The organism is Nocardioides sp. SYSU D00038 (assembly GCF_016924665.1).
Lineage (GTDB): Bacteria > Actinomycetota > Actinomycetes > Propionibacteriales > Nocardioidaceae > Nocardioides.
On the sequence record NZ_JAFFJT010000008.1, the window covers coordinates 1 to 57,671 of the forward strand.

Genomic DNA, 57,671 nt, shown 5'->3' on the forward strand with positions numbered 1-57,671 from the left:
CTCCCCCCCCGGTCCGCGCCCGATCCGCACGCCGGGATGCCGCGCCGCCCGGCACGGAGGCGGCGGAGCGACGGGCGGCGTTCGGCACGTAGACGGCGGCGTGGCGCCGAAGCGAGCGCTGGGGCACCGCAGGGCAGAGTCCGGCGACACGGCAACGTGTGCCGAACGACGTCCGGCGCGCAGCAGCCGCAGTGCCCACCACGCGCGGCACCCCGCACCCACCCCCACCCACAGTCACCACCCGGCCGGATCACGCAAGCCGCAGTCAGCCCCCGCCCGAGCCCCGTCCGCGGAGTCACCCGGTACAGGGAGGGCGGCCGGCTCACCGGGTCTCGAGACACGACTCCGGCGTTCCTCAACCAGCGGACGGCGGTCAGGAGCGGGTGCGCTCCAGACCCTCGATCTCGACCAGCTCCGCGTCGGGGTCGCCCCGGAGGTAGTGGCGCTCGAGGTTCTCACCCTCGACGTCGACCACGGGCAGCAGCCGGTCGAGCCAGCCCGGCAGCCACCAGGCGCGGTCGCCGAGCAGGAACAGGAGCGCCGGCACCAACGCCATCCGCACCACGAAGGCGTCGAAGACCACGGCGATCGCCAGGGCGAACCCCATCGACTTGATGATCGGCTCGTCGAGCAGCATGAATGCCGCGAACACCGCGGTCATGATCGCCGCCGCGGCGGCCACCACGCGGGCGCTGTTGCGGAAGCCGTCGACCACCGCGTCGCGCATCGACATGCCGTGCACGTGCGCCTCGCGCACCCGGGTCACCAGGAACACCTGGTAGTCCATGGCCAGCCCGAACACCACGCCGATGAGGAAGATCGGCATGAAGCTGACGATCGGCTGGCCCTCAAACAGGCCGAACGCCCCCTGCTGGAAGACCGCGACCGTGGCGCCGAGCGTGGCGAGCACCGAGAGCAGGAAGCCCAGGGTGGCGGTCAGCGGCACCAGCACCGAGCGGAACACGATCATCAGCAGCAGGAAGGCCAGCCCGATGACGATCGCCAGGTAGATCGGCAGCGCGTCGCTGAGCCGCTCCGACACGTCGACGGTGATCGCGGTGAGGCCGGTGACGCCGGTGACGGTGCCGGTCTCGGCCTCGATCCGCGACTGGCCGTCGCGCAGGCCGGCGAGGAGGTCCTCGGTGGCGGTCTCGTCCGGGCCCGAGGCGGGGGTGACGAGCACCTGTGCGCCGGTGCCGGCCTCGTTGGTGGCCACCACGAGGGCGCTCTGCACGTCGTCCATGCCGCCGGCCCAGGATGCGACCCGATCGAACGCCGCGGAGCGCTCCTCGGCCGAGCCCAGGTCACGGGCGTCGACGACGACCACCAGCGGGCCCTCGCGGCCCGGTCCGAACGCCTCGGCCATCAGGTCCGAGGCCTGGCGCTGGGTCGTCTCGACCGACGCGGTGGAGTCGGTGGGGAAGGCGAGGTGCAGGTTCTTCAGCGGTACTGCGAGCGCCCCGAGCGCCAGCACCCCCAGCACCAGCACGGCGACCGGGCGGCGGCCGACGAGGCGGGCCCAGCGGACGCCGTTGTTGAGCACCCGGCCGTCGGCCTCGCGGGCCGGGGCGTAGCGGCGCACCCGGCCGCCGAAGGCGCGGTGCTTGAGCAGGCCCAGGATCGCGGGCAGCAGGGTGAGCGCGACGAGCACGGCGACGAGCACGGTGCCGGCGGCGGCCAGCCCCATCGCGGTGAGGAACGGGATGCCGACCACGGCCAGCGCCGCGAGCGCGATGATCACGGTGAGCCCGGCGAAGACCACGGCGGTGCCGGCGGTGCCGACCGCGACGCCCACCGCCTCCTGCTGGTCGTCGGTGTGCTCCTGCTCGGTGCGGTAGCGGGCCAGGATGAACAGCGTGTAGTCGATGCCGACCGCGAGCCCGATCATCGTCGCCAGGATCGGGGTGGTGGAGCCGATGTCGGTGAAGGCCGTCATCACCGTGACGCCCATGATGCCGAGCCCCACGCCCACCAGCGCGGTGATGATCGGCAGCCCGGCGGCGACCAGCGACCCGAAGGTCAGCAGCAGCACCAGCAGGGCGACCGCGATGCCGATCAGCTCGGAGGTGGCGCCGATCTCGCTCATCGCCTGGCTGCCGGCGCCGTTGGCCTCGACCCGCAGGCCGTCGGCCTCGTGCTCCTCCATCACCTCCACCAGCGCGTCGATCGTCGCGAGCTCCACGTCGGCGACGGTCTCGACGTCGAACGCGAACGACACGATGCCGACCCGGCCGTCCCCCGACAGCGGCGACAGCGGCCCGCCCTGGCCCTCGCCCTGCGCGTCGACCGGGTTGACCAGCGGCACGCCCTCGGCCATCTGCGGCAGGCGCTGGAGGTCGGCGACCAGGTCGGCCACGACGTCGGCGTACGGCGCCTCGGTCAGGGTGCGTCCCTCCGGCGCGGCCACGACGACGTTGACCGAGGCCTGGTCGAAGGCGTCGACCGACTCGGGGAAGAGCTCCGCCTGGAGGTCGGCGGCCCGCTCGGAGGGGATGCCCGGGATCGAGAAGGAGTCGCTCATCGGCTTGGCCACGGTCGCGGCGAGCGCACCGACCGCGATCAGGGCGACCAGCCAGCCGGCGAGGAAGACCGGCCAGCGGCGGTAGGCGGTGGTGCCGAGTCGGTGGAGCAGGGTGGCCATGGATGGGTCTCCTGGGTGGTGGGGCGGGCCGGCGGCGTGGGTGGCCGCCGGGCTGGGCGTGCGAGCAGGGTCAGGCGGGCAGGGGGTCAGGCGAGCAGCCGGCGGGCCTCGGCGAGGGCGGCGTCGAAGAGCTCGACGACGGGTCGGTCCTCGGTCGGGGTCTCGCTGAGGTGGACCAGGCAGCCGTCGAAGAGCGCGACGAGCAGGCGGACGAGGAGCCGGGCGCGGTGGACGCCGAACTCTGCGCCCTCCCGGGCCAGGATGTGGTCGACCAGGTCGCCGGTGACCTGCTCGAACCGCTCGTGGACGGTCACCAGCAGCCGGGGGTTGCCGAGGAACACCTCGCGGCGCACCTCCACGACCCGGCGGTCGAGGTCGTCGTCCTCGAGGATCGACTTGGCCAGCTCGCGCAGGTCGTCGACGAGCACGCCGGTCGGCCCGCCGGCGAGGAACGTCGCCAGCGCGGTCTCGGGGAACACCGGCACCGGCCCGAGCACGGCGTCGACCTTGGCCTCGAAGTAGTTGAACAGGGTGCGGCGGGAGACGCCGACGGCGGCCGCGAGGTCGTCCATCGTCCAGCCCTCGAAGCCGCGCTCGCGGGTGAGCTCGGCGGCCGACCACCGGATCCGGCGCCGGGTCTCGGCCTGACGGGCCACCAGGCCGGTCGCTGCACTCTCGCTCACGAAGTGCAGTCTTGCACTTTACGGCGAGAAGTGCAAAAGAGTGACGGCGGTCACGTCTGGGCGCCGGAAGCAGCAGCACACCTGCACAGGACCTTCACACCGTCCGCCCCGATCCCGACGCCGCGCGCTCCTAGAGTCGCGGCATGACCAGCAACCGGATCCTCGTGGTCGAGGACGACCCGTTGATCGGCGACATGGTCGCCGAGCGGCTGGTCGCCGACGGCCACGACGTCGTCCGGGCCTACGACGGACCGGGTGCGGTGGCCGCGCACGCCGAGCACCGGCCAGACCTCGTCGTCCTCGACCTGATGCTGCCCGGCTTCGACGGGCTCGAGGTGTGCCGCCGGATCCAGCGCGAGCGGCCGGTGCCGGTGCTGATGCTCACCGCTCGCGACGACGAGGCCGACGTGCTGACCGGCCTGGGCGTGGGGGCCGACGACTACCTCACCAAGCCGTTCCGGATGCGCGAGCTGGTGGCCCGGGTCGCGGCACTGCTGCGCCGGGTCGAGCGCGCGGCCGAGCTGGTCGCCGCCGACCGCGAGGCCGAGCCGCTGCTGCGGCTGGGGGCGCTCTCGGTGCACACCGGCACCCGCCGGGTGCACCTCGGGGGCGCCGAGGTCCACCTGACGCCCACCGAGTTCGACCTGCTGGTCTGCCTGGTCCGCGCCGGCGGCCACGTGCTCACCCGCGAGCACCTGCTCGCCGAGGTCTGGGGCTGGCCGGACGGGTCGGGCACCCGCACCGTCGACAGCCACGTCAAGGCGCTGCGCGCCAAGATCGGCGGCGGCTGGGTGCGCACCGTGCACGGTGTCGGGTACGCCGTGGAGGAGCCCGCGTGAGCGGCGGCCCGGCGCCGCTCGACCCGCTGCGCTCGATCAAGACCAAGCTCGGCGTGCTCGTCGTCGTCAGCGTGCTGGTCGCCGCCACCGTCGCGATGGTCGGCCGCGACGCCGGCGTCGCGCCGTGGCTGGCGCTGCCGATCACGGTGGCGCTGGCCCTCGCGGTCACCCAGCTGCTCGCCACCGGCATGACCTCGCCGCTGCGCGAGATGACCCGCGCCGCCAGCCGGATGGCCGGCGGCGACCACTCGGTGCGGGTGCGCACCGACTCCGCCGACGAGGTCGGCGAGCTGGCCCGGGCGTTCAACGCGATGGCCGCCGAGCTCGGCGAGGTCGACCAGCGCCGCCGCGACCTGGTCGCCACCGTCTCCCACGAGCTGCGTACGCCGCTGACCGGGCTGATCGCCGTGCTCGAGAACCTCGAGGACGGCGTCGTGCCGCCCGACGGCGCCGGATTGCGCACCGCCCTCACCCAGGCCGAGCGGCTCTCGGCCCTGGTCAGCGACCTGCTCGACCTGTCGCGGCTCGAGGCCGCCGAGACGCTGACCGGCGAGTCGGTCGAGGTGGCCGGGCTGCTGGCCACCGCCGTCGACGAGGCGCGCAGCCTGGCCCGGCCGGTCGACTACGACGTCGTGGTCACCCCGCCCGGACTGACCGTCGTGGCCGAGCCCGCCCGCCTGCACCAGCTGGTGGCCAACCTGCTCGACAACGCCTCGCGCCACAGCCCCGCCGGCGGCCGGGTGAGCGTCCGCGCGTCCGGCGACGACGACACCTGGGTGCTCGAGGTGGCCGACCGCGGTGAGGGCATCGCTCCCGAGGACCGGGAGCGGATCTTCGCGCGGTTCGGCTCGCTCGGCGACGAGCGCACCGGTGGCGCCGGTAGCGGGACCGCCGGCGGCACCGGCGGTGGCACCGGGCTGGGGTTGGCCATCGCGCGCTGGGTCGCCGACCTCCACGGCGGCACGATCGCCGCCGTCGACCCCCGACCCGGCGAGCCGGGGGCCCGGCTGCGCGCCGTGCTGCCGGTCCGACCGTCCACCCCCCGAGCCGAGGAGGCCGCCGTGCCCGCACCGACCGCACCCCCGCCGAGCCCGCCGACCCCGCCGACCCCGCCGACGACGCCGGCGCCCGTCGGGGCGCCGTACCCGTCGCTGCTGTCGACCACCGGCCGGCTGGCCTGGCGCACCGACCTGGCGGGGCGTCCGTGGCTGCTCGCCGCCGCCGCCCTGGTCGGCCTGCTGGCCGCGCTGGTCGTGGTCGACAACGCCCCGGGCCTCGGCGCGACGCTGGTGCTGCTGGCCGGCGGCGGGGTGTGGTACGCCGCGCACGGCGCCCGCCGCGACCCCTACGTCGTGACCTGCACCGTGCTCGCCGCCACCCTGGTCGCCGTGCTCACCCTCCGCGACGCGGAGTGGATCTCGGTGCTGTGCGCGCTCGCCGCGACGGTGCTGGTGGTGGCGGCCTCCACCCGGGCCCGCTCGGTGCTGGGGTTGCTGCTCTCCGGACTGGCCTGGCCGTTCTCGGCACTGGTGGCGCTGCCCTGGCTCGGGCGCACGCTGCGGCTGGTCGCCGGCAGCGGCCGCACCCTGTCGGTGGTGCGCACGTTGCTGTTCTCGCTGGCCGGGCTGGTGGCCTTCACGCTGCTGTTCGCCTCGGCCGACGCGCTGCTGGCCGAGTGGCTCGACGAGGTCACGCCATCGTGGAGCGTCGACGTCGCCGTCGCCCGGGTGTTCGTCGGGTGCTTCGTGGGCGGGGTGGTGCTGGCGACGGCGTTCTTCGCCCTCAACCCGCCGCAGGTCGAGGCCGGCGACCCCGCGCCGGTGCGGCCGGTGCGGCACCGCTACGAGTGGTTGGCGCCGGTGCTGTGCGTAATCGGCGTCTTCGCGCTGTTCCTGGTCGCGCAGGCCGCGGCCGTGATCGGTGGCGACGACTACCTCCAGCGCACCACCGGCCTCACCTACGCCGAGTACACCCACCAGGGCTTCGGCCAGCTCACGTTCGCCACGCTGCTGACGGTGCTGGTGGTCTCGGTCGCCGCGCGGAAGGCGTCGCGCGAGACCGCCGCCGACCGGCTCTGGCTGCGCGGCTCGCTCGGCGTCCTGTGCCTGCTGACGCTGGTGGTGGTCGCCTCGGCGCTGCGCCGGCTGGAGCTCTACACCGACGCCTACGGCCTGACCCGGCTGCGGCTGCTCGCCGGCACCTTCGAGCTGTGGCTCGCGGTCGTGGTGATCGGGCTGCTGGTCGCCGGCATCCGGCTCAGCGGTCCGTGGCTGCTGCGGGCGGCGCTGCTCAGCGGCACCTCGATGCTGCTGCTGCTCGCCCTGGTCAACCCCGACGCCCGGATCGCCGAGGTCAACGTCGCCCGCCTCGACGACACCGGCCGGATCGACCTGGTCTACCTCGCCGGCCTCTCCGCCGACGCGGTCGGCCCGCTGCGCGACCTCCCGCCGGCCGACCGCGCCTGCGTGCTCGCCGGGGTGCTGCCGGACGAGGAGCGCGACGGGTTCTGGGAGTGGAACCTCGGGCGTTGGCGCCAGCGCGACGTCCGCGCCGACCTCGACCTGCCCGGGGACGGGTGCCTGCTGGCGTCGTACGACTGAGGGAGCGGTGGGTCAGCCTCGGTTCGGCGCCGTGGAACCGGGGCTGGCTCACCGCTGCCCGGCCCCCCACCACGACCACCCGACCCCTTCTGATCGTTCTGACCACTCCTGACTTGCTGGTAACCCGCACGGAGGACGAGGCTGGGGACGTGGCCGCCACCCCCTCGTCGTACTCGATCACCATGCGCCTGCACACCGCGCCCGACCACGGGGTGGTCGGTGCGGTCGCGACCGCGATCTCGGCGGCCGGGGGGATCGTCACCGCCATCGACGTGCGCGAGTCGGGGCACGAGCGGCTGGTGGTCGACGTGACCTGCAGCGCCAGCGACGCCGACCACGCGCTGGTGCTCGAGGAGGCCGTCGACCGGGTCGACGGCGTCGAGGTCTACAAGGTCTCCGACCGCACCTTCCTGCTCCACATCGGCGGCAAGATCGAGGTCGCCTCCAAGGTGCCGCTCAAGAACCGCGACGACCTCTCGATGGCCTACACGCCGGGAGTGGGCCGGGTCAGCCAGGCGCTGGCCGAGAACCCCGAGGACGTGCGCCGCCTCACCGTCAAGGGCAACTCGGTGGCCGTGGTGACCGACGGCTCTGCGGTGCTTGGCCTAGGCAACATCGGCCCCGGGGCGGCGCTGCCGGTGATGGAGGGCAAGGCCGCGCTGTTCAAGCGGTTCGCCGACATCGACGCCTGGCCGATCTGCCTGGCGACCCAGGACACCGACGAGATCGTCAAGGCCGTCGAGATGATCGCGCCCGGCTTCGGCGGCATCAACCTCGAGGACATCGCGGCCCCGCGGTGCTTCGAGATCGAGCGGCGGCTGCGCGAGAGCCTCGACATCCCGGTCTTCCACGACGACCAGCACGGTACGGCGATCGTGGTGCTGGCCGCGCTCACCAACGCGCTGAGGGTGGTGCGCAAGGAGCCGGCCGACGTGCGGGTCGTGGTCTCCGGCGGCGGTGCCGCCGGCACCGCGATCGTGACCCTGCTCCTCGCGGCCGGGGTCACCGACGTGGTGGTCGTCGACCGCGAGGGCGCGATCTGCGCCGGCGACGAGGCACTCTCACCCGCCCACGCCGAGCTCGCCGAGGTGACCAACCCGCGCGGCGTGCGCGGCGACCTGCGCGCCTCGCTGACCGGGGCCGACGTGTTCATCGGTGTCAGCGCGCCGCGGATCCTCCAGCCGGAGTGGATCGCCGAGATGGCGCCGCAGTCGGTGGTCTTCGCGCTCGCCAACCCCGACCCGGAGGTCGACCCCGCCGAGGCCGAGAAGTACGCCGCGGTGGTGGCCTCGGGCCGCTCCGACTACCCCAACCAGATCAACAACGTCCTGGCGTTCCCGGGTGTCTTCCGCGGCCTGCTCGACGCCCGCGCCGAGGACGTCACCCTCGACATGATGCTGCGGGCCGCCGACGCGATCGCCCACGTCGTCAAGGACGAGGAGCTCAACTCCAGCTTCATCATCCCGACGGTCTTCCACCCCGACGTCCCCCGCGCGGTGGCCGAGGCGATCAGCGGGCACTGACCTCCGCGGCCCCGCGGCCGCCCGGCTCGGGACCGACCCGCCGCGGCCACCAGAACCGGTCGCCGAGCAGCAGCGCCAGCGCCGGCACCAGCAGCGTGCGCACGACCAGGGTGTCGAGCAGCACGCCGAGGCAGATGATCGTGCCGAGCTGGGCGAGCACCACGAGCGGCAGCACACCGAGCACCGCGAAGACCGCGGCGAGCAGCACGCCGGCGCTGGTGATGACGCCGCCGGTCGCGGTGAGCGAGCGCAGCATCCCCGCCCGCGGGCCGTGCTCGGCGGCCTCCTCGCGGGCCCGGGTGACGAGGAAGATGTTGTAGTCGACGCCGAGGGCGACCAGGAACAGGAACGCCAGCAGCGGCACCCCGCTGTCCATCGCCCCGAACCCGAGCGGCCCGGTGAACAGCCACCACGCCGCACCCATGCTCGCGACGTAGGTGCCGACCACGGTGCCGACCAGCAGCAGCGGCGCCACCGCCGAGCGCAGCAGCACGGCCAGGCCGACCAGCACCAGGCCGAGGATCAGCGGCAGGATCAGCCTGCGGTCGCGGTCGGCGCCCTCGGTCTCGTCGAGGGCCTCGGCCTCGGCGCCGGTCACGTGCGCGTCGTACGACGCGAGCCGGTCGCGCAGCCGCTCGATGGTCGCGTCGTTGGTGCCGGAGCGGCCGTCGAGCACGGTGTCGACCACCGTCACGCCGTTGCCGCTGTCGGACACCGCTGCCGAGGCGACCCCCTTGACGTCCTCGACCAGCTCGCGCACCTCCTCGCCGTCGTCGGTGGTGACGACCTGGGTGGGGTCGGCGAAGCCGGCCGGGAACGACTCGGCCAGTCGGTCGGCCGCGCTGATCGCCTCGGGCTCGTCGAGGAACTGCTCGGACTGGTCGAGGCCGAGGTCGATGCGGAACAGCCCGACGGTCATCAGGGCGAGCAGCAGCAGCGTGCCACCGACGACCGCCGCGGGCCGGCGCGCTACCCGGTCGCCGATCCGGTGCCAGAGGCTGCCGGCCTCGGCGGTGACCTGCTCGCCGACCCGCGGCACCCGGGGCCAGAACACCCAGCGTCCGAAGCAGACCAGCGCCGCCGGCAGCACCACCAGCACGAACGCCGCCGCGACCACCACTCCCACCGCGCAGGCCAGTCCGAGGCCGCGGGTGGTCGGCGTGAGCGACAGCAGCAAGGTGAGGAGGCCGAGCACCACGGTGGTCGCGCTGGCGAGCACCGGCTCGGCGGTGCGGCGCAACGCGCGCGCCATCGCGACGTGGCGCGACGCCTCGCGGCGCAGCTCGTCGCGGTAGCGCGAGATCAGCAGCAGCGCGTAGTTCGTGCCGGCGCCGAAGACCAGCACCGAGAGGATGCCGATGGTCGACTCGTCCCACGCCACGTCGAGCGCCGCCAGCACCTGGGTGGCCAGCACCGCCGCCGTCCGGTCGGCGACGCCGACCACGGTGAGCGGGATCAGCCAGAGCACCGGGCTGCGGTAGGTCACCACCAGCAGCACCGCCACCACGAGCGCCGTCACCAGCAGCAGCCGGGTGTTGGCCCCGTCGAAGACCGCCGCCAGGTCGGCCTGCACGCCGGCTGGTCCGGTGACCTGGCCCCGGACGCCGTCGGGCAGCGCCTCGTCGACGGAGTCCCGGAGCTCGTCGACGGCGCCGGCGACCTCGGTGGCCGACCCGCTAGCCAGCGGCACGACCAGCAGCGCCGCCGTACCGTCCTCGGCCGGCACCAGCCCCGACCCGCCCTGCTGCCCGCCCTGCTGCCCGCCCTGCTGCCCGTCTTGCTGCGCGCCCTGCCCCCCACCGGACGCCCCGCCGACCAGCTCGGCGGCGGCCGATCCGAGCCCGTCGAGCTGCTCGGGGGTGAGCCGGTCGGACTCGGCGGTGAAGAGCACGATCGCGACCGACGAGCCCTGGTCGGGCAGACGGTCGAGCAGCGCGGTGCCCTCGGTGCTGTCGAGCCCGGAGGGCAGCTGGTCGGTGCCGAGGCGCTCGCGGTCTCCCTCGCCCAGCCCGAGCAGCACGGCTAGGGCCAGCAACAATGGCACCAGCGCGATGACGGGGGCGACCCGGCGAGCGGTGAGGGTCCTCGTGACGGACATGGTGGCCTCTCGGGTCTGCGGCTAGGTCGCTAACTAGGTTAGACACCAAGTGGGTGAGACGAATATGCCGGCAGACAGATCGGTGCCCCGCGGGGCGTGGCACGAGACGCCGAGCCTCCGGGCGCTGCGCGACGTGGTCGACGCGGGCGCGCGGATGCGGCACGTCGTGGCCCGGCGAGCGGGACTCGGCGACTCCGAGCTGGTCGCGCTGCAGCACCTCGTGCGAGCCCCGCTCGGCCCGGCCGAGCTGGCCCGGCTGCTCGAGGTGAGCACGGCGGCCTCGACCGGCGTGGTCGACCGGCTGGCGGCCCGCGGCCACGTCGAGCGGCACCCCCGGGCCGACGACCGGCGGCGCACCGAGGTACGGGTGACCCCGTCCGGGCGCGAGGAGGTGCGGGCCCACCTGGTGCCGATGTTCGAGGCTCTCGCCGCGTGGGACGCCGGCTTCGACGACGCCGAGCGGGCCCTGGTCGAGCGCTACCTCCGCGGTGTGGTCGCGGCGTTCGAGCAGGTCTCCGGCCCGCGCCCTCAGCCCTCGGCCACGCCCTCCGAGGCGTAGAGGGCGGCGCCCACCACGCCGGCCTTGTTGCGCAGCGCGGCCGGCACGATCTCGGTCTCGAGGTCGAGCAGAGGGAGGAACTCCTCGCTCTGCTTGCTGATCCCGCCACCGACCACGAAGAGGTCGGGGGAGAACAGCCGCTCGACGTGGCGGTAGAAGACCTGGAGCCGCTCGGCCCACTGCGGCATGGTCAGGCCCTCGCGCTCGCGGGCGCTGTTGGCGGCCCGGTGCTCGGCCTCGTGGCCGTCGATCTCGAGGTGGCCGAGCTCCGAGCTCGGCACCAGCACCCCGTCGTGCACGAACGCCGAGCCGATGCCGGTGCCCAGCGTCGTGACGATCACCAGGCCGCGGCGTCCGCGTGCGGCGCCGTAGCGCACCTCGGCCAGGCCGGCGGCGTCGGCGTCGTTGACGACGTGGACGTCGCGCCCGGTGGCCTCGGTGAACAGGGCGTCGGCGTCGGTGCCGATCCACGCGGGATCGATGTTGGCCGCGGAGTGCACCACGCCGTGGCGCACCACGCCCGGCACCGTGACGCCCACCGGCGCCGTCGAGGCGGGGAACGACGCGACCAGCTCGGCGAACACCGCCGCGACCGCGGCCGGGGTGGCCGGGCGCGGGGTCGGGATCCGCACCCGCTCCTGGGCGAACTCGCCGGCCGCGAGGTCGACCGGCGCGCCCTTGATGCCGGTCCCTCCGAAGTCGATCCCGAACGGGTGGTCCATGCCCCCGACACTAGACTCCGGGCGTGCAGACGCAGGCCACCCGGATGCTCCTCCTGGGGGCCGTCGCGCTCTTCGAGCCGGTCAACGGCTACCAGATCCGGCGCGAGCTGGTGTCGTGGCAGGTGGACCGCTGGGCCCACACCAACCCCGGCTCGATCTACCACGGCCTGGGTCAGCTGGCCCGGCAGGGACACCTGGTCCGCCACGACCTCGTCGACGGCGGCCGGGAGGTGGCGGTCTACGAGCTGACCGGGGCCGGGCGCGAGGAGCTGCGCCGCCTGATGGTGGCGGCGCTCGAGACCGTCGACGTCTACGACCGCGCCGACTTCAACGCGGCGTTCTCGATGCTCCCGCTGCTCGAGCGCGAGCAGGTCGAGCGCAGCCTGGTGGCCCGCCGGGTCGCGCTGGAGCGCACGGTGCGCGAGCTCGGCGAGACCGGCACCGGCGACATGCCCCCGCACGCCGCCCGCAGCGTGCTGCTCTGGCTCGACGTGGCGATCGCCGAGCTGGCCTGGCTGCGCGAGACCGTCGAGGCCGTGCGCCGGGGCGAGCTGGGCGACTCCCGCGATCCCCTCGGTGGCTGGCAGCCCCCCGCCGAGGACCCGGGCTGGCAGATGGCGGCGGACCGCGAGAAGTACCGCGTGCTCCTCGGCCGCTCCTGACCTCGGCCCGCGCCGATGAGTTTGGGTCGGCGGCGCGGTCTGTGCTGGGCGGGTCCGGCGTCGCGGGATCCGTCGCCGGCCGGTTCGGTCGACGACGCCGGGTACTTGTTCAAGGTTGAACACGACGCTAGTGTTCAACCTTGACCAAAGGAGAGACATGACCACCATCACGGCCCGGGGTCTGGTGCAGACCTTCCACACCGGGCAGGGCAAGAAGAAGGTGCCGGTGCGAGCCGTCGACGGCATCGACCTCGACGTCGCCGAGGGGGAGGTGGTCGGGTTCCTCGGTCCCAACGGCGCCGGCAAGACCACCACGCTGCGGATGCTGACCACCCTGCTCAAGCCCACCGCCGGCACCGCCACCGTCGCCGGCTACGACGTCGCCACCCAGCCGGTGCAGGTGCGACGGTCGATCGGCTACTGCTCGCAGGTGGGGTCGACGTTCTCCGGCGCCTACGCCGGCGACGAGGTCGTCGACCACGGCCGCCTCTACGGGATGTCCAAGGCCGACGCCGTCGCCAAGGGCCACGACCTCTTCGACCGGCTCCAGCTCGACGGCCTGTGGCGCCGGATGCCGAAGAACATGTCCGGCGGCCAGAAGCGCCGACTCGACATCGCGATGGCGCTGATCCACTCGCCGTCCCTGGTGTTCCTCGACGAGCCCACCACCGGCCTGGACCCGCAGGCCCGGGCCAACCTGTGGCAGCACATCGCCGACCTGCGCTCCGAGCAGGGGGCGACGGTCTTCCTCACCACCCACTACCTCGACGAGGCCGACGCGCTCGCCGACCGGATCGTCATCATCGACAAGGGCCGGATCGTCGCCAGCGACACCAGCGACAACCTCAAGGCGCAGGTCGCCGGCGACCTGGTGAGCGTCGAGGTCGCCACCGACGAGCAGGTCGCAGTGGCCCGCGACAAGCTCGCGAGCATCGCCGAGACCGTCGAGGTGGCCGGCCGGGTCGTCAGCGGCCGGGTCTCCCGCGCCGCCAAGGTGGTGCCCGGGCTGCTGCGCGACCTGGAGTCGTCGGGAGCCACGCTCGAGGCGATCGAGGTCGCCCGACCCACCCTCGACGACGTCTTCCTCACCCTCACCGGCCGCTCGCTGCGCGACGCCGAGGCCGCTGCCGAAGCCGCCGACGAGGGTGCCGCCCAGGACCACACCGACGAGGGAGTGCCCGCATGACGACGTTCCTCCACGACAGCTTCATCGTCTTCAACCGCCAGCTGCGGATGAACCTGCGCAACCCCGCCTGGGTGATCATCGGCATGCTCCAGCCGGTGCTCTACCTGCTGCTCTTCGGGCCGCTGCTCGAGCCGGTGATCGCCCAGCTGGGCGGCAACAAGTACACGTGGTTCGTGCCCGGCATGCTGGTGCAGCTCGGCATCTTCGGCGCCTTCTTCGCCGGTTTCAGCCTGATCGGCGAGTGGCGTGAGGGCGTGATCGAGGCCGAGCGGGTCACCCCGGCCTCCCGGGCGGCGCTGCTGTTCGGTCGTCTCTACCGCGACCTGCTCCAGCTCCTCGTGCAAGCGCTGATCCTGGTCGGGCTGGGGCTGGTGCTCGGCATGGACTTCAACGGCGCCGGGATCGTGCTCGGCGTCGTGCTGACGATCCTGCTGGGCGGCGCGTGCGCGGCGGCGTCGAACGCCTTCGCCCTCACCGTGAAGAGTGAGGACGTGATGGCGCCGGTCATCAACCTGGTGATGATGCCGGTGCTGCTGCTCTCGGGGATCCTGCTGCCCATGAGCTTCGGCGCCGGGTGGCTCGACCGCCTCGCCGACTTCATGCCGATCCGCCACGTCGTCGACGCCGTGCGCGGGGCCTTCTTCGGCGACTACGACGTCTCGACCCTCGGCTGGGGCGTCGGCTGGACGGTCGCGCTGTTCGGTGCGGCGATCTGGTGGGGCGTCTCGGTCTTCCGCCGCGAGAACGCCTGACGTGATCGGCGGTTGAGGAAGTCGCACCGGCGACTGTCTCGAAACCCCTGCACCCGGCTGCTCTCCGGTGGGGAGGGGAGGGCGCCCGTCTCACCGGGTCTCGAGGCTCGTCGCCAGGGCTCCTCGCACCTCGACCAGCGCACCCCCGCCGTTGGTTGAGGAAGTCGCGCTAGCGACTGTCTCGAAACTCCTGCACCCGAACGCCCTCCGGTGCGAACGGGAGGGCTGTCGGCTCACCGGGTCTCGAGACAGGACTTCGTCCTTCCTCGACCAGCGGCGGTCGCACCCGGCTGCCCTCCGGTGGGGACGGGAGGGCTGTCGTCTCACCGGGTCTCGAGGCTCGTCGCCAGGGCTCCTCGCACCTCGACCAGCGCCACCCACCGCTGGTTGAGGAAGTCGCGCTAGCGACTGTCTCGAAACCCCCGCCGGCCGAGCGCCCTCCGGTGGGGACGGGAGCGTTCTCGGCTCCGGGTTGCGAGACCGGACTTCGTCCCTCCTCGACCACCGGCGCGGGTGACCCCGATCACTTTACATCCACCTGCCTCTTGTCAAGAGCTGTTTACATCTCCTATGGTTCTGTAAACCGCATCGCCAGACCGGCACCGGCGCCGGGCGAGGAGGCAGCACCGTGGACACCATCCTCAACAGCACGGTCCCCGAGGGTTCGACCGAGCAGTGGAAGGACCGGAAGCGCTACCTGTGGCTGATCGGCCTGGTGGTGCCGTCGCTGGTCTTCGTCGCCCTCGGCGGCTGGGCGTTGACCGGCTCGGGCGTGTGGTTCTGGATCGGTCCGATCGTGATCCTCGGCGTGGTGCCGGCGATCGACCTGGTCGCCGGGCTCGACCGGTCCAACCCGCCGGACGACGCGATCGAGGCGCTCGAGAACGACAAGTACTACCGCTGGATCACCTACCTGTTCCTGCCGATCCAGTACGTCGGGTTCGTCGGCGTGATGTGGGCGATCGCCGACGGGTCGCCGTTCGGCCTCGGCGAGCTGACGACGCTCGACAAGGTGGCGATGGCGATCTCGATCGGCTGCGTGGGCGGCATCGGCATCAACACCGCCCACGAGCTCGGCCACAAGCGTGAGGCCAACGAGCGCTGGCTGTCGAAGATCGCGCTGGCCCAGGTGGCCTACGGGCACTTCTACATCGAGCACAACCGCGGTCACCACGTCCGCGTCGCGACCCCCGAGGACCCCGCGAGCAGCCGGATGGGCGAGAACTTCTACCAGTTCTGGCCGCGCACCGTGTGGGGCTCGCTGAAGAGCGCGTGGCACCTGGAGAAGAAGCGCTACGCGCGCCGCGACCAGCACCCGTTCCGGTTCGGCAACGACGTGCTCAACGCGTGGCTGATGACCGCCGTCCTGTGGGGCGGACTGGTGCTGTGGCTGGGTCCGGTGATCGTGCCGTTCCTGGTGCTCCAGGCCGTGATCGGCTTCTCGCTGCTCGAGGTCGTCAACTACATGGAGCACTACGGCATGCTCCGGCAGAAGGTCGGGGTCGGCGACCGCCAGCGCTACGAGCGGGTCGACCCGTCGCACTCGTGGAACAGCAACAACATCGCGACCAACGTGCTGCTCTACCACCTGCAGCGGCACAGCGACCACCACGCCAACCCCACCCGCCGCTACCAGACCCTGCGCGACTTCGAGGAGTCGCCGGTGCTGCCCACCGGCTACGCCGGGATGATCGTGCTCTCCCTGGTGCCGCCGCTGTACCGCAAGGTGATGGACCAGCGGGTGCTGGCGCACTTCGGCGGCGACCTGACGAAGGCCAACCTGAGCCCCCGCAAGCGCGACAAAATCCTCGCCAAGTACCCGCCCCCGGCCGGCACCGACCTGCGCACCCAGGCGCAGCGCGACGCCGACCGGGCCGCCGCCGCGGCGGCCGCGCCGGCCGAGGTGCTCGCGGCCCGGTGCCCCGGCTGCGGCTACACCTACCGGGTCGAGGAGGGCAACGAGCTCGAGGGCTTCGCCGCCGGCACGGCGTGGGCCGACGTGCCCGACGACTGGTGCTGCCCCGACTGCGGCGTCCGCGAGAAGGTCGACTTCATGCCGCTCTCGATGGAGGAGGCCCGGTGAGGATCGTGGTCGACCGCGACCGCTGCGAGGGGCTCGGCATGTGCGAGGCGATGGCCTCGGACTTCTTCGAGCTCGACGACGACGAGGTGCTCCAGGTGCTCGACCCCGAGCCGGGCGAGGAGCACCGCGGCCACCTGCACGCCGCCACCCAGGCCTGCCCGGTCCTCGCACTCACGCTCGAGGGCTGACGCGGTGGCGCTGTCCACGCTTCCTAGACTGGAGCGCGTGACCGCCGTACCCCTCTCCATGCGTGAGCGTGTGGTCGAGGCGGCGGTCCGGTTGACCGGCGAGCTGGGCTGGTCGCAGGTGACGATGGCGCGGCTGGCCGACGAGGTCGGGGTGAGCCGGCAGACGGTCTACAACGAGATCGGCACCAAGCCGGGGCTCGCCGAGGCGATGATCCTGCGCGAGCTGGACCGGTTCCTCGAGGTGGTCTCGCTGGCCTTCGACGCCCACCCGACCGACCTGGTCGCCGCCATCGGCGCGGCCTCCGAGGCGGTGCTGGTGCACGCCCAGGACAACCAGCTGCTGCACGCCGTCGTCTCCGCCACCCACGGCGCCGACACCGAGCTGCTGCCGCTGCTGACCACCCACGCCTCGTCGCTGCTCGAGGCGGCCAAGCTGGTGATCGGCGAGCGCCTGGCGCCCTACGACGTCGACCTGCCCCCCGCTCGCCTGGAGGCCGCGATCGACATGGTGGTGCGGGTGGTGCTCAGCCACGTGATGGAGCCCAGCGGCCCCCCGGCCGCGACCGCCGAGTCGATCGCCTGGATCGCCGGCCGGGTGCTGCGGGGCTGACCCCGGGTCACCCCGCCCGCCGCGCCTCGGCCAGCTCGACGGCCTCCCGGAACGCCGCGACGACGTACGGCGGCACGACCAGCCCGGCGTCCCGGGCCCACAGCAGCTCCTTCTCGACCCGGGAGATCTGGGCGGCGAAGTCGGCGGCCCGGTCGCCGGTGACGCCGATCGACTGCATCAGGTCGCCGAAGTCGGCCTTCTGCTCGTCGTTGTTGGCGCCGACCGGCGAGAACGAGATCGACCGCATCCGGCGCACCAGCCAGCGCTGCCACGGGGCGATCTCGTCCCAGAGGCCGCGCGCGGAGAGCTGGTAGAAGGCGTAGTGGCCGGGCTCCTGGCGCTTGATGGGGGCGATCACGGTCTCGCTGATCGCGGTCTCGCCCATCTCCACCACGCCGTCGTGGAGCAGGTTGTAGGCCAGCACCGCGGAGCGCTCGGTGGACATGCCGGTGAGGTAGTAGAGCATCCGGCAGACGTCCTGGAAGGCGCCGAGGTGCGAGAGCGCTCCGAGGACCTTGAGCTTCAGACCCATCGAGTCGCGGTCGGGCTGGGCCGGCGGGCGGCCGAGCTCGACCTGCAGCTTGTCGAGGATCAGGCCGTGCTGGATCTCCTGCGGCTGCCACACGTCACGGTAGAAGTGCACGTCGATAGGCGGCGGGTCGGGCAGCATGGTCGCGATCTCGAGGACGTTGCGGTCGACCTCGAGCTCGACGCGCGCCATGTAGTCGAGCACGTGGCCGTAGCGCTCCGCGAACACCTCGGGCCGGCGCACCGTGAAGTCGACCGACGAGAGGTCGATGGGGGGGTGCTCGACGGCCAGCCGGTCGACGTGCGCGACCAGCCGCTCGTTGGTGCTGACCGCGCCTGGCATGGAGGCAAGGCTAGCCTCGGGCGGTGACCAGTGGTGGAGGTGGTACGACGGCGTCGGGCGGTGGCGTCCGGCTCGGCACGGGCGCCGGCCGGGCGGTGATCCTCGCCGCCGTGCTCGGCTCGGGCATCGCGATGCTCGACGGCAGCGTCGTCAACGTCGCGCTCAAGACCATGGGCGAGGACCTTGACGCCAGCCTGGCCGAGCTGCAGTGGGTGCTCAACGGCTACCTGCTCTCCCTGGCCAGCCTGATCCTGCTCGGCGGCTCGCTCGGCGACCGCTACGGGCGTCGCCGGGTCTTCGTCATCGGCACCGTCTGGTTCGCCGCCGCCTCGCTGCTCTGCGGCCTGGCGCCGAACCCCGAGGTGCTGATCGCGGCCCGGGTGCTGCAGGGCGTCGGCGGCGCGCTGCTCACCCCCGGCAGCCTGGCGATGATCCAGGGCGCGTTCGTGCCCGACGACCGGGCGCCGGCGATCGGCTCGTGGTCGGGCTGGGGGAGCATCGCGGCTGCGCTCGGGCCGCTGGTGGGGGGCGTGCTCGTCGACCACGCGAGCTGGCGCTGGATCTTCCTGATCAACCTGCCCGTCGCCGCGGTCACGGTGGTCATCGCCCAGCGCCACGTCCCCGAGACCCGCGACCCCGGGGCCGCCCACCACCTCGACGTCACCGGGGCGGCGCTGGCGGCCCTGGCGCTCGGCGGCACGACGTACGCGCTCATCGAGTGGGGCGGCCCGGTGGCGCCGTACGCCGGGGTACTGGCGGTCGTCACCGCGCTCGGGTTCCTGGTGGTCGAGCGGCGACAGCCCGATCCGATGCTGCGCCTGGAGATGTTCCGCGACCGTACGTTCAGCGCCTCCAACGCGATGACGTTCCTGGTCTACGGCGCGCTCGGGGCGGTGCTGCTCTTCCTCACCGTGCAGCTCCAGACCGTCGGCGGCTACGGCGCCCTGCGCGCCGGGCTCGCCAGCCTGCCGCTCACGATCTGCATGCTGCTGCTCGCCTCGCGCGGCGGTCGGCTGGCCACCCGGATCGGCCCGCGGGTGCCGATGAGCGTCGGACCGCTGGTGATGGCCGGCGGCGTGCTGCTCCTGCTGCTCGTCGGCGACGACCTGTCCTACTGGCGCGACGTGCTGCCCGGCATCACCGTCTTCGGCCTCGGCCTGGCGCTGATGGTCGCACCGCTCACCGCGACCGTCCTGGCCGCCGCGCCCGACGAGCACGCGGGGATCGCCTCCGGGGTCAACAACGCCGTCGCCCGCGGCGGTTCGCTGCTCGCGGTCGCCGCGCTGCCGGTGGCGGTCGGGCTCGGCGGCGAGGAGTACGCCGACCCGGCGGCGTTCGACGCGGCCTACGGCAGCGCCCTCGTCGTCTGCGCGGCGCTGCTCGTGACCGGTGGGCTGGTGTCGTGGCTGTTCGTGCGCGCCGAGGTGCTCGACGGGGTGCTCGACGGGGCCGAACCGCTCCCCGACGACCCGCGCTGACCTACCCTTGGCCGCAGGGAGGGATCGACCATGGGGATGACGCACGCGCTGGGGGCGGCCGCGACGGCCGGCGTCCTCGCCGTCGCCAGCGCCTGCAGCGGCGGCTCGGCCGGCGGCAAGGGGCCGGCCGCCGAGGAGTCCACCGCGGCCGCGTCGCCCTCCGCGTCCGCGTCGCCCTCCAGCACCGCCGCGCCCGCCGATCCCGAGCACGCCGTCGACCCGCCCGGCCCCCGCGACCAGGCGCTGGCCTCCGCCGACTTCGTCATCTACGCCCCCGAGCCGCTCAGCGACGAGATGGTCGAGCGGATCGGCGCGATCAAGGAGGTCACCGGCGTCGAGCCGTTCGCGATGACCAACGTGGTGATCGAGAACGAGTCCTACAACCTCGCCGCGGTCGACCCCGCGACCTACCGCCTGTTCACCCCGCTCGGCAGCGCCGACACCCAGCAGGTCTGGGAGCGGGTCGCCGGCGGCGAGATCGCGGTGGCCCGGGGGCTGGAGCGGAAGCTGCCGATCGACCAGGACGGCTACCTCAAGCTCGGCGCGGCCGAGACCGCCTCGCGGGTGCACGTCGGTGCATACGCCGAGCAGGCGCCGCAGGTCGACGCCGTCGTCAACGAGAAGTGGGCCGAGGAGCTCGGGATGACCCCCGGCAACGCGCTGCTGGTCTCCACCGGCATCGCCGCCCCGCAGAAGATCCGCCGGGCCATCCAGCGGATCGTCGGCGACAGCGCCTCCGTGCAGAGCACCGACGCCGTGGCCCGCTACGGCCTCGACCCCCAGGCCACCCAGACCGCGGTGCTGGTGGGCAGCGTCGCCGACGTGGTGGGCCGGTTCACCTACACCGTGCTCGGCGGCGGCCGGATCGCCCCCGACCCGGCGTGGGTGCGCTCCCACATCTCCACCGAGGTGGTGCCCATCCTGGGCCGGGTCACCTGCAACAAGTACCTCTTCCCCCAGCTGCGTGCCGCCCTGCAGGAGGTGCAGCAGCGGGGGCTGGCCGACAAGATCCACCCCGAGGAGTACGCCGGGTGCTACTACCCGCGGTTCATCGCGGGCTCGACGAAGCTCTCCAACCACTCCTTCGGCCTCGCCCTCGACCTCAACGTCCCCGGCAACGGCCGCGGCACCGTCGGCGACATCGACCGCGACGTGGTGGCGATCTTCAAGAAGTGGGGCTTCGGCTGGGGCGGCGACTGGCGCTACACCGACCCGATGCACTTCGAGATGGTCGCGCTGGTCAACCCCGGCTGACCCGCCAGACTGGGCGCATGACCCGTCGCCACCTCAGCACCGGCTCCTCCTTCGAGGAGCAGATCGGCTACTCCCGCGCCGTCGTCGACGGCGACTGGGTGTTCGTCTCCGGCACCACCGGCTTCGACTACGCCAGCATGACGATCTCCGACGACGTCGTCGAGCAGGCCGAGCAGTGCTGGCGCACGATCGCGAGGGTCCTCGGCGAGGCGGGCGGGTCGCCGGCCGACGTCGTCCGGGTGCGCTACCTGCTGCCCGACGCCGCCGACTTCGAGGCCTGCTGGCCGGTGCTGCGGCGCTGGACGGCGGAGTCGCGGCCGGCCGCGACGATGATGCAGGTGGGGCTGGCCGACCCGCGGATGCGCATCGAGGTCGAGGTGACCGCGCGGCTGCGTGCCGGCGACGGTCGGTAGCCTCGCCGCCATGCGCGCCGCCCAGGTCCTCGCCCCCACCGGTCCCGCCGACGTCGTCGTCCACGACGTCCCCGAGCCCACGCCCGCCCCGGACGACGTGCTGGTCGAGGTGCACAGCATCGGTATCTCCTTCCCGGACCTGCTGCTGAGCAAGGGCGAGTACCAGCTCAAGCCCGACCCGCCGTTCACCCTCGGCGTCGACTTCGCCGGCACCGTCGTGAGCGGTCCCGGCTTCTCGCCCGGCCAGCGGGTCGCCGGCGTCAGCGGCTACGGCAACGCCGCCGAGCTCACGTCGGTACACCGCGACAGCGTCTTCGCGCTCCCCGACGCGCTCTCCTTCGACGAGGGCGCCGCCGTGCCGATGAACTACCTCACCGCCCACTTCGCGCTGGTCGAGCGCGGCCAGCTGCGCGACGGCGAGACCGTGCTCGTCCACGGCGCCGCCGGCGGCGTCGGCACCGCCAGCATCCAGGTGGCGAAGGGCTTCGGCGCCCGCACGGTCGCGGTCGCCTCGACCGAGGAGAAGGCGCAGGTCGCCCTCGACGCCGGCGCCGACGACGCTGTGCTGCTCGACGGGTGGAAGGACGCCGTCGCCGGGCTCACCGGCGGCCGCGGCGTCGACCTGGTCGTCGACGTCGTGGGGGGCGACGTCTTCACCGACTCCCTGCGCTCGCTCTCCACCCAGGGCCGCCTGCTCGTCGTCGGGTTCGCCGCCGGTCAGGGCATCCCCGAGGTCAAGGTCAACCGCCTGCTGCTCAACAACATCGACGTGCGCGGCGTCGGCTGGGGGGCCTACGCGATGGTGCGGCCCGGCTACATGCAGGAGCAGTGGGAGGCGCTGCGCCCCCTGATGGAGTCCGGCGTCGTCAGGCCCCCGATCGGCGCGACGTACGACCTCGACGACTTCGGTCAGGCGCTGCTCGACATGGAGGCCCGCCGGACCCTCGGCAAGAGCGTGGTCCACGTCCACTGACCGTCCCGCTGGCGCTGGTCGAGCAGCGAGCGCCAGCGAGCGTCGTCGAGACCTGGTGAGTGGAACGCCGGGCGCTGGTCGAGATGCGAGGAGCCCTGGCGACGAGCCTCGGGACCCGGTGAGCCGAGCACCGGGCGCTGGTCGAGGTGCGAGGAGCCCTGGCGACGAGCCTCGAGACCCGGTGGGCCGACCGCCCTCCCTGTAGCGGGCGACTCCGCCGACAGTGCTCGGGCGGGTGCTGACTCCGGCTGGTGTGATCCGGGGCGTGGGTGACTGTGGTTGGTTGGTGGGTGCGGGGTGCCGCGCGGGGGTGGGGCACTGCGGCTGCTGCGCGCCGGACGTCGTTCGGCACTCGTTGCCGTGTCGCCGGACTCTGCCCTGCGGTTCCCCGGCGTTCGCTGCGGCGCCACGCCGCCGTCTACGTGCCGAACGCCGCCCGTCGCTCCGCCGCCTCCGTGCCCGGTGGCGCGGCACTCCGGCGGGTGGGTCGGGCGCGCACCGCTGGTCGACCAGCGAGCGTCGTCGAGACCCGGTGAGCCGACCGCCGGGCGTTGGTCGAGGTGCGAAGGCCGCTAGGCCTGAGCCTCGAGACCCGGTGGGACGAAAGCCCTCTGGTGGGGACGGTCGGCGTTCGGGTGCGTGGGTTTCGAGGCTCGCTTCGCTCGCACCTCAACCAGCGCGGGGCGCCGGAGGGCGTTCGGCCGGCGGGGGTTTCGAGACAGTCGCTAGCGCGACTTCCTCAACCACCGGTGGGTGGCGCTGGTCGAGGTGCGAAGGCCGCTAGGCCTGAGCCTCGAGACCCGGTGGGACGAAAGCCCTCCGGTGGGGACGGTCGGCGTTCGGGTGCGGGGGTTTCGAGGCTCGCTTCGCTCGCACCTCAACCAGCGCGGGGCGCCGCAGGGCGGTCGGCCGGCGGGGGTTTCGAGACAGTCGCTAGCGACTTCCTCAACCACCGGTGGGTGGCGGTGGTCGAGGTGCGAAGGCCGCTTGACCTGAGCCTCGAGACTCGGTGGGGCGAAAGCCCTCCGGTGGGGACGGTCGGCGTTCGGGTGCGGGGGTTTCGAGGCTCGCTTCGCTCGCACCTCAACCAGCGCGGGGCGCCGGAGGGCGGTCGGCCGGCGGGGGTTTCGAGACAGTCGCTAGCGCGACTTCCTCAACCACCGGTGGGTGGCGGTGGTCGAGGTGCGAAGGCCGCTAGGCCTGAGCCTCGAGACCCGGTGGGACGAATGCCCTCCGGTGGGGACGGTCGGCGTTCGGGTGCGTGGGTTTCGAGGCTCGCTTCGCTCGCACCTCAACCAGCGCGGGGCACCGGAGGGCGTTCGGCTGGCGGGGGTCTCGAGACAGTCGCTAGCGCGACTTCCTCAACCAGGGGTGCCGGGGCGTTCGGCGGACCACCTCGGGGTCGTTAGCATCGCGGAGTGAGCATCCTCGACGACGCACGCGACGGCTTCGACCACGACGTCCGGCCCCAGGACGACCTCTTCGGGCACGTCAACGGGCGGTGGTTGGCGGAGGCGGAGATCCCGGGCGACCGCGCCTCGTGGGGGCCGTTCGTCCAGCTGGCCGACGCGGCCGAGGAGCACGTCCACACGATCATCACCGACCTCGCCGATGCCGCGCTGCGCGGCGACCCCGAGCTCAGCCCCGACGCCCGCAAGATCGGCGACCTGTTCGCGTCCTTCATGGACGAGGCGAGCATCCGCAAGAAGGGACTGCGGCCGATCGGGCCGCTGCTGAGCGCGGTCGGCAACCTGCGCGACGTGCGCGACCTGGCGGCGTTCCTCGGCGAGTTCGAGCGGGCGGGCGGGCACGGGTTGTTCGGGTCCTACGTCAACACCGACGCCAAGGACTCCGACCGCTACCTCTTCCACCTGACGCAGGGTGGGCTCGGGCTGCCCGACGAGTCCTACTACCGCGACGACAAGTTCGCCGAGATCCGCGAGAGCTACGTCGGCTACCTCACCACCCTGTTCACCCTGGGCGGGCAGACCGACCCGGCGGCGGACGCCGCGACCGTGCTGGCGATCGACACCCGCCTCGCCGAGGGGCACTGGGAGCGCGCCGAGACCCGCGACGTCCAGAAGACCTACAACCTGCTCACCCTCGACGCGCTGCGCGAGCTGTGCCCGTCGTTCGACTGGAGCGCCTACGTCACCAACCTCAGCGCCTCCAAGGTGAGCGCCGAGGAGCTGCTGTTCGAGACGTGCGTGCGCCAGCCGTCGTACTTCGCCCACCTCGCCGGCGTGCTCACCGACGTGCCGATCGAGCAGTGGCGGGTCTGGCTGCTCAGCCACGTGCTGCGCGCGGCGGCGCCCTACCTCACCGACGACTTCGTCGAGGCCAACTTCGACTTCTACGGCCGCACCCTCAACGGCACCCCGGACCTGCGGGCCCGGTGGAAGCGCGGGGTCAGCCTGGTGGAGGGGGCGATGGGCGAGGCGGTCGGCAAGGAGTACGTCTCGCGCCACTTCCCGCCGTCGTCGAAGGAGATGATGGACGAGCTGGTCGCGAACCTGCTCGAGGCCTACCGCGAGTCGATCCGGTCGCTGGACTGGATGACCGACGAGACCAAGCAGCGGGCCTTCGAGAAGCTCGACACCTTCCGTCCCAAGATCGGCTACCCGGAGAAGTTCCGCGACTACTCCAGCCTCCAGGTCAGCCCCAACGACCTGATCGGCAACGTCGCGGCCGCGGCGGCGTTCGAGACCGACCGCGAGCTGGCCAAGATCGGCTCGCCGGTCGACCGCGACGAGTGGTTCATGCTGCCCCAGACCGTCAACGCCTACTACAACCCCGGCACCAACGAGATCTGCTTCCCGGCCGGGATCCTCCAGAAGCCGTTCTTCTCGCCCGACGCGACGCCCGCCGAGAACTACGGCGGCATCGGCGCGGTCATCGGCCACGAGATCGGTCACGGCTTCGACGACCAGGGCGCCCAGTACGACGCCCACGGCAACCTCGACGACTGGTGGACTGCCGACGACAAGGCGGCGTTCGAGCTGAAGTCGAAGGCGCTCGTGGAGCAGTACGACGGCTTCGAGCCCCGCAACCTCCCGGGCGAGCACGTCAACGGCCAGCTCACCGTCGGCGAGAACATCGGCGACCTGGGCGGCCTCACGATCGGCCACAAGGCCTACGTCGCCTCGCAGGGCGGCGCGGCCACGCTGGAGGGCCGGCGCGACCTGTTCCTCAACTGGGCCTACATCTGGCGCACCAAGCGCCGCAAGGAGCAGGAGCAGCAGTACCTCACCGTCGACCCCCACAGCCCGCCGGAGTTCCGCGCCAACATCGTGCGCAACCTCGACGAGTTCCACGAGGTCTTCGGCACCGCCGAGGGCGACGGGCTCTGGATCGACCCCGCGGACCGGGTGCGCATCTGGTGACCGGCCCGCGGGACCGGGCGACCCGTCGGGCCGACACCCTGGCCCGGTGGGCCGAGTCGGAGGTCGACTGCTGGGTCGCCACCGCCTCCCCCGAGGGCGTCGCGCACCTGGTGCCGTTGTCGCTGGCTTGGACAGGCGAGCGGCTGGTGGTCGCCGTGCAGGAGTCGTCGCGCACCGCCCGCGACCTGCGGGCGTCGGGGCGGGCCCGGGTCGCCGTCGGCCCGACCCGCGACGTGACGATGGTCGATGCGGTGCTCGAGCGGGCGGTGCCGGTGGGCACCGACGACGCGCTCGGTGCGGCGTACGCCGCGCAGGCCGACTGGGACCCGCGCGGCAGCGACGGCTACGTCTACCTCGTGCTGCGGCCCGAGCGGGTGCAGGCCTGGCGGGAGGCCGACGAGATCGCCGGGCGCACCCTGATGCGCGACGGCGCGTGGCTGACCTGACGCCCCGCGCTGGTTGGGGTCAGCGAGGTCGCACAGGGGTCGACCGAGCGCTGAGCTCGCTCCACCCGGCCCGGTTGCGCGCCTGCACCTGGAAGACCCAACGGCCCTTCGGCAGTGTCATCGACACGGAACGCTGTCGCGGCCCCAGGCTCTTCGACCGGCGGGTGGCGAGCAACCGACCGCCGGGGGCAATGCGTCGCGCGAAGACCCGGTAGCCCGTGACGGGAGCGCCCGGGACTGCGGCCGGGGGGCGCCACCGCGCGCGTGCCGAGCGCTTGCCACCGACGGCGCCGGGAGCGACGTCGGTGACCCTCGGTGCCGCTGGTGGGGCAGCAGCCGAGGGCGGTGAGGGATCGGGGCCTCCTGGCACCGTGAACCCGATGGTGGCCGGAGCGCTCTCCAACCCCGTTCCGTTGACCGCCACCACCGTCACGACATGGCTGCTGCCCGGGGCCAGCCCCGAGATCCAGACCCCCGTCAGGCCGGTCGAGCCGAAGGTCTGGCCGTCGAGGCGCACCAGGTAGCGCATCGGTCCCGGGCCGGGCGTGGCCGGTGGTTGCCAGCCCACGCCGACATCGCCCCAGGGTGCGATCGCATGGAAGAGGTCGCGCGGCGGCGTCGACCCCGCCAGCCCCGCCGCCTGGGCCGAGGCCTCGGGGCCAGTGCCGAAGCTGTTGACGTACCGGACGGCGACCGTGTGGGCTTCGGGTGACTGCTGCGGGAAGGTGTAGGTGAGGGGGTACGCATCGCCGGCGCCCGCTTCCGGGACGGCGATCCAGGCACCGTCGTCGAGCCGGACCTGGGGCACGGCGTCGCCGCCGGGGTCGATCGGCAGGGCCCAGTCCACCTTGACGTCGCGAAGCTGGGCGCCGGACCGCTCGGCCCTGACGTTGGTCGGCGCTGTGGGCAGGCCGCGCGGCGTGGCCTCGGCGTAACCGGGCAGGCCGGCGCCCGCCGCGTTCAGGGCCTGCACCTCGAACGTCGCGCGCGCTCCGGCGATCAGGCCGGTGAACTCGTACGACCGCTGCGTCGCGGGGAGGAGCGGCCTCCAGCCGGAATCGGGCGGGCAGGTGACGCAGGCGGGAGTGCGCACGCGGTAGCCGGTCACCGGGAGCCCACGATCCTCTGCGGGCGGGGCCCAGTGGAGCCGTGCGGCGGTGCCGCTCACGACCTCCGCGCTCACCGCGGTCGGCGCTGAAGGTACTGGCTTCTCCACGAGCACGAGCGTCTGGGGCCCCGCACCCAGGGCGTTGCGAGCGTGCACGGCGACGCCGTGGTCGGCAAGGCTCACGTCGGTGAAGGTGTGGGTGTGGGTCGTCGGGGACAAGACGGTCCACACGCCTGAGTCGAGCCTGACCTCGAAGGCGGTCACCGGACCGGCGCCCGGTGATGCCGGCTCGCCCCACGTCAGGGTGATGGTCTGCGCCGGCCAGTCGACCGAGACCCCGGCCGGAACCAGGCCCGGGACGTCGGCCGCGGCGGCTGGGGAGGCCGGCACTAGCAGCAGGGAGGAGAAGACCAGGGCAAGCGCGAGCGGCCAAGCGCTCAGACGAGGGCGCATGCTCGACGCTAACCCCAAGGAGCCGCGCTGGTCGAGGAAGTCGTGCTAGCGACTGTCTCGAAACCCGAGCCGGCCGAGACCCTCCGGTGGGGACGGGAGGGTTGTCGGCTCACGGGGTCTCGACGACGCTCGCTGGCGCTCGCTGCTCGACCAGCGGGTGTCGCCCTGTGGAGGGGCGCCCGGCCGGTCGGTGCCCGCTGGTAGACACGTCGCATGACCACCACCACCGTCCGCGACGCTGCAGAGGCCCACCTCCGCGCGCTCGTCGGCCGCGACGACGCCGTCCTCCGCGAGGACCAGTGGTCGGCGATCGAGGCGCTGGCCGTCGACCGGCGCCGGGCCCTGGTGGTGCAGCGCACCGGGTGGGGCAAGTCGGCGGTCTACTTCGTCGCCACCCTGCTGCTGCGCTCGCAGGGTGCCGGGCCGACGGTGATCGTCAGCCCGCTGCTCGCGCTGATGCGCAACCAGATCGCCGCCGCCGAGCGGGCCGGCATCCGCGCGGTGACCATCAACTCCACCAACATCGAGGCGTGGGAGCCGATCCACGACCAGATCGCCGCCGGTGAGGTCGACGTGCTGCTGGTCAGCCCCGAGCGGCTCAACAACCCCGGCTTCCGCGACGAGGTGCTGCCCCGTCTCGCCGCCACCTGCGGCCTGCTCGTCGTCGACGAGGCCCACTGCATCTCCGACTGGGGCCACGACTTCCGGCCCGACTACCGCCGGATCCGCACCCTGCTCGACGAGCTGCCCGCCGGCATCCCGGTGCTGGCCACCACCGCGACCGCCAACGCCCGGGTGACTGCCGACGTCGCCGAGCAGCTCGGCGAGGGCGTCCTGGTGCTGCGTGGCTCGCTCGACCGCGAGTCGCTGCGCCTCGGCGTGGTCCGGCTGCGCACCGCCGAGCAGCGGATGGCCTGGCTCGCCGACCACCTGGCCGAGCAGCCCGGCTCCGGCATCGTCTACTGCCTCACCGTCGCCGCCACCCGCGAGATCGCCGACTACCTGCGCTCCCGGGGCCACCAGGTCGCGGCGTACTCCGGGCAGACCGAGACCACCGAGCGGCAGGCCCTCGAGCAGGACCTCGTCGAGGGCCGGGTCAAGGCGCTGGTCGCGACCAGCGCGCTCGGCATGGGGTTCGACGCGACCCTCGGCTTCGTCGTCAACATGGGGGCGCCGCAGTCGCCGGTCGCCTACTACCAGCAGGTCGGCCGCGCCGGCCGCGGCACCGACGAGGCGACCGTGGTGCTGCTGCCCGCGCTCGAGGACCGCGACATCTGGGCCTACTTCGCCTCGCTCTCCTTCCCGCGCGAGGAGCAGGTGCGCCAGACTCTCGAGGTGCTCGCCGAGGCCGGTCGGCCGATGAGCACCGCGGCGCTCGAGACCTACGTCGACCTCGGCCGCAGCCGGCTCGAGCAGATGCTCAAGGTGCTCGACGTCGACGGTGCCGCCCGCCGGGTCCGCGGCGGCTGGGAGGCCACCGGCCGGCCGTGGTCCTACGACGAGGAGCGCTACCAGCGGGTGGCCGAGGCCCGGCAGCGCGAGCAGGACGCGATGTTGCGCTACCTCGAGACCACCGAGTGCCGGATGCGCTACCTGCGCGAGCAGCTCGACGACCCGGAGGCCGCCGACTGCGGGCGCTGCGACAACTGCGGTGGGCTCGACCTCCCGACCACGGTCTCCGCCGGCGCCGTCGAGGAGGCCGGCGCCCGGCTCTCGCGGCCCGGCGTGCCGGTCGAGCCGCGCCGGATGTGGCCCACCGCGCTCGCCAACCTCGGCATCGAGCTCAAGGGCAAGATCGACGACGGCGCCGAGGAGGGTCGTGCGGTCGCCCGGCTGACCGACCTCGGCCACGGCCAGGCGCTGCGCGAGCTGTTCCGCCCCATCACCGCCGATGGTCCGGTGCCGACCGGTCTGGTGCGGGCCGTGGTCGCGATGCTCGACGACTGGCGGCCGGCCGTCGACGGCATCGTCGTGGTCGAGTCGGCCACCCGGCCCACGCTCACCGCCGACCTCGCCGACGGCCTCTCCCGCTACCTGCGGGCGCCGGTGCTGGGCCGGTTCGCGATCGTCGACCCCGACGTCGAGCCCGGCCGCGGTCAGGCGAACTCCGCCCAGCGGGTGGCCGCCGTCGGCCGCCGCCACGCCCTGGCCGCCGACGTGCCCGTGGGAGCCCGGGTGCTGCTGGTCGACGACCTCACCGTCACCGGTTGGACGCTCACCCTCGCCGCCCGCGCGATCCGGTCGGCGGGCGCGAGCGCCGTGCTCCCGCTCGTGCTCGCCGCCCAGAACTGACTGCGCCCCACGCCGAGCCGTCGTTACCCGTCACGAGTAACGACGACTCGACACCCCCTAGGCTCGGCCCATGCGCTTCGGGCTGACGATCCTGACCGACCTGCCGTGGGCCGAGGCGGCGCCGCGGTGGCGGGCGACCGAGGAGCTCGGCTTCGACCACGCCTGGACCTACGACCACCTGGTGTGGGGCGGGCTGCCGGAGTCGCCGTGGGCGGGCAGCGTGCCGACGCTGGCCGCGGCCGCCGGGCTGACCAGCAGGATCGGCCTCGGCACCCTGGTCGCCGCCCCGAACTTCCGCCACCCCTACCCGTTCTTCCGCGACGTGCAGGCGCTGGCCGACATCAGCGACGGCCGGTTCCTGCTCGGCGTCGGCACCGGCGGCGACCTCGACAGCCGGCTGCTGGGCGGCGAGCCGCTCTCTATCCGGGAGCGGGTCGACCGGTTCCAGGAGTTCGTCGGCGTGCTCGAGCAGCTGCGCGACGGCGACCACGTGACCACGCAGGGCCGCTGGTTCGCCACCGCCGACGCCCGCACCCTGCCGGGCCTCGCCCGCACCCCGCTGCTGGTCGCCGCCAACGGTCCGCGCTCGCTGCGGTTCGCCGCCCGCCACGGCGACGGCTGGATCACCACCGGCCCGCCCGCGGCGCCCGACCTGGAGGCCTGGCTGGCCGGCCTGGCGACCGCCGTGGCGACGTACGACGAGGCCCTGGCCGCCGCCGGCCGCGACCCCGCGGGCGTGCGGCGCTACGTCGAGACCGACTCCACGCCCCACCTGGGCGAGGGGGAGGGTCGCTACGCGCTGTCGAGCGTGGGTTTCTTCGAGGAGCTCGCCGGCCGGGTGGCCGAGCTGGGCTTCACCGACCTGGTCACCCACTGGCCGCGGCCCGACGAGCCCTACCGGGGCACCGAGGCGGTGCTCGAGCAGGTGGCGGCCGACGTGCTGCCCCGGCTGCGCGGGTGACGAACACCCTGGACGGCGACTAGAACAGGTTCTAGATTGCCGGCATGGCCCGTCCCGCGCTCGACCGCCCGCTCCGCGTGATCCAGTGGACGACGGGCAACATCGGCCGCCGCTCGTTGCACGCGATCCTGGCCCGGCCCGACCTCGAGCTGGCCGGCGTCTTCGCCCACGGCGCCGACAAGGTGGGCATCGACGCCGCCGACCTGTGCGGCTGGCCCGAGCCGACCGGCGTGCTCGCCACCGACGACGTCGCCGCCCTGGCCGCCCTCGGGGCCGACGCCTGCTGCTACAACCCGCTGTGGCCGAGCATCGATCACCTCGTCGTGCTGCTCGAGAACGGCGTCAACGTGTGCACCAGCGCGGCCTGGATCACCGGCGGCAAGCAGTCGCCCGAGGACCTCGACCGGATCCGCAGGGCCTGTGCGGCCGGCGGGTCGTCGATCTTCGGGAGCGGCGCCCACCCGGGCATGACCAACCTGGTCGGCATGGTGCTCAGCGGCTCGTGCGAGCGGGTCGACGAAATCCGGATCACCGAGTCGGTCGACTGCTCCACCTACGAGAGCGCCGGCACCCAGACCGCCATGGGCTTCTCCCAGGACCCCGCGACGCCCGGCCTGGCCGAGTCGGTGCGCCGGGAGAGCGAGGTGTTCGCCGAGTCGGCCGCGATGATGGCCGACGCGCTCGGGGTGACGCTCGACCGGATGACCTTCGACGTGGAGTTCACCGCCGCCACCGGTGACAGCGACCTCGGCTTCATGACGATCCCGGCCGGCACCGTGGCCGGCGTGATGGGCTACCACCGCGGCTGGGTGGGCGAGCGCAACGTCGTCTCGGTCGGCTTCAACTGGACCATGGGCCAGCACGTGGTGCCGCCCAAGCCGCTCGCGCACGGCCACGTGATCCAGGTCTTCGGCGTGCCCAACATGCGCACGGTGATCCACTGCCTGCCGCCGCGCGACTGGACCGAGGGGTTCATGGACCTCGGGATGATCTACACCGCGATGCCGGTGACCAACGCCGTCCCCCACGTCGTCGCCGCGCCGCCCGGCATCGTCACGCTCGCCGACCTGCCGCCGATCACCGGGCGCGCGAACGTCTGACGCCCGCCCCCCGGGCGGGGGGCGGGCGTCACCAGGGCCCGTGCGGCCGGGCCGGCCAGGCCGGTGGGTCGGTACGGCGGGCTCAGTGCCCGACGAGCACCGTCGGGTCGACCTGGGCCACCTTGCGCCGGGGCAGGAAGAACGCCGGCACCAGCACCAGCAGGGTGAGCACGGCGCCCACGAGGAACACGTCGCCGTAGACCTCGGCCCGCTGGCTGTCGACCACACCCGGCGCGGCCTGGAGGTTCACCTTGTTCTGCACGCCGTTGGTCAGCAGCACCGTGAAGACCGCGGTGCCGATCGAGGCGGCCACCTGCTGCACGATGTTCATCAGCGTCGAGCCGCGCGCGATGGTGTGGGCCTTCAGCGTGGCCAGCGCCGCCGACATCATCGGCATCATCGTGCCGCCCATGCCGAGGCCCATCACGAACAGGCTCGCCATGAGGAACAGGTACGACGTGTCCGCGCCGAGCGTCGAGAACGCGCCGAGCCCGATCACGATCACCACGATGCCGGTGAGCACCACCTTGCCCGGCCCGATCCGGTCGGCCAGCACGCCGGCGACCGGCATCGTCAGCATCGCGCCCAGCCCCTGCGGCGCGAGCAGCAGACCGGCGTGGAGGGCGTCCTCGCCACGCACCCCCTGGAAGTAGAGCGGGAACAGCAGCCCGGCCCCGAAGAACGCGATGCAGAACACCGTGTTGGCGATGACCGCGGCGGTCAGGGTGCGGTTGCCGAACAGGCGCAGGTCGACCAGCGGGTGCGCGTTGCGGTGGCTGAGCGCCCACGGCACGAACCCCGCGACCAGCAGGATGCCGAGGAGCGAGAAGGCGACGACCTCGAAGGTCCACATGGTGCCGTCCTCCATGCGTGCCTCGGGGATCGACGAGATGCCGAACAACAGCGCGGCCAGGCCGGGAGAGAGCAGCAGCACCCCGAGCCAGTCGAACGTCTCGCTGGGCTCGACCTCGTCCTTGGGAAGCACCCGGAAGGCGTAGACGAGCGCGGCGGCGCCGATGGGCAGGTTGATCAGGAAGATCCAGTGCCACGAGGCGGCGTCGATCAGCGCGCCGCCCACGATCGGGCCGAGGATCGGACCGAGCAGCATCGGTACGCCGAGCACGGCCATCACCCGGCCGACCCGCTCCGGGCCGGCGGCCCGGGTCAGGATCGTCATGCCGAGCGGCATCAGCATGCCGCCACCGAGGCCCTGCACGACCCGGAACGCCACCAGCACCTCCAGCGACGACGCGAGCGCGCACAGTGCCGAGCCGAGGGTGAAGAGCACCACCGCGGCCAGGTAGAGACGCTTGGTGCCGAACCGGTCGGCCGCCCAGCCGGTCAGCGGGATCACCGTGGCCAGCGCCAGCGTGTAGCCGGTCATCGTCCAGGCCACCTGGGCGGCGGTGGCCTCGAACTCGCGCTGGAAGGTCTCGAGCGCCACCGAGACGACGGTGATGTCGAGGATCGACATGATGGCGCCGAGCACCACCACGCCCGCGACCACAAGGGTCGCGCGGTCGAGCTTGTCGTCATGAGCGCTGTCGTCAGGAGCGGGGGAGCCGGGCGGGTCGGGCTGCAGGTCCGTGGTCACTCGCCCCACCCTAAAGCGGGGTCTTGGTCCTCCGCCTCCGAGTTTCCGGCCTACCAGGAGTGGGCTTGGTCACGGCCCGGCGACCCCGCGCACCGCCGCGACCAGTGCCGGGTCGCCGGGCTCGACCTGGGGGCTGAACCGGGCCACCACGGCGCCGTCGCCGTCGACGAGGAACTTCTCGAAGTTCCAGCGCACGTCGCCGGTCTCGCCGTTCTCGTCCGGGGCGGCGGTCAGCTCGGCGTAGATCGGGTGCCGGCCGTCGCCGTTGACCTCGATCTTCTCGGTCATCGGGAACGTCACGCCGTAGGTCGCCGAGCAGAACTCCGCGATCTCCTCGGCGCTGCCCGGCTCCTGGCCGAGGAACTGGTTGCACGGCAGCCCGACGACCGTGAACGCCGCGTCGCCGTGCTCCTCGTGGAGCGCCTCGAGGCCGGCGTACTGCGGCGTGAGCCCGCAGCGGCTGGCGACGTTGACCAGCAGCGCCGCCCGGCCGCCGAGGATCTCGCCGAGGGTGGCGGGGGAGCCGTCGAGGCGGGCGATCGGTGCGTCGAGGATGCTCATGGGCCGAGCCTAGCCAGCACGGAACTCGGCCCGGAACCAACCGTCGGCGCCCGGCGTTAGGTTGAGGTCCCCACCCCTCGGAGGTAGCACCCGCGTGAGCTTCGTCCCCGTCACGGGCACGGCCGTGCTCCACCCGGCCGACCCGCCGCGCGAGGGGGTCGTGGAGTTCACCGACGACCGGCGGACGGTGAGCCTGCCGATCCGAGCGGCGCTGCCGGTGCTCACCAAGGCTCACAGCCGTGACGACCTCCACCCCAGCGTCGGCCTGCTGTCCGGCGCCGCGCTGCTCGGGCTGCGGATGGTGGCCGCCGGCAAGCTCGAGCCGGCCGAGGGGTCGCCGAGCTGGCGGATGGTCGTCCGCGACGCCGACGACGCCGAGCGGGTGCGGCTGCTCGCCGCCTCGCGCACCTACGACGACCTCGACGCCGTGGCGGCCGAGGCGGTGGTGCGGGCGCTGCTCGACGCCGTCGCCGACACCGTGCCGCGCGCCGCCCCGCGTCCGGGCGCCGTGCTGACCCGGCCGGCCGTGGCGCCCACCGACCGGGCGCCGCGGGAGTCGTTCAGCGAGCGGCTGCAGCGCCGGATCGCGCGCGCCGACGAGCCGGCCGAGGCCGACCTCGCGCAGCTGGTGCGGATCTCGCTGCGGGTCGAAGCCGACGAGGAGGAGCTGGTCGCGGGCTCGGTGCGCCTGGTGCTCCAGGTGCACGACGAGCAGGACCCGCTCCACCTCTGCGACGCCGCGGTGCTGTGGACCGGCACCCCGGCCGAGCACGGGTTCGGCCACCGGGCCCGGGTGCACGCCACTATCGCGCTGCGGGCGGCGGCCGAGGCGTGGCCGGTGCTCGACCGGTTGCTCGAGCTGCGGGTGCCCGACCAGCTGGTGCTCGACACCGACGAGATCGTCAGCCTCCTCGAGGACGGCGTGGGCGCGCTGCGCTCCCGCGGCGTCGACGTGCTCTGGCCGCGCAGCCTGGGCCGCGACCTCACCGCCACCGCCGTGCTCGAGGCCCGTCCGCGCGGTGGCTCCCAGCCCCACGAGGAGCCGCTCCAGGACCCGCTGCTCGGCACCGACGCGCTGTTCTCCTTCTCCTGGCAGGTGGCGCTGCACGGCGACCCGCTCACCGAGGAGGAGATGCGGCGGCTGGCCGAGAGCGCGGCCCCGGTGCTCAAGCTGCGCGGCAGCTGGACCGTGGTCGACCCGGCGGTCGCCCGCAAGGCCCGCAAGCGGCTGATCCGCACCGTCAAGCCGGCGCAGGCCGTCGCCGCCGCGCTGACCGGCAGCGTGCAGGTCGATGACGTCGAGGAGCAGGTCGTCGTCGGCGCCTCGCTGCTGCAGATGCGCGAGCGGCTGCTCAACGCCGCCACCAGCGAGCCGGTGCCGGTGCCGGCCGCGCTCACCGCCACGCTGCGCGACTACCAGCGCCAGGGGCTCACCTGGCTGGCCGAGATGACCTCGCTCGGGCTCGGCGCCTGCCTCGCCGACGACATGGGCCTGGGCAAGACCGTCACGCTGATCGCTCTCCACCTCCACCGGCGCGACCACGGCGCGGCGGGCCCCACGCTCGTGGTCTGCCCGGCCAGCCTGCTCGGCAACTGGGAGGCCGAGATCGAGCGGTTCGCGCCCGGCACGCCGGTGCGCCGGTTCCACGGCGGCGGCCGGTCCCTCACCGGGGTGCGCGACGGGTTCGTGCTCACGACCTACGGCACCATGCGGGTCTCGCACGCCGAGCTCGCCACCGTGCCGTGGGACCTCGTGGTCGCCGACGAGGCCCAGCACGTCAAGAACCCCCAGTCGTCGACCGCCCGCGGGCTGCGCGCGATCCCCAGCACCGCGCGGGTCGCGCTGACCGGCACGCCGGTGGAGAACAACCTCACCGAGCTGTGGGCGATCCTCGACTGGGCGACGCCCGGCCTGCTCGGCAGCCGCAACGCCTTCCGCAAGGCGTGGGCGGCTCCCATCGAGGCCGGGGTCGACAGCGCCAAGAGCCGCCAGTTCGCCGACCTGATCGGCCCGTTCCTGCTGCGCCGCCGCAAGTCCGACCCCGGCATCGCCCCGGAGCTGCCACCCAAGACCGAGACCGACCACCTGCTCGGGCTGACCCGCGAGCAGGTGGTGCTCTACGAGGCGTTCGTGCGCGACTCGATGGAGCGCATCGAGCGGGCCGACGAGCACGCCCGCCGCGGCCTGGTGCTGGCGCTGCTCACCGGCCTCAAGCAGATCTGCAACCACCCCGCCCACTTCCTCAAGCAGTCCGGCGCCGTGCGGCTCACCGGCCGCTCCGAGAAGCTCGACCTGCTCGACGAGCTGCTCGGCACCGTGCTGGCCGAGGAGGGCGCGGTGCTGGTCTTCACCCAGTACGTCGCGATGGCACGCCTGCTCGAGAGCCACCTCTCGACCGCGGGGGTCGCCCACCAGTTCCTCCACGGCGGCACCCCGGTGCGCGAGCGCGAGGCGATGGTGGCCCGGTTCCAGGCCGGCGAGGTGCCGGTGTTCGTGCTCTCGCTCAAGGCCGGCGGCACCGGGCTCAACCTCACCCGCGCCGACCACGTCGTCCACGTCGACCGCTGGTGGAACCCCGCGGTGGAGGACCAGGCCACCGACCGCGCCTACCGGATCGGGCAGACCCGCCCGGTGCAGGTGCACCGGATGGTCACCCGCGGCACCATCGAGGAGCGGATCGGCCAGCTGCTCACCCGCAAGCGCGGGATCGCCGACGCCGTGCTCGCCCGCGGCGAGGGCGCGCTCACCGAGCTCAGCAACGCCGACCTGCGCGACCTGGTCACCCTGCGCCCCGACGCCTCGCCGCGGGAGCAGCCGTGATGACCGAGGCCGCCCCGCGCGCCGTGGTCCACCCCCGGCAGCCGCCGCGGCGCGGGCCCTGGGCCCGGCGGTGGTGGGGCAAGGCGTGGCTGCGTGCGGTCGAGGAGGCGGCGTACCACCAGGAGGACCTGGTCGCCGCGCGCACGCTGGCCCGCGGCGGGCACGTCGGCCAGGTCCTCGTCGAGCCGGGCCGCTACGTCGCCTCGGTCGACGACGCCGACGGGCTATGGACGCTGAGCGGTTCGCTGCCGGTGCTCGACGACGGGTCGGTCGACGCCTTCGTCGAGGCGGTCGCCGCCGAGGCCGGCCGGATCGCGGCGCTGCTGTCGGGCGACCTGCCGCACGCGCTGGTCGAGCACGCCGAGGAGGCCGGCGTGGAGCTGCTGCCCTACGGCGGGGAGCTCGGCTCGGCGTGCACCTGCGAGGCGTGGGCCGACCCGTGCGCGCACGCGCTCGCCGTGCTGCTCCAGCTCACCTGGCTGGTCGAGCACGACCCGTTCGTGCTGCTCCACCTGCGCGGGGTCCCCCGCGAGGAGCTGCTCGCCCGGCTGCACGAGCGCGAGGGGTCGCCCGACCCCGACGACGCCCCGCCCGACGACCTCGACACCGGGGTCGACGCCGCGCTGCGCGCGGCCCGGGCGCTGGAGCTGCTGGCCGAGGGCCGCGACGTCGACCACCTGCTCTGAGCCGTCGGCTCAGGGGGCCGGGGTGACGGACGCGCGCAGGGCCGCGACCACCGCGGTGGCGGCCGCGTCGAGCGTGCGCACGGAGCCCGCTGACCGGGCGGCCGCCATCCGGTCGGGGTCGAGCGCCGCCGCGGCCCGGTCGAGGGCGACGCCGAGCCGGTCGGCCTCGGCGCCGTAGGCCTGCTGGCCCTCGGTGGCGGCGACCAGCTCGACCAGCGCGGCGTGCGCGCCGAGCCGGTCGAGCAGGGGCACCAGGTTGCGCAGGCAGGTCAGGAACAGCCGCTCGCTGCCCGACCGCCGCCAGTGCTCCACCGCCGCGCAGCAGCGCTCCACCGTGGTGCGGTCGAGCGGCCCGGCCCGGGCGAGCAGCGCGGTCTCCGCGGTGACCGCGACCCCGGCGACCAGGCGGTTGTCGACCTCGTCGGCGACCCGGTGGGCGGTGGCCAGGGCGGCCAGCGCGCGCTGGGGGTCGCGGTCGGCGTGGACCTCGCCCTCGGCGTAGTGCATGAACGCGATCCAGCTCCGGCTGCCGCCCCGGTGGGCCAGCGCGTGCGCCTCCTCGAGCATCGGGGCCGCGTCGTCGCCGGCGTACGTCGTGGCGAGCACCAGTGCGCAAGCAGCGGCCGCGGCGTCGGTCCACTCGCCGGCCGCGGTGGCGACTTCCAGGCCCTCGCGGCTGTGACGTCGCGAGGCGTCGAGGTCGCCCTCGGCGAGCGCGTTGTCCGAGAGGGCGTCGCGGGCCGCGGCCAGCTCGTGGGCGGTGCGGGCGGCGGCCAGCGCCAGCTCGCCCTGCTCGCGCCCCTCGCGGTGCTCGCCGCGCATCCAGTGCCACGCCGATGCGCAGAGGTGCACCCCGGCGGTCCGGCCGGCGGGGCCGAGGGCGAGCGCGTCGTGGGCCCGCCCGAGCAGGTCGCCGCGCAGCCGGAAGTAGGCCCACCGGTGGGCGCCGGCCAGCATCTCGGCCGCCAGCGCCGCCTCGCCGTGCTCGATCGCCCAGCCCAGCGCGACGGGGAGGTCGGCGGCGGCCTGGTCCATCCGGTGGGTCCACCGCGACTCCTCGGGGCCGAGCAGCCCGCGGCCGACGTCGGTGGCCAGGCCGGCCAGCCACCGGGCGTGGGCGAGGGCGAGTGCCTCCTGCTCGTCGGCGTCGAGGAGCGAGGCGGCGTAGGAGCGGAGCGTCTCCAGCATCCGGTAGGCGCCGGGGCCGCTCGTGGCCGGCCGCACCAGGAGCGACCGCTCCGCCAGCGCCGGCACCAGGTCGATCGCGTCGGGTCCGAGCAGCGCCTCCGCGGTGGCGAGGTCGAAGCTGCCGGCGCAGCGCGACAGCCAGCGGAACGCCCGCTGCTCCTCCGCGTCGAGGAGCTCGTAGGACCAGGCGATCGTGGAGGCCAGGGCCCGCTGCCGGGCCGAGGCCCGCGGCGAGGTGGTGCGCAGCAGGTCGGCCCGGTCGACGATCCGGTCGCGCAGGTCGTCGAGGCTGACCGAGCCGACCCGGCCGGCGGCCAGCTCGATGGCGAGCGGCAGCCCGTCGAGCCGGCGGACGAGGTCGGCGACGGTGGCGAGGACGGCGTCGTCGGGCTCGAGGTCGGGGGCCACGGCCCGGGCGCGCTCGAGGAACAGGGCCACCGACGGCGCGCCCGCGTCGGCGGTGCCCGGCGCCGGCAGTTGGAGGGGCGGCAGCGGCAGCACCCGCTCCTCGTCGAGGGCCAGCCGCTCCCGTGAGGTGGCCAGCACCCGCACCCGTGGCCCGGCGCGGAGCAGCCGGTCCACGAGGTCGGCGGCCGCGGCGATCAGGTGCTCGCAGTTGTCGACGACGACGACGCCGTCGAGCGCGGCCAGCCGGGCGGCGATCGAGGCCTCGACCGGCGTGCCCGGATGGAGGTCGACACCCAGGGCGTCGGCAGCCGTCGGCACCACCAGCGCGGGGTCGGTCACCCGGGCGAGGTCGACCCACCAGTGGTCGCGCCCGGAGACGGCGGTCGCGGCCAGGGAGGTCTTGCCGACCCCACCGGTGCCGACCAGCGTCACGCAGCGGTGCAGGTCGAGCATCTGGGTGAGGGTGCCGAGCGCGGCCTCGCGCCCCAGCAGCGCGGGGCGGCCGGGCGCGGGCGCCGGCGGGCCGGCCGGTCCGCCGCCGTTCGGGCTCTCCTCCTCGGGTCGTCGCTGCAGCACCGAGCGGTGCAGCTCGACCAGGGCCGGTGAGGGGTCGAGGCCGAGCTCGTCGGCCAGCCGCTCGCGGTGGTCGGTCCAGACCTCGAGCGCCGCCCCCACGTCGCCGGCGCGGTGCCAGCCGGTCATCAGCAGGCCGACCGCGCGCTCGCGCAGCGGCTCCTCGGCCACCAGCACCCGGAGCTCGCCGATCGCGTCGGCGGTCCGGCCCAGGTCGAGCAGGGCGGCGGCCCGCTGCTCGCGGACCTCGAGCCGCGCCGCGTCGAGGCGCGAGGCCTCGCCGCGGGCCAGGTCGTCGGCGTGCCCGGCCCACGCCGGGCCGCGCCACCGGGCCAGGGCCCCCTCGCAGCGCACGAGTGCCTGTGCGGGGGCCTCGCCGGGCGTCGGCCGGGCCTCCTCGAGGAAGAGCTCGGCGTCGACGAGCAGGTGGTCGCGGGCGAGCCGGTAGCCGGTGCCCACCCGGTCGAGGTCGCCACCGCGGGGACCGAGCGCGCGTCGCAGCCGGGCCACGGTGGTGTGCAGCGCCGCCCGCGGGTCGGCGGGCAGCTCCTCGCCCCAGACGTCGTCGACCAGCCGCTGCTGGGTCAGCGACCGTCCCCGGGCCAGCAGCAACGCGGTGAGCAGCCGGCCCGGCCGGCCCGCGGGGTACGACGCGTCGGGGTGACCGACGAGGAGCGGCTCCCCCAGCACCCGGGCCACGAGGACGGGCTCCCTTGGGTCCGGGTCGCCGTGCGTGGTCACGCCCCGAGCATGACGACCCCGGGGGCCGGCGTCCACGACCTTTCACCGGTCCGGGGCCGGCTGTCAGCCGGGTGACCGCCGCGTGTCAGGGCGGCGGCCCAGCGTGGGGCCCGCCACCCGACCGGTGGCGCACCCCGACTCCCGAGGAGAAGACCATGAAGACCGACGAGCTGGCCGACCACCTGTTCGGCTCCGCGCTGGGCGCGCTCGACATCCTGACCGTCCACCTGGGCTCGCAGCTCGGCCTCTACGGCGTGCTGCACCAGCGGCCGTGCACCGCCGCCGAGCTGGCGGAGGCCGCCGGCCTGCACCCGCGCTACGCCCGCGAGTGGCTGGAGCAGCAGACCGTCGCCGGTCTGATCGACGTCGACGACCCCGCCCTGCCCGCCGAGGAGCGCCGGTTCGCGGTGTCGGCCGAGCACGCCGCCGTGCTCTGCGACCCCGACTCGCTGTCGTTCTTCACGCCGTTCGCCGACGTGATCGCGGCAGCCGCGGTGCAGCTGCCCGCGCTGCAGGAGGCGTTCCGCACCGGTGGCGGCGTGCCGTGGTCGCAGTACGGCGCCGCCATGCGCCGCGGGCAGGCCGAGGCCAACCGGCCGCTCTTCCTGCACTCGCTCGGCAGCGACTGGCTGCCGTCGCTGCCCGACGTGCACCGCGCGCTGGGCGCCGGCGGTCGGGTCGCCGACCTCGGGTGCGGCGACGGCTGGTCGTCGATCGGGATGGGGCTGGCCTACCCCGCCGCCACCGTCGACGGCTTCGACGTCGACGCCGACTCGGTCGCCGCGGCCACCGCGACCGCTGCGGAGTACGGGCTGTCGGACCGGGTGCGCTTCGAGGTGCGCGACGCCGCGACCGCCGACCCGGGCGAGGGCTACGACCTGGTGACGGCGTTCGAGTGCGTGCACGACCTCCCCGACCCGGTGGGCGTGCTGGCCGCGGCCCGGCGCCTGGTCCGCCCCGGCGGCACGGTGCTGGTGATGGACGAGCGGGTGCCAGCGGAGTTCACCGGTCGGTCGGGCGACGCCGTGGAGCAGCTGATGTACGGCATGTCCGTGCTGATCTGCCTGCCCGACGGGCTGTCCCACCACCCCTCGGTGGGCACGGGGACCGTGATGCGGCCCGACACGTTGGCGGCGTACGCCGGTGACGCGGGCTTCTCGGGCGTGGAGGTGCTGCCGATCGAGCACGAGATGTTCCGGTTCTACCGGCTGGTGGCCTGAGCGCCGGGGCGGCTCAGAAGTCGAAGCGGTCGCAGGTGCGGTCGCGCACCAGGCCCCAGGTCTGGGCGTCGACCACACCGTCGACCCCGATCTGGGCCCGCGCCTGCAGGTCCTCGATCCGGGCCTGGGTGCGCTCGTCGTAGACGCCGTTGACCCACGCGGTCGGGAACGCCTCGGGGTCGAGCTCGTTGAGCAGCCCCTGCAGCTGGCGGATCCAGATCGAGGTGGTCGCGTCGGACTCCATGCCGGGCCGCAGCACCGGGCCGGTCTCGTCGGGCAGCACGCACACGCACCGGACGAAGATGTCGTTGCCGTCGCGCAGCCTGGTGACGAAGTCACCGCGGTGCTCGGGCGTCATCCGGGCCGCGCAGGCCGGGGCCATGGTGGGGAACGGGCCGAGGTAGGCGACGTAGTCGGGGTCGCGGAGGTTCTCGGTGCCGTAGATCGTGGGGCAGGAGTCGTCGGTGCGCAGGTAGCGCACCTCGTCGGGGTCCTGGTCGGCCACCGCGGCGACCAGCGGCGCGGCGCCGTCGCCGATCCCGACGACGAGCAGCGACTCGCCCGAGCACGGCTGGTCGTCGAGCGGCACGCCGAGGTTGAGCGGGTCCGCGACCGCACCCACCTCCGGCCCGGGCTCCGACGTCGTGACCAGCCCGGTCACCACCCCGCCCCCGGTGCCGAGCACCACGGCCGCCACCAGCGCCGCCGTCCGAGACCTCCACCGCACCCGGTCACCCTAGTCAGCCCGGGGGGCCCCGGCCGGGGCGCCACCGCCGCTTGTAACGCGCGGTTATCCGGACTGGGGCGCCGTCACAGGGGCGCACCAGTCCGGATAAAGGAGCGTTACAAGCGTGCGCCGCCCGGCTCCGAGGCCCCCATCCCCAGCGCCCGACCAGCCATCTGCCGCAGCAGCTCCCGCATCCGTACGTCGGGGAGCAGGCCGCTGTGGGGGGTGGAGTTGATCAGGCCGAACGCCGCGTGCGCCATCGCCCGGGCAGGCTGGCGGGTCAGCCCGGGGTGGAGCTCGCGGAGCCGGTCGGCCCAGACGTCGACGTACTGGCGCTGCAGGGTGCGCACCCGCTCGCGGGCCTCGGCCGGCAGTGACTCCCAGTCGCGGTCCTGCACCACGATCAGCGCCCGGTGCCGCAGCGCGAAGTCGACGTGCCACTCCACCAGCGCGGCCAGGGCGGCCGCGGCGTCGCCGGCCTCGGCGGCCTCGGCGGCCCGGGCCCGGCCGACGGTGAGCAGCTCCTCGCTGATCGAGACCAGCATCTCGGCCAGCACCGCGTCCTTGGAGGCGAAGTGCTTGTAGAGCGCCGGGCCGGAGATGCCGCACGCGGCGCCGAGGTCGGCCACCGAGACGCCGTGGAAGCCGCGCGCCGCGAACAGCTCCGCCGCGGTCGCGAGGATCTGCTCGCGGCGGGTCTCCTGCGGGGCGGCGGTCACCGGCTCAGGTTAGCGACCGTTCACCTCCCCTGGCGGCGCGTCCAGGAAGGCGCGCACCCGGTCGTGGTAGCCCGGCGGCTCGAGCAGGAACGAGTCGTGACCCCACGGCGAGGCGAGCTCCTCGAACGTCACCGCCGCGCCCGCCTCCGCCAGCACGTCGCGGATCCGCAGCGTGTGGGCGGTGGGGAACCGCCAGTCGCTGTCGAACGACAGCAGGTGGTACGCCGTCGCCGCGGCCGCGCGCGCCACCGCGTCGGGGTCGGCGAAGGCGTCGTAGTAGTCCATGACCCGGGTGAGGTAGAGGTACGACAGCGCGTCGAACCGCTCGACGAACGCCCGGCCCTGGTGGTCGAGGTACGACTCCACCTGGAAGTCCACCCCGAGCCGTGGCTCGCCGTCGTCGACCCGGGCCCGGTCGAACTTCTGGCGCAGCGCCTCCTCGGAGACGTAGGTGATGTGGGCCATCATCCGCGCGATCGAGAGCCCGAGGTCGGGACGGCGGCCGGTGCCGGGGTAGCGGCCGTCCTGGAAGTCGGGGTCGCGCAGGATCGCCTGGCGGGCCACCGCCGAGAACGCGATGTTCTGCGCGGTCAGCCGCGACGAGGCCGCCACCAGCACGGCGCGGTCGATCTCGCCGGGGTGGTCGACGGTCCACTGCAGCACCTGCATGCCGCCCAGGGATCCGCCGACGGCGGCGTGCAGCCGCTCGATGCCGAGGTGGTGCACCAGTCCGCGGTGCACCGCCACCAGGTCCGACATCGACAGCAGCGGGAAGTCCAGCCCCCACGGCCGCCCGGTGGCGGGGTTGGTCGACAGCGGCCCGGTCGTGCCCCGGCAGCCGCCGAGCAGGTTGGCGCAGACCACGAACCAGCGGTCGGTGTCGAGGGCGCGGCCGGGCCCGATCAGGTTGTCCCACCAGCCGCGGCGCGTCGGGTCGCCGTGGTGCCCGGCGGCGTGCGCGTCGCCGGTGAGCGCGTGGCAGACCACCACGGCGTTGTCGCGCGTCGGCGACAGCTCGCCGTAGGTCTCGTAGGCCACCTCGACCGGCCCGAGCGCGTCGCCGCTGGACAGCACGAGCGGGTCGTCCTCGTTCCAGAGGACGACCCGCTGCGTGGTGGTGAGGCCCAGCGGCACCCGCGCCGTCCTCGGCTACTTGGCCGCGGTGAGGGCCTGGTCGAGGTCGGCGATCAGGTCGTCGACGTGCTCGATGCCGATGCTCAGCCGCACCATGTCCTCCGGCACGCCGGCGGCCTCGAGCTCCTCGGGGGTCAGCTGGCTGTGGGTGGTGGTGGCGTTGTGGATCGCCAGCGACTTGGCGTCGCCGATGTTGGCCAGGTGGCTGAACAGCTCCAGGCCCTCGACCAGCCGCTTGCCGCCGTCGCGGCCCGACTTCACGCCGAAGCTCACCAGGCCGCCGTAGCCGCGGCCGGTGAAGATCCGGTCGGCCACGGCCTTGTACGCCGACGACTCCAACCCGGGGTAGCTCACCCAGGCGACGTTGTCGTGGCCCTCGAGGAACCGGGCGACCTTGAGCGCGTTCTCGCTGTGCCGCTCCATCCGCAGGTGGAGCGTCTCCAGGCCCTGCAGGAACAGCCAGGAGTTGATCGGGGTGATCGCGGCGCCGGTGTTGCGCAGCAGCACGGTGCGGGCGCGGATGATGTAGGCCAGCTCGCCGACCGCGTCGGTCCACACGACGCCGTGGTACGCCGCGTCGGGCTGGGTCAGCCCGGGGAACCGCTCGGCGTGGGCGGCCCAGTCGAACTTCCCGGAGTCGACGATCACGCCGCCGATGGAGGTGCCGTGGCCACCGATGTACTTGGTGGCCGAGTGGACGACCACATCGGCGCCGTGGTCGAAGGGCCGCACCAGCAGCGGGGTCGGGGCGGTGTTGTCGACGATCAGCGGCAGGCCCAGGGCGTGGGCGGCGTCGGCCCAGGCGCGCAGGTCGACGACGTTGATCTTCGGGTTGCCGACGGTCTCGGCGAAGACCAGCTTGGTCTTCTCGTCGACGGCGGCCGCGAGCTCCTCGGGCTTCTCGGGGTCGACGAAGCGCACCTCGATCCCGAACTGGGGCAGGGTGTGCGCGAAGAGCGCGTAGGTGCCGCCGTAGAGCGTCGAGAGCGCGACGATGTTGTCGCCGGCGTAGGTCAGGTTCAGCACGGCGTACGTCGTCGCCGACGACCCCGAGGCGGTCGCGAGCGCGCCGACGCCGCCCTCGAGCTGGGTGATCCGGTCCTCGAACACCGACTGGGTCGGGTTCATGATCCGCGTGTAGATGTTGCCCGGCTCGGCCAGCGCGAAGAGGTTGGCTGCGTGCTCGGTGTCGTTGAAGACGTACGACGTGGTCTGGTAGATCGGCACGGCGCGGGCGTTGGTGGCCGGGTCGGCCTCCTCCTGGCCCGCGTGCACGGCCAGCGTCTCGGGGCGGTAGGTCATCGTCTGCTCCTGGATCGGGTCGGGCTCCCGACTCTAAAGTAGAGTAAAAGACACGACAATGAGTGTCCGCCCGCTGGTCACGGCCGGGCTCGGCCGTCCCGGTGTGCTCGGCGTCGTGGACGCGCTGGTTAATGATCGCTAACCTCGGGGGCGTGACCGACGACCTGCGCACCCTGGTGGCCGACCTGCGCGAGCGGCTCGCCGCGGCCCGCCTCGGCGGCTCGGAGGCGGCCCGGCGCAAGCACACCGACCGCGGCAAGCTGCTGGTCCGCGACCGGGTCGACCGGCTGCTCGACCCCGGCAGCCCGTTCCTCGAGCTCAGCCCGCTCGCCGCGACCGGCATGTACGGCGAGCCGGGCGAGTCCCCGGTGCCGAGCGCCGGCATCGTCACCGGGATCGGCCGGGTCAGCGGCCGCACCTGCGTGGTCGTCGCCAACGACGCCACGGTCAAGGGCGGCACCTACTACCCGATGACGGTCAAGAAGCACCTGCGCGCCCAGCAGGTCGCCGCCGACAACCACCTGCCGTGCCTCTACCTCGTCGACTCCGGCGGCGCGTTCCTGCCGATGCAGGACGAGGTGTTCCCCGACCGCGAGCACTTCGGCCGGATCTTCTTCAACCAGGCCAACCTCTCCGCCCGCGGCATCCCCCAGGTCGCCAGCGTGATGGGCTCGTGCACCGCAGGCGGCGCCTACGTGCCGGCGATGAGCGACGAGACCGTGATCGTCAAGGAGCAGGGGACGATCTTCCTCGGCGGCCCGCCGCTGGTGAAGGCCGCGACCGGTGAGGTCGTCACCGCCGAGGAGCTCGGCGGCGGTGACGTGCACGCCCGCCGGTCGGGCGTCGTCGACCACCTCGCCGACGACGACCTCCACGCGCTCGCGATCGTGCGCGGCATCGTCGACACCCTGCGCCCCACCCCGGCCGCGCCGTGGGAGGTGCGCGAGCCCGAGGAGCCGCTCGAGGACCCCACGACCCTGCCCGACGTGGTGCCCGCCGACACCCGCACGCCGTACGACGTGCGCGAGGTCATCCGTCGGGTGGTCGACGGCAGCCGGTTCCAGGAGTTCAAGCGGCTCTACGGCGAGACGCTGGTGACCGGCTTCGCCCACGTCTGGGGCCACCCGGTCGGCATCGTGGCCAACAACGGCATCCTGTTCAGCGAGTCGGCCCTCAAGGGCGCGCACTTCATCGAGCTGTGCAACCAGCGCGGCATCCCGCTGGTCTTCCTCCAGAACATCACCGGCTTCATGGTCGGTCGCGAGTACGAGAACCGCGGCATCGCGCGCGACGGCGCCAAGCTCGTCACCGCGGTCGCGTGCTCGGTCGTGCCGAAGTTCACCGTGGTCATCGGCGGCTCCTACGGCGCCGGCAACTACGGCATGTGCGGGCGCGCCTACGACCCGCGCTTCCTGTGGATGTGGCCCAACGCCCGGATCTCGGTGATGGGCGGGGAGCAGGCCGCCTCCGTGCTCGCCACGGTCGCGGGCCGGCCCGACGACGACGAGTTCAAGGCGCCGATCCGCGAGCAGTACGAGACCCAGGGCTCGCCCTACTACTCCACCGCCCGGCTCTGGGACGACGGCGTCATCGACCCCGCCGACACCCGGCGGGTGCTCGGCATGGGCCTGGCCGCGGCGGCGCACGCGCCGGTGCCGGCCCCCTCCTACGGCGTCTTCCGGATGTGAGGCGGGCCGTGGACGCGTCGACGAACCCCGAGCCCCACCGAGGAGCAGCCGTGCCCGAGCCCGTCGCCCTGGCCAAGGTGCTGGTCGCCAACCGCGGCGAGATCGCGCTGCGCGTGCTACGCACCTGCCGGCGTCTGCAGCTGCCCACCGTCGCGGTCTTCACCGCGACCGACGCCGACGCGCCTCACGTGCTCGCCGCCGACGAGGCCGTCGAGGTCGCCGGCTACCTCGACGTCGACGCGCTCGTCGCCGCCGCGGTCGCCAGCGGTGCCGACGCCGTCCACCCCGGCTACGGCTTCCTCTCCGAGCGGGCCGAGTTCGCGGCCGCGCTCGAGGCGGCCGGCGTCCGGCTCGTGGGGCCGAGCGCGGCGGTGATGGAGCAGATGGGCCGCAAGGACGCCGCCCGCGAGATCGCGGTCGCGGCCGGCGTGCCGGTGGTGCCCACCGGCGACGACGCGGCGTACCCCGTGCTGGTCAAGGCCGCCGCCGGCGGCGGCGGCAAGGGCATGAGGATCGTGCGCAGCGAGGCCGGGATGGCCGAGGCGCTGGCCGCGGCGCGGCGCGAGGCGGCCGGTGCCTTCGGCGACGACACGATGATCGTGGAGAAGTACGTCGAGCACGGCCGCCACATCGAGGTGCAGGTGCTGGCCGACCACCACGGCAACGTCGTCCACCTCCACGAGCGCGACTGCTCGGCCCAGCGGCGGCACCAGAAGGTCGTGGAGGAGGCGCCCGCGCCCACGATCAGCGCGGCGGTGCGCGAGCTCGTGACCTCGTCGGCGGTCGCGCTGGCCCGCCACGTCGGCTACACCAACGCCGGCACCGTGGAGTTCCTGCTCGACACCGACACCGACGAGGCCTACTTCCTGGAGATGAACACCCGGCTCCAGGTCGAGCACCCCGTCACCGAGGCGATCACCGGACTCGACCTGGTCGAGGAGCAGCTGCGGATCACCGCCGGCGAGCCGCTGCGCCTCACCGAGGCGCCGGGACCGTTCGGCCACGCGATCGAGGCCCGGGTCTACGCCGAGGACCCGTTCCACGACTTCCTCCCGCAGGCCGGCACCGCCTCGATCGTCCGCTGGCCCGACCCCGCGCTGGCCCGCACCGACCACGCGCTCCACCCGCGGCAGCGGGTCGGCACGGCGTACGACCCGATGCTCGGCAAGGTGGTGGCCTCCGGCCGCGACCGCGAGGAGGCCCGGGCCCGGCTGGTGGCCGCGCTCGAGCAGACCAGCATCCTGGGGCTCACCACCAACGTCGGCTTCCTGCGCGACCTGGTGGGCAGCGACGAGTTCCGCGACGCGACCATCGACACCGCCTGGCTCGACACCGCGGAGCTGGCGCCACCCGACCCCGCCACCGCCCGGCTGGTCGCGGCCTGGGTCTCGGCGATGCTCACCGCGGTCACCGACCGCGGCCACCCGTTCGCCGCCGACGGGTGGCGGCTCGCCGGACCCCCCGCACCCACGGTGGTCGACCTCGACCGGCCGGTCGTCGTCGACCGCGCCGCCGGCACCGTCGACGGCGTACCGGTCAGGGAGCTCTCCGCTGCCGACCACACCGTGCGGCTGCTGGTCGACGGGCGCCCGGTCGAGGCGGTGGTCAACGCCCAGCCCGGGTTCGTCGACGTGGTGGTCGCCGGGCAGCGCCACCTGTTCACGCCGCCCGACCGGCTGGCCCCCACGGCCGCCGCGGGCGACGGCACGGTCGCGGCGCCGATGCCCGGCACCGTGCTCGACGTCCGCGTCGCCGCCGGCGATCGGGTCGAGTCGGGGCAGGTGCTCGGCAGCATGGAGGCGATGAAGATGGAGCTGACCCTGACCGCGCCGTTCGCCGGCACCGTCGCCTCGGTGGCCGCCGGCGCCGGGCAGCAGGTGCCGCTGGGCGCGACCCTGTTCGTGGTCGAGCCCGAGGAGGAGGACGAGGCATGACCGGCCTGCCGATGGTGGTGCCCGAGCCCGGGCTGCCCGAGCGCGTCACGATCTGGGAGGTCGGGCCGCGCGACGGGCTGCAGAACGAGCAGGCGCTGGTGCCGGTCGAGGTCAAGGAGGAGCTGGTGCGCCGGTTGGTGGCCGCGGGGCTGCCGGTGGTCGAGGCGACGTCGTTCGTGCACCCGAGGTGGGTGCCCCAGCTCGCCGACGCCGAGGAGCTGATGACCCGGCTCGGCCCCGACGGCGTCGCGCTGCCGGTGCTGGTGCCCAACGAGCGCGGCCTCGACCGCGCGCTGGCCCTGGGCCTGCGGCACGTCGCGATCTTCGGCTCCGCCACCGAGACCTTCGCGCAGAGGAACCTCAACCGCTCCGTCGAGGAGCAGTTCGCGATGTTCGAGCCCGTCGTGACCCGGGCCCGCGCGGCCGGCCTCGACGTGCGGGCCTACGTCTCGATGTGCTTCGGCGACCCGTGGGAGGGCGCGGTGCCGATCGACCAGGTGGTGCGGGTCGGCGTCCGGCTGCTCGACCTCGGCGCTTCCCAGCTCAGCCTCGGCGACACCATCGGCGTGGCCACCGCCGGCCACGTCGGCGCGCTGGTCGCCGCGTTCGGCGCCGCCGGGATCGGCCCCGACCGGCTGGCGCTGCACTTCCACGACACCTACGGCCAGGCACTCGCCAACGTCCAGGCCGGGCTGCGGGCGGGGGTGACGACGTACGACGCGAGCGCGGGTGGCCTCGGCGGCTGCCCCTACGCCGCCAGCGCCACCGGCAACCTCGCCACCGAGGACCTCGTCTGGCTGCTCACCGGCCTCGGCATCGAGCACGGCGTCGACCTCGACGCCCTGGTCGCCACCAGCACCTGGCTCGCCGGCCACCTGGGCCGCCCGAGCCCCTCCGCGGTGGTGCGCGCCCTCGGCTGACTGCACGGTGGTCGAGCAGCGAGGAGCGCCAGCGACGAGCGCCCGTCGAGACCCCTGACGGCCGAGCGCCCTCCGGTGGGGACGGGAGGGCGTTCGTCTCGCCGGGTCTCGAGGCTCAGGCCTGGCGGCCTTCGCACCTCGACCACCGCACGCCGGCGTGCCGCGCCGCCGGCACGGAGGCGGCGGAGCGACGGGCGTCGTTCGGCACGTAGACGGCGGCGTGGCGCCGAAGCGGACACCGGGGAACGGCAGGGCAGCGTCCGGCGACACGGCAACGAGTGCCGAACGACGTCCGGCGCGCAGCAGCCGCAGTGCCCCACCACGCGCGGCACAACGCACCCACCCACGCCAGTTACCCGCCGCCTGGATCGCACGACAGAGAGTTAGCCCCCACCCGGGCCCCGTCCGCGGAGTCACCACGCACGCCCCGGCCGGGCCGGGTCCATAGACTGCCGGGCATGGCGGACCGGGTGTACGTGCACGTGGGTGCGCCCAAGACCGGCACCACCTACGTCCAGGACCGGCTCCACCTCAACCGCACCCGGCTGGCCCGCCACGGCGTCCGCTACCCCGTCGGCAGCCACGAGGACATGTTCCCGGCGGCCCTCGACCTGATCGACCGGCCCTGGGGCGGGATGCGACCCGAGGTGCAGGGGGAGTGGGCCGCGCTGGCCAAGCGGGTCGCGCGCGCCAAGGGCACGGTCGTGATCAGCCACGAGATCCTCGCCGGCGCGACCCCGGCCCAGGTGGAGCGGGCGATGGCCGACCTGGCGCCCGCCGAGGTGCACGTCGTCTACTCCGCGCGCGACATCGCCCGCCAGGTGGCGGCCGAGTGGCAGGAGCAGGTCAAGCACCAGCGGCGGGTGACGTTCCGCTCGTTCCTCAAGCAGCTCCAGGCCTCCGACTCGCGCAAGGCCAGCCGCTGGTTCTGGCGGGTGCAGGGGCTGCCCGACGTGCTGGAGCGCTGGAGCGCCAACCTCCTGCCCAGCCAGGTCCACCTCGTGACCGTCCCCCAGCCGGGGGCCCGGCACGGCGAGCTGTGGCGCCGGTTCTGCACCGCCACCGGCATCGACCCCGCGTGGGCGCCGCTCGACAGCGAGCGCCGCAACCCTTCCCTCGGCGGCGCCGAGACCACGCTGGTGCGCCGCCTCAACAGCCGGCTGCGCGAGGCGGGCATCGAGCCGGCCGACTACCGCACGATCGTGCGCCACGTCGTCGTCCACGAGACCCTCGCCCAGCGCGACGGCATGACCCGGGTGGTGCTGCCGCCCGAGGCCCACGCGTGGGCCAGCGGCGTGGCCCAGCACTGGATCGACTGGGCCGCCGGCTCCGGCATCGACGTCGTGGGCGACCTCGAGGAGCTGCGGCCCGCCCGGCCCGACCCCGAGGCCGTCTGGCACAACCCCGACAAGCCGCCCGCCCGCGACGTCGCCTCGGCCGCGCTCGACGCGCTGGTCGCCGTGGTGCTCGAGGCCGGCCGGCGACCCGAGCCGCAGGAGCAGGTCACCGCCCGGGTACGCCGCGCGGCCCGCCGGGTGCTGCCCCGATGAGCCGGGCCCGCGCGTGGGGGTGGATCGCCCACCTGCGCGACGGCGGCACGACGCCGTGGGCCGACTGGTCCGCGCCCGCCGACCGCGCCGACCGGGTGCTGCCGGGTGCCCAGCAGCTGGAGCTGCTGCGTCGGCTCAACCTCGCCGGGCGGCCGTCGACGGCGCTCGCCGACCGGGTGCTGGCCACCAGCGCACCCGGGCGCGGCCGACCGGACTTCGAGCTGGTCGGCGCCGACGAGGGCTCGCCGTTCGGCCCGCAGCCGGTCGACCCGTCGTCGCTGCCGGCCGACGAGCTGGTGCGGGTGGCGACCGGCGTGATCGCGGAGGACGTCGTGGCGGGCCCGGTGCCCGAGCGCACGCCCCGCCGGCCGCGCCGCCCGCGGTGGCGGATCGTCGGCGATGCCTGGGTGGCGCACACCATGACCGAGGCGATGCTCGACCGGCGCCGCTGGCCCGGCGGCCCCGGCACCGTCGCCCACGTCGTCGGCACCGACCAGGCCGCGATGCTGGTCGACGCCTGGACCGCCCGGTGCTTCGCCGAGGGCGGCCCGCCGTGGGGCGAGTGGCTCGACGCCGTGCTGCGCCGCCCGGTGCCGCCGCGCCGCGCCGACCTGGTGCGGGTCGCCGACGCCTGGGCCGGGCGGCTCGGCCGATCGCGGGTGCGGGTGGTGCTCGACCCGGCGCTCGTCGCCGGGCTGGTGCGCACCCGGCGCCCGCTGCCCGTGCGTCCCACGCTGCCAGCCGCGGGCGTCGAGCTGGCCCGGCACGTCTCGGCCGCGCTCGGCCACCACGTGGTGCCCGCCCGCCGGGTCGCGCTGCTGCGCGGCGTGCTGCTGCCGCGGCTGGTGGGTCGGCCAGGCCCCGCGCTCGTCGTACCTCCCGACCGGGCCGAGCAGGTGACGGCGATGGCCGAGCGCCACCGGGAGCGGCTGCTCGCCGCCCACTACGCTGTGCACGGCGAGCCGGACCTGCTGCTGCCCCGGCAGCACGACGGCGCGGCCGAGCCGGCGGTCGACGGCGTCCTCGACCTCGCGCTGGCCCTCCTGCTCGACCACCAGACCGCTCCCGAGGAGGCGCACCCATGAGCAAGCGGGTGCTGCTGCACGTCGGGACGCCGAAGACCGGCACGTCGTACTTCCAGGACGTGCTGTTCCGCAACCAGGAGGCGCTCGAGCCGCAGGGCGTCAGCTACCACGCGCCGCGGTTCGACTACCACTTCCTCGCCGCGCTCGACCTGATGCGGCTGCCGTGGGGCGGGCTGGAGGCCGAGGCGATCGGGGCGTGGGACGAGCTGGCGGCGCGGGTGCGGGCGGCGTCCGGCACCGCGATCGTGAGCCACGAGATCCTGGCCACCGCCTCGCGCAGCCAGGTCGCCCGGGCCCTGGAGTCGGTGGGGCACGGCGCCGGCGCCGAGGTGCACGTCGTGCTGTCGGTGCGCGACCTGGTGCGGCAGATCCCGGCGGAGTGGCAGGAGAACGTCAAGCACCGCTCGACGTTGAGCTACGCGACGTTCCTCGAGCGGATCCAGGACCCCACCCGCGACAGCCGGATCGGCTCGTGGTTCTGGGGGGTGCAGGAGATCCCCGACATCCTCAACCGGTGGGCCCACGACCTGCCGCCCGAGCACGTGCACCTCGTGACCGTGCCGCCGCCGGGCGGGCCGCCGGAGCTGCTGTGGCAGCGGTTCAGCCGGGCGTTCGGCCTCGACGGCCTCGAGCTCGATCTCGGCACCGACCGCGCCAACCCCTCGCTCGGCGTACCGGAGACCGCGCTGCTGCGCCGGATCAACCGCGACGCCAACGCGCTCGTCGAGCCCGAGCACTACCGCCCGCTGGTGCGCGAGCTGCTCGCCCACCAGACCCTGTCGCGCCGCACCGGCTCCCCCCGGCTCGCCCTGCCCCCCGACGTCCACCCGTGGGTGCAGGAGCTGAGCGCGTCGTGGGTGCGCGAGGTGCGCGAGCGGGGCTACGACGTCGTGGGCGACCTCGACGAGCTGCTCGGCGCCCCGCCCGCCGCGGGCTTCGCCGACCCCGACGCCCCCCGCGAGCGCCAGGTCGCCGCGGCCGGCGTCGACGCCATCACCGCCCTCCTCCTCGAGGCCACCCGCCTGCGCCAGGAGGAGGCCCGCCTCCGCGACGAGCTGGCCGCCGCCCACGCCGAGGTCGAGCGCGCCCACCTCCGCCCGGTCTACCGACTGCGCAAGAAGGTCGTGCACCGCCTCGAGCGCGGCTCCGGCCGGTTCCTCATCCGCCTCTACCGCCGCCTCCGCGGCCTCCCGGTGGACGCTGGTTGAGGAAGTTGCGCTAGCAACTGTCTCGAAACCCCCGCACCTGAACGCCCTCCGGTGGGGACGGGAGGGCTTCCGTCTCACCGGGTCTCGAGGCTCGTCGCCAGGGCTCCTCGCACCTCGACCAGCGGTGCGCACCAGAGCCACTCGCCGGCGTGCCGCGCCGGACGCACGGAGGCCGCGGAGCGACGGGCGTCGTTCGGCATGTAAACGGCGGCGTGGCGCCGAGACGAGCGCCGGGGGACCGCAGGGCAGAGTCCGGCGACACGGCAACGAATGCCGGACGACGTCCGGCGCGCAGCAGCCGCAGTCCCCCCACGCGCGGCACCCCGCACCCACCCCCCCAACACCAGTCAGCACCCGCCCGGATCACACCAATCCGCAGTCGCCCGCCGTCCGAGCCCCGTCCGCGGGGTCGCCCGTTCCAGGGAGGGCGGTCGGCTCACCGGTTTCGAGACAGGCGTTGCCCGCCTTCCTCGACCAGCGCCCGGCGTTCGTCTCACGGGGTCTCGACGACGCTCGCTGGCGCTCGCTGCTCGACCACCGGTCAGCGGGGACGGGCGAGCAGCTCCCGGTCGGCGTAGCGGCCGATCTTCCAGGTCGCGAACCCGTCGGCGCCCAGGCCGACGATGCCGCCGACGACCGGCACCCGGCGGCCGACGGTGGTGGCGAGGCGCTTGCCGGCGACCTGGGTGATCAGGTCGGAGGCGACCTCGGCGGAGACGACGCGGTCGAGGTCGGGGTCGTGCACCGGGGCGGTCGCGAGCGCCATCGGGGGCGCGGGGAGCTTGCGGGCCCGGACCAGCTTCTTGACGCTGTCCTCGCCGAGCAGGCAGGTGAGCACGGCGTTGCGCACCCGCGGGTCGTCGAGGTCGTAGCCGCGCAGGTGGGCGATGCCGGCGATCATCCGGCACTGCACCAGGGCCAGGCCGGTGATGTTGGTGGGGATGGTCAGCGCCGAGGTGACGACGCCGCCGAGGTTGGTGAGGAAGCCCTGGGCGCCGGCGTAGCGGACGTGGTTCTCGATGACCTCGTGGACGGCCTTGTCGACGTCGCCCTTCTGCTCCCGCAGCTGCTTCTCGGCCGCGTCGGCGGCGGGCGGCAGCGGGCCGACGCCGGCGATGGCGCGGTGCAGGGCCTCGCGCACGAACGTCGTGGTGAGGCCTGGGGCGAGCTCGGTGATCCGCGGGGCGAGGCTGGCCCCCACGCGGGTGGCGACGTTGCGACGGATGCCCATGCCCCGATCCTAGGCGGGACGCCTCAACCCGCCCCGGCCTGAGCCGTCACACTGGGGCGGTGCCCGTCGAGCCTCCCGCCTCACCGTGGGTCTTCCCCGGTCCGGACCGGTGGGACCCCGACGACGACCTGGTCGGGATGGGCGGCGACCTGGAGCCTGGCACCCTGCTGGCGGCCTACCGGGCGGGGCTGTTCCCGATGCCGGTGGGCGGGCGCCGCGACCCGATGGCGTGGTGGAGCCCGGTACGGCGCGGGGTGCTGCCGCTCGACGGGCTGCGGGTCTCGCGGTCGCTGCGCCGCGCACTGCGCGACCACGAGATCCGGGTCGACACGGCGTTCGGCGAGGTGCTGGCCGCCTGCGCCGACCCCCGCCGGCCGCAGGGGTGGATCGACGGGCGGGTGCGCGCGGCGTACCTGCGCCTCCACGAGCTCGGCTGGGTGCACTCGGTCGAGGCCTGGCGCGACGAGCGGCTGGTCGGCGGGCTCTACGGCGTGCAGATCGGCGGACTCTTCGCGGGGGAGTCGATGTTCCACCGCGAGCGCGACGCCTCGAAGGTGGCGCTGGTCGGCCTGGTCGAGCGGCTCCGCGACGAGCACGCCGACCTCCGGCTGCTCGACACCCAGTGGCAGACGCCGCACCTGGCGTCGCTGGGCGTGGTGGAGGTGTCGCGGGCGGAGTACCTCGCCCGGCTGGCCGCCGCGCTGCCGCTGCCGCCGGTCGTCGGCCCCCAGCAGGGTTGACCGGCCGCCGATGGGGCAGGGTGTCCTCCGGAACACACGGACCCAAGCGGAACGACGAAGGAGACCGACGATGAAGCGAGCAGTACTGGCAGCCGGTGTGCTGCTGCTGGCCGGGGCGGCCGGCGCGTGCGGTGACGACGGTGGCGGGGGCGGTGACGCCGGCGGGAGCCCGACCGACGCGTCGGAGAAGGACTTCTGCGCGGCGTTCACCGATCTGAGCCAGTCCGCCAGCGGCTCCGGCGAGGACACCGAGGCCGCGATCGAGAAGGTCAAGGACGCGGCCGAGAAGCTCGCCGACGTCGGCACCCCCGAGGGCATGCCGGACGACGCCCGCAAGGGCTTCGAGCTGTTCCTCGAGGCGATCGACGAGGTCGACGCCGATGCCTCCGAGGAGGACCTGCAGGACCTCGGCAACGACCTGAGCGACGAGGAGAACGACAGCGTCGACGCGTTCGTCAAGTACGCCAGCGAGACCTGCGTCAGCGCCGGCTGACTCAGCGATCGGCACCCGGGCCGGTCGGTCCGCCCTCGGGCGGGCCGGCCGGCCCTCGTCGTACGGGGCTCAGACCACCCGGGCCGGGCCGCCGGTCTCGCTGACCATCGGGCGGCCGGCGGCCTCCCAGTCGAGCATGCCGCCGTCGAGGTTGACGACGTCGCGGCCCTGCTGGGCCAGCCAGGCGACGGCCTGCCCGGAGCGGGCGCCGACCTTGCACACCACGAGCACCTGGCCGTCGGGCACGTCGTCGAGCCGCTGCCCCAGCTCGCCGAGCGGGATGTGGGTCGCGCCCTCGACGTGCCCCTCGGCCCACTCGAAGTCCTCGCGCACGTCGAGCACGGCCAGCCCCTCGGGCAGGGGGTCGGGGACGCCGGAGATGGCGACGGTCGGCACGTGCACGCGGGGCTCCTGGGGTGGGGGACCTACTTGAGCAGCCGGCTCAGCCGCCGGTCGGCGAGCGGTTTGCCGCCGGTCTGGCAGGTGGCGCAGTACTGCAGGCTGGAGTCGGCGAAGGAGACCTCGCGCACCACGTCGCCGCAGACCGGGCAATCCTGGCCGGTGCGGCCGTGCACGCGCAGGTTCGACTTCTTCTCGCCCTTGAGCTCGCTCGCGGCCAGGCCGCGGGAGCGGTCGACGGCGTCGCCGAGGGTGCTGCGGATCGCGTCGTGGAGCACCTGGCGCTCGTCGGCGTCGAGACTGCTGGCCGGCTTGAACGGCGACATCCGGGCGACGTGGAGGATCTCGTCGGAGTAGGCGTTGCCGATGCCGGCGATGGTGCCCTGGTGGCGCAGCACGCCCTTGAGCTGCTTGCGCCCCTCGGCGTCGAGGATCGCCCCGAGCACCTCGACCGAGAAGTCGTCCTCGAGCGGGTCGGGGCCGAGCGAGGCGATCCCGGGCACGTCCTGGGGGTCGCGCACGACGTACATGGCCAGGCTCTTCTTGGTGCCGGCCTCGGTGATGTCGAGACCGGAGTCGTCGTCGAGCACCACCCGGGCGGCCATCGGCGACTTGTTGCTCGGCTTGGGCGGCAGCGACGGCACCTCGTCGCGCCAGCGGATCCAGCCGGCGCGGGCCAGGTGCATGACGAGGTGGAGGCCTCCGACGTGGAGGTCGAGGAACTTGCCGTGCCGGGTCACGTCGTCGACGAAGCTCCCCTCGAGCGCCCGCAGCGGCGGGTCGAAGGTCTTCAGCGCGCTGAACGCCGCGAGGTGGACGGTCGCGATCGCGCGCCCGTCGAGCCGGCCCCGGAGGTCGAGGGCCAGCGCTT

Annotated in this window: 46 protein-coding genes (1 of these 46 running past the window's edge); 30 read left to right on the forward strand and 16 right to left on the reverse strand. The window is 74.0% G+C overall.

The window, feature by feature from the left end:
• Positions 1–373 precede the first annotated feature (373 nt).
• Together JT721_RS04395 and JT721_RS04400 are read right to left on the reverse strand one after the other, a co-directional pair.
• Positions 374–2,641, reverse strand: a complete 2,268-nt coding sequence (locus JT721_RS04395; protein ID WP_205471702.1) for an MMPL family transporter — start codon at positions 2,639–2,641, stop codon at positions 374–376.
• Positions 2,642–2,727: 86 nt separating this feature from the next.
• On the reverse strand, positions 2,728–3,324 hold the full coding sequence (locus JT721_RS04400) for a TetR family transcriptional regulator (protein WP_205471703.1): 597 nt from the start codon (positions 3,322–3,324) through the stop codon (positions 2,728–2,730).
• Positions 3,325–3,467: 143 nt separating this feature from the next.
• Here JT721_RS04400 and JT721_RS04405 point away from each other — a divergent pair, with 143 nt between their 5' ends.
• From JT721_RS04405 to JT721_RS04415, 3 genes are all read left to right on the forward strand, one after another.
• Positions 3,468–4,163 (forward strand): response regulator transcription factor, encoded by a 696-nt coding sequence (locus JT721_RS04405; protein WP_205471704.1) that lies wholly within the window; start codon positions 3,468–3,470, stop codon positions 4,161–4,163.
• Positions 4,160–6,763, forward strand: a complete 2,604-nt coding sequence (locus JT721_RS04410) for a DUF4153 domain-containing protein (RefSeq protein WP_205471706.1) — start codon at positions 4,160–4,162, stop codon at positions 6,761–6,763. The genes JT721_RS04405 and JT721_RS04410 overlap by 4 nt, the downstream gene beginning before the upstream one ends.
• Positions 6,764–6,912: 149 nt before the next feature.
• A complete protein-coding gene (locus tag JT721_RS04415; RefSeq protein WP_205471707.1) occupies positions 6,913–8,286 on the forward strand; it encodes an NAD-dependent malic enzyme in 1,374 nt (457 codons plus the stop codon).
• On the opposite strand, the gene JT721_RS04420 is transcribed toward JT721_RS04415, so the two are convergent.
• Positions 8,273–10,384, reverse strand: a complete 2,112-nt coding sequence (locus JT721_RS04420; RefSeq protein WP_205471708.1) for an efflux RND transporter permease subunit — start codon at positions 10,382–10,384, stop codon at positions 8,273–8,275. The genes JT721_RS04415 and JT721_RS04420 overlap by 14 nt on opposite strands.
• 64 nt (positions 10,385–10,448) lie before the next feature.
• On the opposite strand from JT721_RS04420, the gene JT721_RS04425 reads away from it, so the two are divergent.
• Positions 10,449–10,943 carry a MarR family winged helix-turn-helix transcriptional regulator gene (locus JT721_RS04425; RefSeq protein ID WP_205471710.1) on the forward strand — a complete coding sequence of 165 codons (495 nt, stop codon included), beginning with the start codon at positions 10,449–10,451 and terminating at the stop codon, positions 10,941–10,943.
• Here JT721_RS04425 and ppgK read toward each other — a convergent pair.
• Positions 10,913–11,665, reverse strand: a complete 753-nt coding sequence (ppgK, locus tag JT721_RS04430) for a polyphosphate--glucose phosphotransferase (protein WP_205471712.1) — start codon at positions 11,663–11,665, stop codon at positions 10,913–10,915. The genes JT721_RS04425 and ppgK overlap by 31 nt on opposite strands.
• 23 nt (positions 11,666–11,688) lie before the next feature.
• On the opposite strand from ppgK, the gene JT721_RS04435 reads away from it, so the two are divergent.
• From JT721_RS04435 to JT721_RS04460, 6 genes are all read left to right on the forward strand, one after another.
• A complete protein-coding gene (locus tag JT721_RS04435; RefSeq protein WP_307827881.1) occupies positions 11,689–12,327 on the forward strand; it encodes a PadR family transcriptional regulator in 639 nt (212 codons plus the stop codon).
• A 157-nt stretch (positions 12,328–12,484) separates the two neighbouring features.
• Entirely contained in the window at positions 12,485–13,513 is a 1,029-nt protein-coding gene (locus JT721_RS04440; RefSeq protein WP_205471713.1) for an ATP-binding cassette domain-containing protein, read from the forward strand.
• The gene (locus JT721_RS04445; protein WP_205471714.1) at positions 13,510–14,265 is read left to right on the forward strand and encodes an ABC transporter permease; all 756 of its coding nucleotides are present in this window, start codon (positions 13,510–13,512) and stop codon (positions 14,263–14,265) included. Before JT721_RS04440 ends, JT721_RS04445 begins: the two co-directional genes overlap by 4 nt.
• Positions 14,266–14,893: 628 nt before the next feature.
• On the forward strand, positions 14,894–16,348 hold the full coding sequence (locus JT721_RS21900; protein ID WP_374220864.1) for a fatty acid desaturase: 1,455 nt from the start codon (positions 14,894–14,896) through the stop codon (positions 16,346–16,348).
• Positions 16,345–16,536 carry a ferredoxin gene (locus JT721_RS21240; RefSeq protein ID WP_205471715.1) on the forward strand — a complete coding sequence of 64 codons (192 nt, stop codon included), beginning with the start codon at positions 16,345–16,347 and terminating at the stop codon, positions 16,534–16,536. Before JT721_RS21900 ends, JT721_RS21240 begins: the two co-directional genes overlap by 4 nt.
• A gap of 37 nt (positions 16,537–16,573) precedes the next feature.
• Positions 16,574–17,146 carry a TetR family transcriptional regulator gene (locus JT721_RS04460; RefSeq protein ID WP_307827882.1) on the forward strand — a complete coding sequence of 191 codons (573 nt, stop codon included), beginning with the start codon at positions 16,574–16,576 and terminating at the stop codon, positions 17,144–17,146.
• A 7-nt stretch (positions 17,147–17,153) separates the two neighbouring features.
• Here the strand turns inward: JT721_RS04460 and JT721_RS04465 are convergent, their stop codons facing one another.
• Positions 17,154–18,017, reverse strand: a complete 864-nt coding sequence (locus tag JT721_RS04465; protein ID WP_205471716.1) for a GTP-binding protein LepA — start codon at positions 18,015–18,017, stop codon at positions 17,154–17,156.
• 23 nt (positions 18,018–18,040) lie between these two features.
• Here JT721_RS04465 and JT721_RS04470 point away from each other — a divergent pair, with 23 nt between their 5' ends.
• From JT721_RS04470 to JT721_RS04495, 6 genes are all read left to right on the forward strand, one after another.
• Positions 18,041–19,495, forward strand: a complete 1,455-nt coding sequence (locus tag JT721_RS04470; protein ID WP_307827883.1) for an MFS transporter — start codon at positions 18,041–18,043, stop codon at positions 19,493–19,495.
• A 30-nt stretch (positions 19,496–19,525) separates the two neighbouring features.
• The gene (locus tag JT721_RS04475; protein ID WP_205471718.1) at positions 19,526–20,749 is read left to right on the forward strand and encodes a M15 family metallopeptidase; all 1,224 of its coding nucleotides are present in this window, start codon (positions 19,526–19,528) and stop codon (positions 20,747–20,749) included.
• A gap of 17 nt (positions 20,750–20,766) precedes the next feature.
• Positions 20,767–21,162, forward strand: a complete 396-nt coding sequence (locus JT721_RS04480; protein ID WP_205471719.1) for a RidA family protein — start codon at positions 20,767–20,769, stop codon at positions 21,160–21,162.
• Between the two features lie 10 nt (positions 21,163–21,172).
• Positions 21,173–22,135, forward strand: coding sequence for an NADPH:quinone oxidoreductase family protein (locus JT721_RS04485; protein ID WP_205471720.1), 963 nt, complete (start codon positions 21,173–21,175; stop codon positions 22,133–22,135).
• A 1,418-nt stretch (positions 22,136–23,553) separates the two neighbouring features.
• The gene (locus JT721_RS04490; protein ID WP_205471721.1) at positions 23,554–25,518 is read left to right on the forward strand and encodes a M13-type metalloendopeptidase; all 1,965 of its coding nucleotides are present in this window, start codon (positions 23,554–23,556) and stop codon (positions 25,516–25,518) included.
• The gene (locus JT721_RS04495; protein WP_205471722.1) at positions 25,515–25,964 is read left to right on the forward strand and encodes a pyridoxamine 5'-phosphate oxidase family protein; all 450 of its coding nucleotides are present in this window, start codon (positions 25,515–25,517) and stop codon (positions 25,962–25,964) included. Before JT721_RS04490 ends, JT721_RS04495 begins: the two co-directional genes overlap by 4 nt.
• Before the next feature lie 19 nt (positions 25,965–25,983).
• On the opposite strand, the gene JT721_RS04500 is transcribed toward JT721_RS04495, so the two are convergent.
• Positions 25,984–27,525 carry a fibronectin type III domain-containing protein gene (locus JT721_RS04500; protein ID WP_205471723.1) on the reverse strand — a complete coding sequence of 514 codons (1,542 nt, stop codon included), beginning with the start codon at positions 27,523–27,525 and terminating at the stop codon, positions 25,984–25,986.
• A gap of 213 nt (positions 27,526–27,738) precedes the next feature.
• Here JT721_RS04500 and JT721_RS04505 point away from each other — a divergent pair, with 213 nt between their 5' ends.
• From JT721_RS04505 to JT721_RS04515, 3 genes are all read left to right on the forward strand, one after another.
• Positions 27,739–29,817 (forward strand): RecQ family ATP-dependent DNA helicase, encoded by a 2,079-nt coding sequence (locus JT721_RS04505; RefSeq protein ID WP_205471724.1) that lies wholly within the window; start codon positions 27,739–27,741, stop codon positions 29,815–29,817.
• A 70-nt stretch (positions 29,818–29,887) separates the two neighbouring features.
• Positions 29,888–30,778, forward strand: a complete 891-nt coding sequence (locus JT721_RS04510) for an LLM class flavin-dependent oxidoreductase (RefSeq protein ID WP_205471725.1) — start codon at positions 29,888–29,890, stop codon at positions 30,776–30,778.
• Between the two features lie 44 nt (positions 30,779–30,822).
• Positions 30,823–31,878 carry a dihydrodipicolinate reductase gene (locus JT721_RS04515; RefSeq protein ID WP_205471726.1) on the forward strand — a complete coding sequence of 352 codons (1,056 nt, stop codon included), beginning with the start codon at positions 30,823–30,825 and terminating at the stop codon, positions 31,876–31,878.
• Between the two features lie 82 nt (positions 31,879–31,960).
• On the opposite strand, the gene JT721_RS04520 is transcribed toward JT721_RS04515, so the two are convergent.
• Complete coding sequence (locus JT721_RS04520) at positions 31,961–33,472, reverse strand: DHA2 family efflux MFS transporter permease subunit (protein WP_307827884.1); 1,512 nt, start codon at positions 33,470–33,472, stop codon at positions 31,961–31,963.
• 69 nt (positions 33,473–33,541) lie between these two features.
• Positions 33,542–34,033, reverse strand: coding sequence for a glutathione peroxidase (locus JT721_RS04525; RefSeq protein ID WP_205471727.1), 492 nt, complete (start codon positions 34,031–34,033; stop codon positions 33,542–33,544).
• A gap of 94 nt (positions 34,034–34,127) precedes the next feature.
• Here JT721_RS04525 and JT721_RS04530 point away from each other — a divergent pair, with 94 nt between their 5' ends.
• Positions 34,128–36,854 carry a DEAD/DEAH box helicase gene (locus JT721_RS04530; RefSeq protein WP_205471728.1) on the forward strand — a complete coding sequence of 909 codons (2,727 nt, stop codon included), beginning with the start codon at positions 34,128–34,130 and terminating at the stop codon, positions 36,852–36,854.
• Positions 36,854–37,540, forward strand: coding sequence for an SWIM zinc finger family protein (locus JT721_RS04535; RefSeq protein ID WP_205471729.1), 687 nt, complete (start codon positions 36,854–36,856; stop codon positions 37,538–37,540). Before JT721_RS04530 ends, JT721_RS04535 begins: the two co-directional genes overlap by 1 nt.
• A gap of 9 nt (positions 37,541–37,549) precedes the next feature.
• On the opposite strand, the gene JT721_RS04540 is transcribed toward JT721_RS04535, so the two are convergent.
• Positions 37,550–40,450, reverse strand: coding sequence for a BTAD domain-containing putative transcriptional regulator (locus tag JT721_RS04540; protein ID WP_205471730.1), 2,901 nt, complete (start codon positions 40,448–40,450; stop codon positions 37,550–37,552).
• Between the two features lie 155 nt (positions 40,451–40,605).
• Between JT721_RS04540 and JT721_RS04545 the strand changes: the two genes are divergently transcribed.
• Entirely contained in the window at positions 40,606–41,670 is a 1,065-nt protein-coding gene (locus JT721_RS04545) for a bifunctional 2-polyprenyl-6-hydroxyphenol methylase/3-demethylubiquinol 3-O-methyltransferase UbiG (RefSeq protein WP_205471731.1), read from the forward strand.
• Positions 41,671–41,683: 13 nt separating this feature from the next.
• Here the strand turns inward: JT721_RS04545 and JT721_RS21615 are convergent, their stop codons facing one another.
• From JT721_RS21615 to JT721_RS04565, 4 genes are all read right to left on the reverse strand, one after another.
• A complete protein-coding gene (locus JT721_RS21615; protein ID WP_205471732.1) occupies positions 41,684–42,397 on the reverse strand; it encodes a peptidoglycan-binding protein in 714 nt (237 codons plus the stop codon).
• Between the two features lie 116 nt (positions 42,398–42,513).
• A complete protein-coding gene (locus tag JT721_RS04555; RefSeq protein WP_205471733.1) occupies positions 42,514–43,116 on the reverse strand; it encodes a TetR/AcrR family transcriptional regulator in 603 nt (200 codons plus the stop codon).
• Positions 43,117–43,125: 9 nt separating this feature from the next.
• Entirely contained in the window at positions 43,126–44,250 is a 1,125-nt protein-coding gene (locus JT721_RS04560) for a homoserine O-acetyltransferase (protein WP_205471734.1), read from the reverse strand.
• A gap of 15 nt (positions 44,251–44,265) precedes the next feature.
• On the reverse strand, positions 44,266–45,552 hold the full coding sequence (locus JT721_RS04565; protein ID WP_205471735.1) for an O-acetylhomoserine aminocarboxypropyltransferase/cysteine synthase family protein: 1,287 nt from the start codon (positions 45,550–45,552) through the stop codon (positions 44,266–44,268).
• Between the two features lie 152 nt (positions 45,553–45,704).
• Between JT721_RS04565 and JT721_RS04570 the strand changes: the two genes are divergently transcribed.
• The 6 genes from JT721_RS04570 (at position 45,705) to JT721_RS04595 (ending at position 53,937) form a co-directional block, all read left to right on the forward strand.
• On the forward strand, positions 45,705–47,240 hold the full coding sequence (locus JT721_RS04570) for a carboxyl transferase domain-containing protein (protein WP_374220866.1): 1,536 nt from the start codon (positions 45,705–45,707) through the stop codon (positions 47,238–47,240).
• A gap of 50 nt (positions 47,241–47,290) precedes the next feature.
• Entirely contained in the window at positions 47,291–49,174 is a 1,884-nt protein-coding gene (locus tag JT721_RS04575) for a biotin carboxylase N-terminal domain-containing protein (RefSeq protein WP_205471737.1), read from the forward strand.
• Positions 49,171–50,094, forward strand: coding sequence for a hydroxymethylglutaryl-CoA lyase (locus JT721_RS04580; protein ID WP_205471738.1), 924 nt, complete (start codon positions 49,171–49,173; stop codon positions 50,092–50,094). Before JT721_RS04575 ends, JT721_RS04580 begins: the two co-directional genes overlap by 4 nt.
• Positions 50,095–50,552: 458 nt before the next feature.
• The gene (locus JT721_RS04585; RefSeq protein WP_205471739.1) at positions 50,553–51,644 is read left to right on the forward strand and encodes a hypothetical protein; all 1,092 of its coding nucleotides are present in this window, start codon (positions 50,553–50,555) and stop codon (positions 51,642–51,644) included.
• Positions 51,641–52,729, forward strand: a complete 1,089-nt coding sequence (locus tag JT721_RS04590) for a hypothetical protein (RefSeq protein ID WP_205471740.1) — start codon at positions 51,641–51,643, stop codon at positions 52,727–52,729. Before JT721_RS04585 ends, JT721_RS04590 begins: the two co-directional genes overlap by 4 nt.
• Entirely contained in the window at positions 52,726–53,937 is a 1,212-nt protein-coding gene (locus JT721_RS04595; RefSeq protein WP_205471741.1) for a hypothetical protein, read from the forward strand. The genes JT721_RS04590 and JT721_RS04595 overlap by 4 nt, the downstream gene beginning before the upstream one ends.
• 541 nt (positions 53,938–54,478) lie before the next feature.
• On the opposite strand, the gene JT721_RS04600 is transcribed toward JT721_RS04595, so the two are convergent.
• Positions 54,479–55,168: an EcsC family protein gene (locus JT721_RS04600; protein WP_205471742.1), complete on the reverse strand. Its 690-nt coding sequence runs from the start codon at positions 55,166–55,168 to the stop codon at positions 54,479–54,481.
• A 59-nt stretch (positions 55,169–55,227) separates the two neighbouring features.
• Between JT721_RS04600 and aat the strand changes: the two genes are divergently transcribed.
• Both aat and JT721_RS04610 read left to right on the forward strand, forming a co-directional pair.
• Positions 55,228–55,908 (forward strand): leucyl/phenylalanyl-tRNA--protein transferase, encoded by a 681-nt coding sequence (aat, locus tag JT721_RS04605; RefSeq protein WP_205471743.1) that lies wholly within the window; start codon positions 55,228–55,230, stop codon positions 55,906–55,908.
• 70 nt (positions 55,909–55,978) lie between these two features.
• Positions 55,979–56,401 (forward strand): hypothetical protein, encoded by a 423-nt coding sequence (locus tag JT721_RS04610; protein WP_205471744.1) that lies wholly within the window; start codon positions 55,979–55,981, stop codon positions 56,399–56,401.
• A gap of 69 nt (positions 56,402–56,470) precedes the next feature.
• Here the strand turns inward: JT721_RS04610 and JT721_RS04615 are convergent, their stop codons facing one another.
• Both JT721_RS04615 and JT721_RS04620 read right to left on the reverse strand, forming a co-directional pair.
• Complete coding sequence (locus tag JT721_RS04615; protein ID WP_205471745.1) at positions 56,471–56,803, reverse strand: rhodanese-like domain-containing protein; 333 nt, start codon at positions 56,801–56,803, stop codon at positions 56,471–56,473.
• Between the two features lie 23 nt (positions 56,804–56,826).
• On the reverse strand, positions 56,827–57,671 hold the 3' portion of the coding sequence (locus tag JT721_RS04620; RefSeq protein WP_205471746.1) for an Fpg/Nei family DNA glycosylase. Its footprint extends 22 nt past the window's final position; 845 of the gene's 867 nt are visible here — the last part of the coding sequence; its start codon lies off the right edge, out of view; the stop codon is at positions 56,827–56,829.

Bases quoted from the DNA above. Each gene is read 5' to 3' on its own strand.
- JT721_RS04525 (WP_205471727.1), bottom strand. From the start codon at position 34,033: ATGAGCATCCTCGACGCACCGATCGCCCGCCTCGACGGCTCCCCCGCC.
- JT721_RS04480 (WP_205471719.1), top strand. From the start codon at position 20,767: ATGACCCGTCGCCACCTCAGCACCGGCTCCTCCTTCGAGGAGCAGATC.
- JT721_RS04500 (WP_205471723.1), bottom strand. From the start codon at position 27,525: ATGCGCCCTCGTCTGAGCGCTTGGCCGCTCGCGCTTGCCCTGGTCTTC.
- JT721_RS04535 (WP_205471729.1), top strand. From the start codon at position 36,854: ATGACCGAGGCCGCCCCGCGCGCCGTGGTCCACCCCCGGCAGCCGCCG.
- JT721_RS04440 (WP_205471713.1), top strand. From the start codon at position 12,485: ATGACCACCATCACGGCCCGGGGTCTGGTGCAGACCTTCCACACCGGG.
- ppgK (WP_205471712.1), bottom strand. From the start codon at position 11,665: ATGGACCACCCGTTCGGGATCGACTTCGGAGGGACCGGCATCAAGGGC.
- JT721_RS04595 (WP_205471741.1), top strand. From the start codon at position 52,726: ATGAGCAAGCGGGTGCTGCTGCACGTCGGGACGCCGAAGACCGGCACG.
- JT721_RS04485 (WP_205471720.1), top strand. From the start codon at position 21,173: ATGCGCGCCGCCCAGGTCCTCGCCCCCACCGGTCCCGCCGACGTCGTC.
- JT721_RS04600 (WP_205471742.1), bottom strand. From the start codon at position 55,168: ATGGGCATCCGTCGCAACGTCGCCACCCGCGTGGGGGCCAGCCTCGCC.
- JT721_RS04425 (WP_205471710.1), top strand. From the start codon at position 10,449: ATGCCGGCAGACAGATCGGTGCCCCGCGGGGCGTGGCACGAGACGCCG.
- JT721_RS04405 (WP_205471704.1), top strand. From the start codon at position 3,468: ATGACCAGCAACCGGATCCTCGTGGTCGAGGACGACCCGTTGATCGGC.
- JT721_RS04445 (WP_205471714.1), top strand. From the start codon at position 13,510: ATGACGACGTTCCTCCACGACAGCTTCATCGTCTTCAACCGCCAGCTG.
- JT721_RS04465 (WP_205471716.1), bottom strand. From the start codon at position 18,017: ATGCCAGGCGCGGTCAGCACCAACGAGCGGCTGGTCGCGCACGTCGAC.
- JT721_RS04610 (WP_205471744.1), top strand. From the start codon at position 55,979: ATGAAGCGAGCAGTACTGGCAGCCGGTGTGCTGCTGCTGGCCGGGGCG.
- JT721_RS04590 (WP_205471740.1), top strand. From the start codon at position 51,641: ATGAGCCGGGCCCGCGCGTGGGGGTGGATCGCCCACCTGCGCGACGGC.
- JT721_RS04585 (WP_205471739.1), top strand. From the start codon at position 50,553: ATGGCGGACCGGGTGTACGTGCACGTGGGTGCGCCCAAGACCGGCACC.
- JT721_RS04580 (WP_205471738.1), top strand. From the start codon at position 49,171: ATGACCGGCCTGCCGATGGTGGTGCCCGAGCCCGGGCTGCCCGAGCGC.
- JT721_RS04420 (WP_205471708.1), bottom strand. From the start codon at position 10,384: ATGTCCGTCACGAGGACCCTCACCGCTCGCCGGGTCGCCCCCGTCATC.
- JT721_RS04475 (WP_205471718.1), top strand. From the start codon at position 19,526: ATGGGGATGACGCACGCGCTGGGGGCGGCCGCGACGGCCGGCGTCCTC.
- JT721_RS04510 (WP_205471725.1), top strand. From the start codon at position 29,888: ATGCGCTTCGGGCTGACGATCCTGACCGACCTGCCGTGGGCCGAGGCG.
- JT721_RS04395 (WP_205471702.1), bottom strand. From the start codon at position 2,641: ATGGCCACCCTGCTCCACCGACTCGGCACCACCGCCTACCGCCGCTGG.
- JT721_RS04565 (WP_205471735.1), bottom strand. From the start codon at position 45,552: ATGACCTACCGCCCCGAGACGCTGGCCGTGCACGCGGGCCAGGAGGAG.
- JT721_RS04505 (WP_205471724.1), top strand. From the start codon at position 27,739: ATGACCACCACCACCGTCCGCGACGCTGCAGAGGCCCACCTCCGCGCG.
- JT721_RS04545 (WP_205471731.1), top strand. From the start codon at position 40,606: ATGAAGACCGACGAGCTGGCCGACCACCTGTTCGGCTCCGCGCTGGGC.
- JT721_RS04515 (WP_205471726.1), top strand. From the start codon at position 30,823: ATGGCCCGTCCCGCGCTCGACCGCCCGCTCCGCGTGATCCAGTGGACG.